The organism is Paenibacillus oceani (genome assembly GCF_014705615.1).
GTDB lineage: Bacteria > Bacillota > Bacilli > Paenibacillales > NBRC-103111 > Paenibacillus_AB > Paenibacillus_AB oceani.
This window is the reverse complement of sequence record NZ_JACXJA010000042.1, coordinates 57,672-106,333: the sequence shown is the minus strand read 5'-3', so window position 1 is coordinate 106,333 and position 48,662 is coordinate 57,672. Positions and strand designations below refer to the sequence as shown.

Below are 48,662 nucleotides of genomic sequence, written 5' to 3'. Positions count from 1 at the left end.
ACACGCTACCGCCACACGCTACCGCCACACGCTACCGCCACACGCTACCGCCACACGCTACCGCCACACGCTACCGCCACACGCTACCGCTGCATTTCCAATCAGGCCTATCCCCACCATCCGGGTCTAAGCGCCGGATCAAACACCCGGTTCTATTCTCCAAATCACGTTCCAGCCCAGCTCTGCTTGTCCGATTCTTTCACTGGCAAGCCGGCGCGCTTTGGATTATAATGACTACCATATCCCGCATGTCGGACTACCAGCCGGCACACATAGCGGGGAGCCCCGGGAGGAGTCGGTCGCAATGTCGAACGCTTATGAAGGTACTTATTACGGAGAGAGAGCGATATGGCTGAAGTTCGGGCCGTACGAGGCAGCGCTGCTTCCCGAAGTTGGCGGCAATCTGGTCGCGTTTCGGGACGCGGAGAACGGGTACCGCTATTTGCGGGAGCCGGAGGCGGACGAGATGGAAGCGTTTAAACAAAGACCGATGGTGCATGGCATTCCGGTGCTGTTTCCGCCGAACCGGTACGAGGACGGCAACTTTCCTTGGAACGGACAAACGTACAAACTCCCCGTCACCGAGCCGGGCCGGAACAATCATATTCACGGCTTCTTCTACAATATCCCTTGGCAGGTGGACGATTACGGCGCCGATGATGGTTCCAGTTATGTAGTCGTTGCGCAACGGGTCGACGAATCACATCCGGCCTTTGCATATTTTCCTCATAAATTTACGATCAAAATCCGATATTCGCTTAGCAAGGACGGGCTCACCCAGGAGACCGGGGTGCGCAATGACGGCTTGCAGCCGATGCCGTGCACGCTTGGCTTCCATACGACGGTAAACGCTCCGTTCGCGCCGGGAAGCACGCCGGCCGATTGTTCGTTCCGGATGACGGTAGGCGAGCGGATCGAGCTGAATGAGCGGATGCTGCCGACTGGACGACTCTCGTCGCTGGATGCGGACGAGGAGAAGATGCGGGGTGCTGGCACGACGCCGTATTTCGCATCGCTCGACAACCATTATACGGCGGTCCTGCAAGGCGGTCGCAACGTCATGGAGCTGACCGATACCCGGCTGAACGTCAGGCTGGTTTACGAGGCAGGCTCGGCGTACAAGTTCTGGATGATCTATAACGGAGGCGGCCAAGGCGGTTTCTTCTGTCCGGAGCCTCAGACGGGGATGGTGAACGCGCCAAGCGCCCCATTTTCCGCCGAAGAGACCGGACTCGTTTCGCTCGCACCGGGAGAAGTGTGGCAGGAGACGAGCCGGATGTACGGCGAATCTTGCTGAACGTATACAGGCGCCACCTAGCAAGCCGTCCGGATCAAACCGGGCGGTTTTGCTTTCAACAAAGGGACTCGTCACGTTGGGCACGTTGGTTGTCGGCCGCTGTTCATGAAGAAAAAGAAGTCGTCCCCAAAGTGTTGGCATGACATAGAAACATTCTGATTTCCAAACGAAACGAAACGAAACGAAAGGACCTCGAGTTCCGCTGAAAGGCGGAGGCCTGAGGTCCTTTTCTCATGGAATACCGGTTCTAGATAGGGCTCGACTAATCGCTATATAACGATTGAAACAGCCCTTTCTTATTACGTCTGCGCACGTTCCAGCCGCATCAGGCGCGACCAAGCGCCGCGACAATTTCTTCCGCGGACGGGCTTCCTTTCCGGGCGAAAGCAATCTTCCCTTGCTTGTCGATCCCGTATACGACCCGCTGCTGGAGAAAAAGACCGAGCATCTTGCCGACCCCATACATTTTGCGGATGGAACCGCCTTCGTCGACGGCGATCGGAAAGTCCAGTCCGTGATTCGCCGCGAACTTCCGGTGAGCGTCCATCCCGGCCGGATTCACGCCGATAACGACTGCACCAATCGATTCGTACTGCTTCTTGCTGTCCCGGACCGCGCATAGCTGGGCGGTGCAACCCGGCGTTTCGTCCATCGGATAAAAAATAAGAACAACGGGCCGTTTGCCGATCAGCTCGCCCAACTTAATGGTTCCTTGCGTGCTCTCCGCCTCGAACAACGGGGCCGGTTCGCCTATTTGCAGCATATCGCTATCCCTCCGGTCTGGAAATGAACCCTTGCCTCTTCATTATACTACTCCCGTAATAAAACATGGGCAAGCAGATGAAGACGAGGACACCGTGGAGCCGAAAACGACGAAACGTGGTGCCCGTAATGCGATCGAGACGATGAAGGAAGGCGGCTCTTCCCATGAACCAATAAAAGGAATATAATAAACAAAAAAGTATGTAATATCGGAGAGGAGATTCCAGCATGAATGTAACCATACTGGCGGGGAGCAACAAGAAAGCGTCCACCAGTACGAAGCTGTGCCGGTATTTATCCAGGCTGCTTGAAGAGAAGGGATGCCGCGTCACTTTGTTCGATCTGTATGAGCTCCCCGTACCTCTGTTCACACCGGATGACCGGAATCCTCCTGACGAGAATTTGGCCGAACTGAAACAATCGATGCTGCAGGCCGATGCGATCGTACTAAGCACTCCCGATTATCACGGAGGAATATCCGGCGTCCTGAAAAATGCGATCGATCATCTCGGCTTCGACCATTTCGACAGCAAGGCAGTCTTGTCCGTAGCCTCGACCGGCGGAGCCGTAGGCGTCAGCCCGCTCCAGCAGCTGCAGGTGATCGTCAGGGGCGTTCACGGCGTCAATTGCCCCGAATGGATCTCGATCGGCGGAGACAACCGCCAGTTCGACGCCGAGGGCGAGCCGGTCAACCCGATGGTGAAGGAAAGAGCGATGAGAACAGTCGCCTATTTTTCTCCAGATGTCGCACGCGCTGCGCAACCGCTGACAAGACAAACGGACGAACGAAACAAACAAAGCCGCTTCCGTCACTGGAAGCGGCTTTTGTATGGGTGATGCACGTTTCCGCTAGGACTTCTTCCCGCGAAACTCCTTCATAAACAAGTAAGCGCCTGCAATCAGCAGCAATGCGCCGCCCAGAGCCGCATTTACCGTAAACAGGCCGTCCCACCAGCCGCCGAAAGCCGACAGCGAGCAGAAAAAGACGACAGCGCCGATAAAGCCGAGCATCAGATTGCCGCCGCTCGAGTTCGGATAAGCGTAGCCGGCATACGGGAAGCCGTGGCGAATCGCCCGGTTGATCGCATCGGTCTGATGAACCGCGTCGAAGACGTTGTAGAAATAAACGACCGGAATAAGCAGCGACAGCAAGGTGACGGGGAGCACGTTGTTTTGTACCGGGCCGTCGGCGAAAAAAACGATGGCAACGATGTCGAGAACGAGCAGCATCATGATGGACATGCCGCGGACGACGGCGCCGAGATACATTTGCCCGGTTCCCGGAATGAACATGGATAATACGGTGGCGACAAACTTGCTCTTCGGTTTTACCGGATCGATCGGGAACGAATAAGCTCCCGGTCCGCCTTGATAAGGGGGGACGTGCTGCTGGTGAGCCGGTCCTGATTCGAAATATCGGTCGTTCATGGATCGCTCCTTCTTTCCGTCTATGGGTTTGATACCAGCTTACCCGTACCGGCTTGCCGCGAAAACAGACTGGAGACGGTTTCCGGACTGGACTAAAGTCGGGCAGTGTTCGTGCAGCCAGCCCCCGGAAGCGACCGCAGACAAGCAATCCCGCTGCAACCCGGCGCGCAGCCAGCGCCTCGCTTACCGGTAATCGACTCCAGGCGTGTACGTGTTGCCCGCGTTCCAGAGCAAATATTCATGAACGCCGTTATCGTTCAGAGCGCGGATCTGCTCCTCCAGCTCGCGCTTGCCGTAACGGATATATCCTTTCACCCATGAGGCGGTAAAGTCCTGAATCCAGGGGCGGACAACAGGCTTAAGCTCCGCCAGCGGTTCGAGCTTCTTATTCGTATCGATCATGGCGCCGTTAATCGTAATGTACGGAGCGGCGTCCGGCACCTTGGAGCCGTACCATCCCGTGCTGTAATGGCTCGGATAGATCATGGGGGAGATCACATCGACGTACTTCGATATTTTCTCGAAGTCCTGCCCGATTCCTTCGGCGGCCGGTACGGAAGCGGCATAGCCGAAAATATCGACCGAGACGCGTACCCCGTGCGGAGCGAGCTGCTCGCGCGCATACCGGACAAAGTCGGCGACGGCGTCGATTCGCGTCCGCTCGTCCTTCGTATAGGTCAACTCATCGGCCCGTTTCTCGAACCCTTCGGGAAACCGCACATAGTCGAACTGGATCTCCTTAAAGCCTGCTTTGGCCGCTTCCTTGGCGACGGCGATGTTGTAGTCCCACACTTCCTTGCGGTACGGGTTGACGAAGCTGTCTCCCGGATTTTTGCCGTTCGTCCAGACCGTCCCGTCCGGGTTCTTAAACGACAGCTCCGGCTGCCGGTTCGCCAGCACCGTATCCTTGAAGACGACGACCCGTGCAATCGGGTAGATGTGATGTTCGTTAAGTTTGGCAATAAGTCCCGGCATATCGGAAATGATCTTTTTGGTCGTGTCCATCGCTTCCAACTGTTCGTTCCCGGTCGGATACGTAATATACCCGTAATCGTCCTTAATATCGATCACGAGGGAATTCAGCTCTGTCTCGTCGATCAGCTGGAGCAGCGTTTGCAGCCGCGCCCCTCCCGCGCTGTGCGCAGTGGCGTAGACGCCTTTGACAAGCGGAGCGTCCTGCTGCGGATCGGTCTTGCTGTATGCGCCGCCGGGCGGTGTCCCGGCTTGCGCGGCCGCGGCCGGCCGGGCCGAATCGACTGCGGCCTGCAGGAGCTGCTCGAGCTGGACGTCGTCCGGAGTGCCGGATGCATTGCCGCAGATCAGAAGCCACGCGGCCAGTAATAGTTCCATACCTCTTGTCTCCAATCCGAAAAATCCGATTTCTGGACCTTCATTATACGGGAACCCGCGAACGAATCCCAGAGGATTTTGTAGGATTATGTTGAAAGAAGACGGCTGAATCGATTAGGATTAGAGAGGCGTGTCCGGAGAGGCAGGCATTCATCGAAGGTGAGGACGGATGGAATCATGACTAGACAGCTATTCGCCGTAAAAGGGGTGCTGTTTTCTTTTTATGCCCTGCAGGCGGTATTGCTTCCCTATTTGCCGGTATATTTCGGAATGAAAGGTTATACGCCGGTGCAAATCGGGTGGCTCATGAATATCGGTCCGTTTGTAGCGATGTTTGCGCAGCCGGTATGGGGTTATTTAAGCGATAAATATAATACGATCAAGCGGATCATCGGCCTGTTATGGCTGTTTACGATACTGGCGAGCGTGGGGTTATTCCTGTCGGGAACGTTTGGACTGGCCTTTTGGTTTGTGATGCTGCTTTATTTCTTCATGTATCCTTCGATTCCGCTGCTCGACAGTTTGGCGATGAAATCGATTCGCGGGACGAAGCAGTCGTACGGAGCGGTGCGGTCGTGGGGCTCGGCGGGCTTCAGCATCGTGGCGATTTTGTCCGGCTATATGCTGGCCTGGATCGGCGGAATCGAGAAGATCGGTTATTTGTTCTGGGCGCTGTGGCTCGTTCCGTTCGCGCTGCTGATGTTTCTCAAGGAACGTGCGGGACAGGAGCAAGGAGCGAATGCGGATACGCGCATCCGGATTCAGGATATCGGCGTTCTGCTTCGCAACCGGATGTTTCTCTGGTTTCTGATCATGATCCTGATCGTCTCGATTCCGCACCGTCTGAACGACGTATGGTTTACGCTGTATCTGGCCGAACTGGGCGCTCCCGATACGTGGTTCGGCTTGGCGTGGGCGGTCGCTTCCATCAGCGAGACGCTGGCGTTCGCCTGGCTTGGCCGTCATCTCCATAAATATCACGAGCTGGCGGTGCTCGGCCTGACCTCGATTCTGTACGCCGCCCGCTGGGCGGCATATGCCTGGATCGACGATCCGTCCGTGCTGATCGCGCTTCAGGCGTCGCACAGCTTCACCTTCGCTTTGTTCTGGATGGCGACGATCCAATACGCCGTCCGTCTCGTGCCTTCGGAAATGGGCTCGACCGGACAAGCGATCGTCTCCGCCGTATTTCTCGGACTGGCGGGACTTCTGGGCGGGGTCATCGGAGGATGGTTCAAGCAGGAGTGGGGAGGCGGCAGCATGTATATGTTCGGGGCCGTCTTAAGCGCCATCGCCGCTATGCTCCTATATGCCACTCACCAGTACCGCCGCAGCCGGGGATGGAGCTGACGGTAGATCGGCGGCAACGCCAAAAAAGACGCCCTTTCAATGGAGCAGGGCGTCTTTTTGATATTCGGAAATGCTATACTTCACAATGTCCAACGCGTCGTCTTTCTCAAGTGCGTCGAATCCGTAACGGAGCACGATGTCCATGTCCAGTTCGGATGTTTTTAGGCAAGGATACATGTCAGGCGTTAATTTCATGACAATCCTGGATAATTTGACCGTTTCCATGAGCACCACACCTTTCCGCGTTTTTTCTCGAATCGGTCTTACGACGATCGGCCAAAAAAAACGAAAAGAGTACACGTTGCTGAGCGTTCATACCAGAACCTATGAAATTACAAGTCCATTATACCATAAGTCCATTCTCTTTGCGTTCTTTTTACAACATTTTCCTGAGTCCAAATTTACGGACCCGGTATTTTTTCATACTCACTGCAATTTGCGGAATTCTCCGATCACAGCAACCGTCTCGACGATGTTGACGAACGCCTTCGGGTCCGTTTCCTTAATAATTTTGCGCAGTTCGGCCAGCTCGTACCGGGTCGTCACCGTCATCAGCATCTCATGCTGGCTCTGGCTGTACGCGCCTTCGGTTTTGATCACGGTCACCCCGCGGGGAAGCGCGAGCAGCCGGCCGGCGATCTCTTTCCTTTTGCTCGTCACGATGAATGCGGTCACTTTAACATGACGGATATGAATCGTATCCACGACGAGGCCCGCTATGAAAATGGAGAGCATCGAGCATAACGCCAAGTCCCAGTTCAGCATAAAACCGAGCGCCAGCACGACGGTGCTGTTCAGGATGAATAGGATCATGCCGAGCGGATAGTCGCGCCGCCGGGTCAGGATCGAGCCGATGATATCGAATCCGCCCGAAGAGCCGCCTGTTCTAAGCGACAACCCCGAGCCAAGGCCGAGCAGGCTTCCGCCGAACACGGCTCCGATAATCGGATCGCTGTTAATGGATATGTCGGGGATCAGCTGCAAAAAGACGGTTGTTGCCAATACCGATACGATGCTCAGCACAATGAAACGTTTGCCGATGACGATCCAGCCCCAGATCAGCACAGGCAGGTTGATCAGAAAATATAACAGGCCGATGTTCCAGCCGGTAAAATAGCCGACCATCATCGAAATGCCCGACAAACCGCCGCTTAACAGCTGATGGGGAATCAGAAACAAATTGAAGCCGGCTGCGATAAGAAACGCTCCGAGCGTCATACGCAGCAAATCGTACAGATCGCGCAATCGAACCATAGCTAGTCCCTCCATACGATGTAGTGTTCCACAAGGTCGGCGGTTGCCATACTAAATAACGCCAACAAAGCGGTTCCATGGCTTCGATACGGATTTTGGCGCTTTGTGATCTGTTCCAAAAAAGCCCCGGGCTATTAGGCCCGAGGCTTGTAACTTATCTTTTTTTGCTGCTGAAGCTGCCGGAACGTTTGGAAGTGCTCGGCTTGCTCGACGATTTGGTCGATGGCGTCGAACCGTCGCTTTTGCGGACGCTGCCCGAATTGGAAGACGACCAGCTTCCTGAGCTTTTCGTGCTGGAGCTTCCGGTGCTTGTGCTTGGCTTGCTTGTGCTTGACGAGCCGCTTGCCGGAGGAGTCGTGGACGCAGAGCCCGATCCTTTGGAACTGAACGATCCTGTCCGGTCGGTCGTAGCCGGTTTCTTCTCGTCGGTCTTGGAGGATGACGAAGACGAAGACGGTTTGGCTGCGTTAGAGGTGCTGTATCCTTTGTACGGGTCCGGATATTTTTTGTAGCTGGAGCTCGACCAGTCGCCGCCGAGTATCGATTGGATAATAGCCGCGGTTACGAACCCTTCCAGGAAGGAGGAGTCGTAATGCTGCTTGGCATATTCGATCGAGTTGACCTCAATCAGCGTATTGTCCGGATGATCCGGGTTTTTCTGCAGATTGACGATGCGGTTGTCGTACATAAGAAACATTTGGTCCGGATCTTCTTTGCTCGTTTCCTGAGGTTTTTCCTGGTCCGCTATCTCTTTGGCTACCTCGGGAACCGTCTTGCCTTCGGCCTCGTACACTTTCGCCGTTGTTTTCCCTTTGCCGTCTACGCTTACGAGCGGGTACGAGTCTTTTACATAGTTGGCCGCATTGGCACATCCGGACAGCAGGGCGACGACGAGCAGCAAGCTAACCCAGGTCGTCCAGCGGTTCCAACGGATCATAGCTGTTCACTCCCGCCTTATGGTTTGGATTTCATGATCTTCACTTCGCCGGACGGGATGCGCGTTCCTTCCATGGCGACAAATTTACCGTCCTGCCACTGCAAAAAGAAATGCGAGCTGTTGTCGGCGAAATATTTCCAGATCAGCACCTGGTCGCCGTTGCGGAAATCGGTGTTGCCTTGCGTCAGCGTCCGGTCCGTGCGGTGATGCTCCAGATCGTACGTCATATTGCCGTCTACCTCAAGACGGGTCGGTACGTCGTTCGGGTCGTCCAGGCCGCCTTCGAGAAATTTGCACATGAAGCAGTCGTAGCTTCGCCCTTTCTCGACGAGCAGACAGTGGATGTCGCGGCCGCTTTGCAAATAATAAGCATACCGGTGAGGCGCGTATCCCGGATCGGCATAAGAGACTTTACCGGAGATGACGAATTCCTCCAGATCGACGTGCGCGATATCTCCCACCGACGCGCCTTCGAGCGGGTGAATATTCGACTGGGGCAGAGGCTGCGGTTCTTTATGGCTTCGGATCAGATTGCTGATTCGTTTAAAAATGGACATGGGATTCTCTCCTTTGATCGCGTTCGTTCGGTCGTGTGCCTGATTACTTAAACGGTAATACGACGCAAAGGGCGAAATGGTTTCGCGGAGAGAAAGCAAATCTCGACAATTCGCAGACCCTTGTAGGGATACGAAAGGATGATGAAGAGCATACTGGTTGAAAAAAGCTGGAAATGGCCTCTTCGCTTATGATATAATGCTATAGATATTCTTAAGTTCGGCTGCGAATGGATGAGTAGGCGATGGGAAGACCGCTCATACCTTTTTTCTGGTAAAGAGATCCGCATATGATCCCCGTATGAAACGGGTTAAGGGAAAGAGATACTAAACCATCGGATAGACAAAGTCGCGCTTAAGGGTAAATCAAAATTTCGAGGGATCTAGATACCCTAGGTAAAAAAGGAGTAGAAGCAATTTGAAATTGTTCAGCGAGTTTGGCTTGGACACTAAAGTACTGCGTGCTATTACAGAAATGGGATTTGAGGAGTCGACTCCGATTCAGGAGAAGACGATTCCGCTCGCCCTGGAAGGCAAAGACTTGATCGGTCAGGCGCAAACCGGTACGGGGAAAACGGCCGCATTCGGCATTCCGCTCGTGAGCCGTATCGATCCTCAAGAAGAAAAAATCGTCGCGCTCATCATGTGCCCGACGCGGGAGCTGGCCATTCAGGTAGCCGAGGAGATCAGCAAGCTCGGGCGGTTCAAAGGAATCCGCTCGCTGCCGATCTACGGAGGACAAGATATCGTGAAGCAGATCCGTGCGCTTAAGAAGAAGCCGCAGATCATTATCGGAACGCCGGGACGTCTTCTCGACCATATCAACCGGAAAACCATCAAGCTCGACAGCGTGAATACCGTCGTGCTCGACGAGGCCGATGAAATGCTCGATATGGGCTTTATGGACGACATCCAGTCGATCCTCCAGCTCGTTCCGTCGGATCGCCATACGATGCTGTTCTCGGCTACGATGCCGGAGAATATTAAACGGTTGGCGAAGCAGTTCCTTACGGAGCCGGAACACGTTTCGGTGATCCCGAAACAGGTCAGCGCACCGTTGATCGCCCAAGCGTATATCGAAGTACAGGAGAAGCAGAAGTTCGAAGCGCTTTGCCGCCTGCTCGATATGGAAGCTCCGGAGCTTGCGATTATTTTCGGCCGCACGAAGCGCCGGGTCGACGAGTTGTCCGAAGCGCTCCAGAAGCGCGGATATTCGGCGGAAGGTCTCCACGGGGACTTGTCGCAGAACCAGCGTGACAACGTTATGCGCAAATTCCGCGACGGCAGCATCGACGTTCTCGTTGCGACGGATGTCGCCGCTCGGGGACTTGACGTATCGGGTGTAACCCACGTTATCAACTTCGACCTGCCGCAAGATCCGGAAAGCTACGTTCACCGGATCGGCCGTACCGGACGGGCAGGGCGCGAAGGCGCAGCCTGGACGTTCGTTACTCCACGGGAGATCGACCATCTGCACTTTATCGAGCGCGTAACCCGTCACCGCATCGCCCGCAAGCCTTTGCCAAGCATGGCCGAAGCGATCGAGGGCAAGCAGCGCGTAACGGCAGAGCGCCTGATCGGAACGATTAACGACGATAACTACGCCGAATATAAGGCGAGCGCAATCCAACTGCTCGAGCAGTACGATTCCGTTCAACTGCTTGCAGCCGCAATGAAGCTCCTGACCGGCGACAAGAAGGAAATCGACATCGAGTTGACTCCGGAAGAGCCGCTCCGCGCCAAAAAACGCCGTCCGGATGTTCGCAACTCGGGCCGCAAAATGCCGGGCTCGTATGTGCGCGACGGGCAAGGCCAAGGCGGCTACCGCCGCAGCGGAGACCGTCCGTATTCCGGCAGTGGAGGCGGCTACGGAGACCGCGGACGCCGGGACAGCAGAGGCGGTTACGGCGGTGGTGGCTATAGCGGCGGCGGACGTGACGACCGCAGCTACCGCGACGGGGAGCGGGCGCCTCGCAAGTATGACGATGCGAACCGTAAACCGAAACCGACGAATTCCGATTTCGTGAACAACTGATAATTATAGGAAGGCCTGCCCGTAAAGGCGGGCCTTTTTTAACGCCGTGGACGTTATTTTTGCAATTTTTTTGCGAAATGGTACTGCCTCAGGTAACGTTGCCGGTTAAGAGCGGTTTGTACCTGTTATTTTGTCCGAAACCGGCTTGGACAGCGAAATAAGAGCGGTCTGTAGCTCTTATAATCTGTAAAAATGGTGCTGACCCAACCAATGGGTTGAAATAAGAGGCACAAACCGCCTTTATTCGCTTCTGTTTGCCCGATATAGCGGGAATAAAGGGTGCAAAAGACTGTGATTCGTTATGTGTTGCTTCCGCATTTGAGCCCAGCACAAAGGGGAACGCTTCCGGTCTATAGATAAGTGGCGCCTTCGCATGGCGTAAGATTCCGATGGCGCGATAGGGGGCGTCCACGACATCCTTTCGACGCTGCGCGGATTCAACGCCTATATGATCCTTTTATGCCCATTATGAATATACGACATGGTACAGGCTGCGTTCAGAAACTGATTTCAAGAGCCGGGAAGTATAGTTTTCTTTTCAGCGAAGCTGAACACGCTTCTGCTCGCGAGAAAAAGTTTTCTTACACGCAGAGTCATTCGTGCAGGATGATGCAGGGCGATAAGAGCGGACGAGCGGACCGGGCCGGGACCGGACGGTTCCTTCCCTTTTCGGAAATATGATAGTATTATTATAAGTATTGGACAAGGAGTCGAAGGGGGACGTCAGCTTGGAATTTCGCGGATTAATGGGTGGATTGTACCGGATATCGGAATGGATTATGCGGCTGTCTGTCATTAACGTGCTGTGGGTAATCTGTTCGGTTCCGTTTTTTTATTTGGTTTTGGCCGGTTTGATCGCGACGATGGAGACACCCGAATATTTGGGGCAAGCGCTCGTGATGGTAGCGATCGTTACGCCGTTTACATTATTCCCGGCTACGGCCGCCATGTTCGCGGTCGCCCGCAAATGGCTGACGGGAGATGCGGATGCGCCGCTGTTTAAAACGTTTTTCCGCAACTACAAAGAAAACTATTTGCAGAGCATGCTCGGCGGTTTGCTGTTTATATTGTTCGGGACGCTCCTTTACATCAACTATACGTTTTATTTAAGGCAGACCGGCTCGCTCAGCTTGCTGGCGATGCTGTTTATCGTTCTCGGCATGATCATGCTTGCGGCGATGTTCCACTTTTTCTCGATTATGGTTCATTTCCATATGAAGTTTTGGCAGATTATCAAAAATTGTATGCTCATCACGATCGGCAATCCGATCATGACGATTTTTTTGATGGTAGGCAACGGGGTTATTGTATATGTCAGTCTGTTCCAGTACACGTTCCTGATCCCGTTTTTTATGGGAAGCCTGATGGCTATCGTGTCGTTCTGGACGTTCCACCGGATCTTCGACAAGATGAAAACGGTGTCCGAGAAAAAGCTGCTCGAAGAGGAAGAGGCCGAGGCTGAAGCTCAGAAAGAGCTCAACAGCGCTTCCGAAGCCGATTCCGGCCTGTCCGGTACAAGCGACGCCAAGCCGCAGGACAAAAATAATCCATGATCTTAGGGGCTTCTTCATTGCCGAAGAAGTCCCGAGGTTTACTTTTCGCCCGGATGCGCCTATAATATTAGCTAGTAGCGGTAACCGCCTACGACCAACAAATCCTGCGATGTACGTTTCGATTTCCAACTTGTTTTGAACCAATGAGTGTTTCTAGGGAGTCCTATTATCGTTCGTCCGGCTGACATGCCCCCAAAAGGGGACTTCAAAAGGATGGCTGCGGACACCCACCTGCGAGAGCGGGTTTGAAACAGGGGAATCGGACGGCATATGCGGGTTTTTTGTTTGCTTATCACTCCCATATTATGGGATAATCTTCGTTCTAGAACGAAATAAGTATTAAACTCGCTTCTTTTTAACGAACAGCTGGCTTCCGTATCCGAGGGAGGCCAGTTTTGTTTTAAATGCCGGAACGTATAATGCGCCAGGATGAACAATGTGTCAGGATAACAATGAGCCAGAATGAACAATGTGTCAGAATGAACAATGCGCCAGAATGAACAATGTGCCAGAATGTACGAGGATTACACCGAAGCTGAACACGTGCCCGGAATACATTCCTGCTCGGCTGGATGAATCTTCCCGGAAGTAGTGGAAGTTTAAAGATTATCACAGGGGCATTCGTCGTGGAAAAGCTTCGTTTCATCAATTCCAAGCTTTTCTCAGAATGAATGGTTAAGTGCTTTACCGTGTTAGAGCCAAGATGAACCTGGAATTCAAGCTAAACCATGCTCTAACGGGCAGGACGCTATTTCGTTAATAAACCGTTTTTTAAACTGTTTCCCTCTGACTACGATTAGCAGATTTCGTTCGACTAATCCATGCAAGATTCGCCGGGTGGGACGATCGGAAAATCGAAGTCCTCCTTTCATCAAAACCAAAATCACAACCCAAAAGCCGCTCCAATACGGCATCCATAAACAGACGCGCGTATTAAAGCGGCTGTGCTTAACGCCGATTCAATAGGGTTAGAGTATAACCGGTTTTCCCGAATATGACAATTATGCCCTCCGTCTGCAAATAGAAAACAGACCGTCCGGGTGTTTACCTCGGACATTTTTTCTTTAAGGTTTTACCTACAAAATCCGGGCTTGCACCGTTTTGGCGTATTCGGTCGGGGTCATGTCCGTCGCCGACTTGAAGTGGCGGGAGAACGTATGGATGCTGCTGTAGCCGAGCCGTTCGGCGATTTCGGTGAAGTTGTACCGTTCCTCGCGGATGAGCAGCTTGGCTCGTTCGATTTTTAAGCTTTTGTATGTTTTCATAACGCCGGACCCCAGCTTTTCCTTAAAAAGCGCGCTAAGCCGAGATTGCCCGACATGAAGACGGGAACACAGCTCCTCCAGCGTAAGGCTGGCGGTGATTTGCTGCTCCATAGCTGCGATCGCCCGCTCCAACAAGTCGTCGTCGCTTCTTTCCTTGGCGGCCGAAGACAGTCGGGTCGACTTGGGGAGCGACTCCCCGCGCGCAGCCAGAGACAGCAGCAGCAGCTCCAGATGGATGCGCAGCAGCTGCTCCGATCCGAGCGGAGCGTCGTCGCGCCTCACCAGATCGTGAATCCGCAGCTGGTCGAACGGCGGCAAATACGTCGCGAAGCCGTGTTTGATCACGCTGGCCATGTAATTGCGCTCCTGATCGTTCAGGCAAAAAATTTTATTCTCAAACGCCGCCATCGAGGCGGAACGGCATTCGAAACAGACGACAATCACGTTCGGGCCGATTTTCCGGTTGGCCCAGACGGAATGAAATTCGTCCGGCTTGTGAAAGATAAGCTCCCCTTGCTGCAGCACGAAGCCGACCGAATCGGCCATCACTTCAATTTCCCCTTTATCGACGTACAGAAGCTCCCAGAAATCGTGCTGCTCTCCCTCGAAGAAGAAATCTTTGGCGAATTCGAAATAATGAAGCGAGATCAGGTGCGTGACGTTGATCGTATCGGTTAACGGTATTTTTTTGAATTCCATGCGGGCCCTCCATCAAGCGCCAGTTGAGCCGGAATAAGGCAAGACGCCCAGCCGGTCTTATCCCCATCATAGTAGATTACCCGGGAACCGGAAAGCCCGGAAGCGCAAGAAATGTTAAATAATTTGCTAGTTTCGGTAAAGATTTCGCTTGGACGATTCTATAGGATGAAGGTATGCGGACTAAGCGAAAGGGGAGAGCCGGATGAAAAAAGGGATTAATGTATGGTCATTTCCCGAAGGGATGGCGGCGTCCGATTGTATCCGCTTGGCCAGGAAAGCCGGTTATGACGGGATTGAGCTGGCACTGGCGGAGACGGGCGAGCTGAGCCTGGAGAGCAGTCCGGAGCAGATTCGTGAGCTGAAGCGGATTGCGGACGGAGAAGGAATCGAGCTTCCGAGCCTGGCCTGCGGACTTGGCTGGTCGTATGCGCTGACAAGCACGTCCAAGCCGAATCGCGACAAAGCGATCGATATCGTGAAGCGCCAGCTCGAGATCGCCGCGTTGTTGAAAGCGGATACGATCCTCGTGGTGCCGGGTGCGGTAGGCGTCGACTTCATACCCGAAGCGGACGTGACCGAATACGACGTCGCTTACGAGAATGCGCTGGAGGCGCTGAGCGGCTTGGCGGAGAGCGCGAAGGCGGCGAACGTTTCGATCGGCGTCGAGAACGTCTGGAACAAATTTTTGTTATCCCCGCTCGAGATGCGCACGTTCCTCGATTCGATCGGATCGGAATGGGTGGGAGCGTACCTGGATACCGGAAACACGCTGTTGAACGGTTATCCCGAGCATTGGATCAAAATTTTAAACCGCCGGATCAAGAAGGTGCATTTCAAAGATTTCCGGCGCAACGGTGCCGGGCTGTCCGCTTTCGTCGACCTGCTCGCCGGAGATGTCGATTACCCGGCCGTTACCGCCAAGCTGCGGGAGATCGGCTACAGCGATTACGTCATCGCCGAGATGATACCGCCTTACCGTCATTTTCCGGAGCAGATCGTATACAATACTTCGCTCTCGATGGATGCGATACTCGGGAGAACACAGGAAGGAGCCGGGCCTACATGATCAAGATCGGATTGATCGGCGCAGGGTTTATGGGATCGATGCATGCGTCCTGTTATGAGGCGCTGCTCGGACGAGGGGATTTTCAAGTGACGGCGGTTGCCGATGTGGAGGCGGACAAAGCGTCCCGGCTCGCCGCCAGGCTGGGAGCCAAAGCGTATTCCTCGGCGGAGGAGATTCTGCGCGATGCGGACGTGAACGCGATTGACATCTGCCTGCCTACTTACCTGCATGCCGATACGGCCGCTGCGGCGATGAACAAAGGGTACGCCGTCTTTATCGAAAAGCCGGTTTGCCTGAACGAGGAAGAAGCGCAGCGGCTGCTCGCGCTGCAAAAGGAAACCGGCGTACAAGCGATGGTCGGACACTGCATCCGGTTTTGGCCGGAATATATGGAGCTTCGGCGGTTGGCGCAGGAAAACGTCTACGGAAAGCTGCAATCCGGCGTGTTCAAACGAATCAGTCCGCGTCCCGGCTGGGCGTGGCAGGGTTGGCTGCATGAACCGGCGAAAAGCGGCTCCGCAGCGCTCGATCTTCACGTACACGACGTCGATTTCGTCCGGTCGCTGTTCGGGGAGCCGGAGCGGTTGAAGGCGGAGACGGTGACGAAGGACGGAGCGAACGGCCATATTTTCAGCCTGTATCGGTATGAGGATGCGGTCGTTTCCTTGGAAGGCGGCTGGAACTACCCCGAAACGTTCCCGTTCGAGATGTCGTTCCGGGTCCAATTCGAGAGAGCGACGGTCGTCTTCAGCTCGTCCTCGAGCCCGGCGATGCGCATCTACGAGCAGGAAGGAGCCGTCCTGGAGCCGGATCTGAGCGTAGCGGACGAAGCTGCCGCGACCAGCGAAGAGGGAGGCAACATCTCGAGTCTGGGCGGTTACTACAACGAGCTGGCCTATTTTCTCGATTGCCTGACCAGCGGCCGGAGTATCGAACAATCGACGCTGAAGGACGGCTGCGACTCGCTTCGTCTGACGCTGTGCGAAATTGCGGATGCCAAGCTATAAATTGATCTTGCGGGAGGAACCCCTATGAACGTGCTGGCAATTGCCTGCCATCCGGACGATCTGGAGATCGGATGCGGAGGTACGCTTGCCAAGTATGCGGCGCTCGGACATTCGGTGACGATGGTTCATGTCGCGAACGGCAACAAAGGTCACAAGATTATTCAGCCGGATGAGCTGCGTCTGATCCGGGCGAAGGAAGCGCAAAACTCCGGGGCGCTGATCGGCGCCAAGGTGTTCAGTATGGATATAGCGGATCTGAATGTGAAGTCCGATGAGGACGCCCTGATCCGCAAGCTGGTTAACGTGATACGTCAGACGGAACCGGATATCATCATTACGCATCCGCCCGAGGACTATATGAAGGATCATATGGAAGTTTCCAAGGCGGTGTTCGACGCCAGTTTCTGCGCGACGGTTCCGCATTACGAAGCGGACGTTCCCGCGCCGGCGAATGCGAAGGTCGCCCCGATTTATTATATGGACACGCTGGCAGGCGTCGGTTTTTTGCCGACGGAGTACGTCGATATTACCGATTATATCGACACGAAGCTGGCGATGAACGCGGCGCACGAAAGCCAGATCAAATGGCTGTATGAGCACGACGGGATCGATTTCCTCGATTTTGTCAAAACCGTCTCGAAGTTCCGGGGGCTGCAGTGCGGAGCCGGCTTCGCGGAAGGGTTCGTACCCTGCAAAGCATGGCCGAGAATGACGACGGTGCGTCTGCTTCCTTAGAGGGGCGGCTTCAATTAATGATGCGGAGGTGTGCTGGATGGACTTTATGTCTACGGTAAAAGGCTCGATGCTGGAAGGGTTTTATCCGGACGGCTGGAATATGGCGAAAATAGATGCATGCTGCGACCATCCGCCGGAATCGATCGGCGAGCGGCAATCGTTCTGGCACCGGGATTTCAAACCGGTTCCGTGTGAGAACGTACACGACTTCGATATGATGATGGGACATGAAATCGCTCAAAATATACGCCGGACGAAAGAAGCCGGCAAAAAGCTGGCGATGATCCTGCCGGTCGGTCCTATGGGAATGTACAAATGGGCGGTTTATTTTCTGCAGGAGTGGAATGTGGACTGTGCTCACGTATACGGCTTCAACATGGACGAATGGAGCGACGCCGAAGGCAATACGCTGGAGCCGACGAATCCGGGAGCGTTTCAATATGCGATGGAGCAGGCGTTCTACGGCCCGCTCGGGGCGCTTACGGTCCCGCCGGAGCAGCGCAACTTCGCGACCAAAGCGAACTTGCCGACGTATGCGGACAAAATTGCCGCACTGAAAGCGGAAGGCGCGGAACTGATTACCGTGTTCGGAATCGGCCGGATGCTGCACATCGCCTTCTGGGAACCGCATTTTGCCGCAGAGTACGACAGTTCGGAAGCGTGGAGCCGGGACTTCTACCGGATCGGCGCGAAGCTTCATCCGCTGACGATCGAGCAAAATGCGATCACCAGCTTCAAAAGCCGGACGACGCTGGTCCCATGCCGCGCGAACACGATCGGCCCGGGATTGTTCCTCCAGTCCGACCGGATCATCGGGGGATGCGACGGAGCACTGGGCCGGGGGATGATGTGGCAGGGCATGTCGCTGTGGATTACACTCCGGCACGGACCGGACCGCTGGCTGCCGTCGACTTATATGCCGACGCTGGCAGGCAAGCTGTTTTACTTGAAGGAGCTTGCGGGACCGCTTCAAGCGGAGTGCAACTAACGTCCCGGAAATGCTGGACGCGACCCGTTTCAACGCAGGAGTGACAGCCCGTTGAGACAGACCGCGATCCGAATAGAAACTTGAAAACACCTTCATACTAACTTAAAGCTGTCGAAAACAGCCACAGTAGGATGGAGGTGTTTGTGTTGTCAAAAAAATGGAAAACGGTCGTGCTGGCGATCGCGATCGCAGCTGCAGCGCTGACGATGATCTGGATTGTACCCGACGATGCGGCGCAGTCTTTCAGCGATCAGACGATCCGCTACGGCTCCACGGGCTCTGACGTCTACGAGCTGCAGGGCCGGCTCGGCTATCTGGACTACTATCGGGGCCGGATTGACGGAGATTTCGGCTGGCAGACGGACCGGGCCGTGCGCGATTTTCAATACAAATTCGGGATGAAGGTCGACGGCGTCGTTGGGCCGAAGACGAAGCTGATGTTGTGGAAGGCGACGCAAAACTGGAGACCGGGAACGGCAACCGGCGGAGGAGGAGGCGCAGCAGGAGGCGGCGGCGGTTCGGTGACGGTAAAACCGACGGGCTTCTCTGAGGAGGATATCCGGCTGATGGCCCATGCCGTATACGGGGAGGCGCGCGGCGAGCCGTACACCGGGCAGGTGGCGGTAGCGGCCGTAATCTTGAACCGGGTGAGAAGCCCTTCGTTTCCGAACTCGGTATCCGGCGTTATTTTCCAGCCTGGCGCATTCACGGCCGTTGCCGACGGGCAGATGTGGCTCACTCCGAACGAGACGGCATACAAGGCTGCACGGGATGCGATTAACGGCTGGGACCCGACCGGCGAAGCGCTGTATTATTTCAACCCGGTGACGGCTACATCCAAATGGATTTGGAGCCGCCCGCAAATTAAACAAATCGGAAAACATATTTTCTGTAAATAATAAACGGCTTGTTCAAGGGTCAATAGTATGTCACAAATTGCGTCGATTGTCGGTATTGACATACTATTGATTATTAATGATACAATATTGGGGAGGAGTTCGTACAAGGGGGAAACAATGTGGAGAGAGAGTTAGCACTGGAGGTCGTCCGGGTTACGGAGACCGCGGCTTTGTCGGCAGCCCAATGGATGGGCCGGGGGAAAAAAAATGAAGCGGACGCCGCAGCGACGACGGCTATGCGGATGATGTTCGATTCCGTCTCGATTCGCGGTACGGTCGTGATCGGGGAAGGCGAGATGGACGAAGCGCCGATGCTGTACATCGGCGAGCAGGTCGGGAACTTGCAAGGCCCGGAGGTGGATGTGGCGGTTGATCCGCTGGAAGGGACGAACATCGTTGCCCGGGGGCTCGACAATGCGATATCGGTGCTTGCTATCGCGAATAAGGGGCATCTTCTGCACGCTCCGGATATGTATATGGAGAAGCTGGCGGTCGGGCCGGCTTGTGCGGGCAAGGTGGATCTCAACGCTCCGCTGGAAGAAACGGTGCGCTGCGTCGCCTCCCTACTCGGCAAAAACTTGAGCGAATTGACGGTTATGATGCTGGATCGCGAGCGTCACGAGCAGATCGTAAAAACGCTCCGCAAGGTGGGCGTGCGGATCAAGTTCATAACGGACGGAGACGTGGCGGGAGCGATCGCGCCGGCGATGCCGTCCAGCGGAATCGACCTGTTTGTTGGCTCCGGGGGAGCTCCCGAGGGCGTATTGGCCGCAGCCGCCTTGAAATGTTTGGGCGGCGAGCTGCAGGGCCGTCTGATGCCGGGCAATGCCGGGGAATATCAGCGCTGCGTCAGTATGGGCCTCCAGGACCCTTATAAAGTATTAACGATGGAAGATATGGTCGGCCGGGAGGACGTCATATTCGCGGCGACCGGAGTGACGTCAGGCAGCTTCCTGCAAGGCGTCAACTATTTGTCGGGCGAGCGGGCCGAGACGCATTCGCTCGTCATGAGAGCCAAAACGCGTACGATCCGCCATATTCATACGCAGCATTATTTGCCGAACAAACATATTGTGCAGATTGCCTCCGAGGGCAAATAAACCGCTGCCTTCGCAGCATATGGAAAAGCCTCCGCGTCGGAGCCGGGTTGCCGGCACGCGGAGGCTTTTGTCGTATAGGGAATGAGGGCTGTCGCCCGGGAAAATCTGCGGATTAAGGCTTAAGCAGATCTTCGATCGAGTCGATATCCATGTAGCTCGGTACGACAAGTCCGGTTTTCGTTCCGTTCAAGTTCGGGCCGAGATCTTCGACTTTGTCTTTGTACTTGCTCAAATAATCCGCATGCGTCGTAGGCAGCCAAGCGGCAACCATCGCATCGGTATCGCCTCCGGCAATCCCCGCCCACATCGGTCCGGCCTCGACTTGCAGCGCCGTTACTTTATAGCCGAGCTTGCTTTCCAATACGGCCTTCACGACATGGGTGCTGGCAATCTCCGAATCCCAGGCGACGTAGCCGAGCTTGAGCGATTTGCCGCTCGCCAGGGCCAGTCCTTCCGTCCAGCCGTTGACTTGGTCCGGATTCGCCTCGACCCATTCCTTAGCGGCTTCTTCCGGCTTTTTGCCGCCCTGGATCGCGGACATGACGACCGCCATATCCTCCGGCGTCCATTCGAATTTGTCCAGCACCGTGTAGGCGGACGGATGATCGGCTTTAAGTCCGAGCCGTGCGAATGTATGGATCTGCTCATCGCCGCCAAAGACGTTTTTCGGATCTTTCAAATACTTCAGCTCGTGCTTGGCGAACATCCAGTGCGGTGTCCAGCCGGTTATGATGATCGGCTTCTTGTCTTTGATCGCTTTCTCGAGCGCGGCGGTCATAGCGGCCCCGGAACCTTCAACGAGCTTCCAGTCCTTCAACCCGTACGTGTCGATCGCTTGCGCCGTCGATTTCATGATGCCCGCCCCGGGATCGATCCCGATAATTTGCCGGTTCACTTGCTCGGCGATCGACTTGGTCGCTCCGGCATCGGCGGAGCCGTCCGGGCTGCCGCCCGAAGGTTTCGAGTTGGAGCAGCCTGCGGCGATCGCCGCTAGAGTAAGGACAGACAGAAAGAAACGTTTCGTTTTCATTTTCATCATTGGTTAGGATCTCCTTTTTCGTTCAGATTTCATCAAACGTTGGGTGAAACGGTCGAGCATAATCGCTACGATCACCACGGCGAGCCCGGCTTCGAAGCCTTCGCCGATTTTGAGCTGTGTCACGGCCCGGTATACCGATGCCCCGACGCCTTGCGCGCCGATCATCGACGCGATGACGACCATCGAGAGAGACAGCATGATCGTCTGGTTGACACCCGCCATAACCGTAGGCCAGGCGAGAGGCAGTTCGACCTTCAGCAGCTTCTGGCCGGAGGTGGAGCCGAAGGCGTCGGCCGCTTCGCTGAGCTCGGCGGGCACCTGCTTGATGCCCAGATGCGTCAGCCGGATCGTCGGCGGAATCGCGAAGATAACCGAGGCGATCACGCCGGGAACGACCCCCAGTCCGAAAAACATTACGGCCGGAATCAGATACACAAAGGCGGGCATCGTCTGCATAAAGTCGAGCACGGGCGTGACGACGCGGGATACCGTCTTGCTTCGCGAGCATAAAATACCGAGCGGAATTCCGAATACGATCGATATGAATGCGGAAGAAATAACGAGAGCGAGCGTATCCATCGTCTCCGACCAGAAGCCGAGGTTGACGATCAGGTAGAGGCCGATCGCCGTAAAGGCGGTTAGCGGCCAGCGCCCCAGCTTGTAAGCGACCGCAGCCAAGATGACGATAAACAATAGCGGCGGCATGAGATGAAATAAATAAGAGAAGCCGTTGACCAGCCCTTCGATGACCGTCGCCATCAGTTCGAACACGCCGGATAAATGATCCATTAGCCAATCGACGAAAGCCTCGATCCACCGGTCAAGAGGTAACTTCGGTAACATTTGCGCTCACCTCCGTCCTGGTGATCTGGCCGGCCAGAGCGCCGAGCACGGCTCCGCGCACGATGACGCCGACAAGCCGGTTCGAATCGTTAACGACGGCTACGGGCAGCTTGGCGGCGCCGCACAGTTCGAAGAGATCCGCCAGAAGCGTCTGCGGGCTTACCCGGGGCACGTCAGCAATGACGATATCGCCCAGCGATTTGTTCGTCCGCACCGCTTCGGATGCGTCTTCGGCCGAGATGACGCCGAGCAGAGTCCGCGAACGGTCGACGACGAACAGGTTGGATATTCCAAGGTCCCTCATAAATTGCAGGGCGACACGCGGTCCGCGGTCCGGACTGATCGTCTCGGGACGGCGCATCACATGTTCAGCGGTTAATACTTTTGACAAATCGACGTCTTCGACAAACCGCTCCACGTATTCGTTGGCCGGATGAATCATAATCTCTTCAGGGGTGCCTACCTGTACGACGGCCCCGTCCCGCATCAGTGCGATTTTGTCACCGATCCGCAGCGCTTCGTCCAGGTCGTGGGTAATGAAGATGATCGTTTTTTTCATCTTCAGCTGCAGCTCCAGCAGTTCGTCCTGCATGCTGCGGCGAATGAGCGGATCGAGCGCGCTGAACGCTTCGTCCATCAAGAGCACTTCCGGTTCATTCGCAAGCGCACGGGCCAGACCAACCCGCTGCTGCATGCCGCCGCTCAGCTCGTCAGGCATCTTGTCGGCCCAATCCCCAAGGCCGACAAGATGCAGCGCACGCAACGCTTTCTCCTTGCGTTCTTTTTTGGGAACGCCCTGAACTTCCAGCCCGAACTCCGTATTGTTCAGTACGGTGCGGTGAGGCAGCAGCGCAAATTTTTGAAATACCATGCTGATCGTCTTGCGCCGCAGGTCCCGCAGCTCTTGCGGAGTCATATGCATAATGTTTTTGTCCCGCACCCGAATCTCTCCCGACGAAGGCTCGATCAGCCGGTTCAGCATGCGGACGAGCGTCGATTTCCCGCTCCCGGACAATCCCATAATGACGAATATTTCTCCTTCTTCAATCTGCAGGCTGACTCGATTTACCCCCAGTACAAGTTGTTTTTCCTTGGCCAGCCGTTCTTTCGTCCAGCCTTCTTCCAGCAGCTTGACCGCCTGATGAGGGACGGCTCCGAACAGCTTGCTTACATCGCGCAGCTCAATGAATGGCAATTGGCCCACCTCTTTTCTATATCGTTCCTGAAAAGCTACTCGTACATTGTAAACCTAAACCGATAAAAATATCAACAGAAAAAACTTTATGTATAGAACGTACAGAAAAAACTGTACAAACTTAACGACGGTTAACTCCGGTATGCTCCATCTTTCACTAGCATCCGTTCCTTTACTTTCCCAAACGCTTTTCTTACAATAACAATAGAACTCGGGCAAGGATGCGGACGCCGCCATTACGTTCCTGGAGCCTGCAAGTGAGGAGGACGAAAGCCATGCACCCGTTCGAGGGAATATCCGAACAGCATACGCAGACGATCATGAAAGCCCGCAAACGCGTAATTGAAGCCATTGGCAAAAATATGGGCTTATACGGCGTTACGCTATCAGTCGGCCATCTATACGGCATGTTATTTTTCTCGGAGAAACCGATGACGCTGGACGAGATGGGCAAAGAGATGGAGATGAGCAAGACGAGCATGAGCACCGGAGTCCGGATGCTGCTCGACTTGAAGATGGTTCATAGAGTATGGGAGAAGGGCGCACGCAAAGATTTGTACGAGGCCGAGTCCGACTGGCACCAGACGTTCGCCGACTATTTCGCTATCGAGTGGCGGACTGCGGTGGAAGCGAACGTTCATGCGTTGAACCGGTCGGCAGGAGAACTGCGCCGTCTGCTCGAAGAGCACGGGGGCGACGAAGCGCTTGCTTCGGCCGTCTCCAAAGATTTGGAGAAGATTGAATCTGCGCTGAGCTACTACGATTGGCTGGACCGGCTGATCGATACGCTGGAATCGGGCAAAATTTACGACCTGGTACCGAAGGAAAAGCCGTAGCATAGCGGACGTTGCGGCTGCACCGGATAGCAGCGGGCAAGCAGAGTGCCCGTCGGGGCTTCGCCGGCCTGTTTTTTCATAGGCAGCCCGGCTTGGAAGGAAGAAGTCCTTGAACAGGATGAGGGAGCAGCCGGAATCAGGTATATGTTAGACGGGGAGACGCTCGCTGCGATGCGGGCGTTTTTTTTGTGCGCATATATTCGTAGGCCGTTCTTCTTATCAGCTCGGCCATGCGCTTTTGCTAATAGGCAGGCAGGAACGGAAAAAAGGTGATTAGATAGATAAATAGCGGGTTGATCCCAGACCGTTCGGAATCCATAGTTATCCGTAGGCGTAGTGGAAGAGTGACTTCCGCTAATGCCCCAATGCAAGAGACTTTCACACCTTAGCGGAATTATGGTTTCCGTTATTTCGGACTTGTAGGGTGTTGAAGGCGATTATACCAGAAATAGCGGAACAAAATTTTCCGTTATGCGTATATTTTCTGGCGTGAACAACAAATAACGGAAGTAAAACTTCCGGAAGAAGTTTCTTACATGCTGGATTGGAGTTTGTTTTTTTGCCACCATGCTTGAATTGACAACCCGACTGTGGCCGAACGGCTGGAGCAAAGTCCCCATTGCCTTCCACGCTCAACGTATGGGCTTGCACGACAAAAGGACCGTCCGGGCGACTTTCCTTTCCCTGATGATTTTTTTAATGCGGCTCTGTGCGGATCAGGGCGCTTCGATGGCTGGGCGGGTGCCGTCAGCGCGGCAGATAATGGAACGAGGCGGCATCTAAGGTTTACAGATGATTAAAAGTTAAACGTTAATGTTATTTAAGTTAAAGAGTATAATCTTGAAATAATTATTGAAATTATACTTAACGTGTACTATACTGGCCTTACATTAACGAAAAAGGAAGAGGAACCGTGATCACGATCAAAGATATCGCCAAAGCTGCCGGCGTCACTTATGTAACCGTATCCAGAGCACTGAACGACGAACCGGGAGTCGGAGAGCAGACACGGCAAAAGATTAAAGCGATCGCAGAGAAGATGAACTACGTACCAAGCCTGGCGGCCAAAAAGCTCGTACAACGCCAGCCGAATACGATCGGCCTGATCTGGCCTCAGATCAAGGGGATGTTTTTTTATGATCTCAGCTTTGAGCTCCAGCAGGAGGCGTCCCGCCGCGGCTTGCAGGTCATTTTATCGATGGCGAAGCCCGAGGAGGCATTGCGGACGTTTAATCATTACTTTGTCGATTATGTAATTTTTTGGCGGCAACTTTTTAACCCTACTCTCGAGTTTTTACAGGAAAAAGAAAAGTTTCGCGGCGAAATGCTGTTGATTGGCGGCTGGAAAACGGATAAAGCCCATAGCATAACGATTGACCGAGCAGGAGGATTCCGCGATGCGGTACATCATTTAGCTGGCCTTGGCCATAAGCGTATTGCTTTTGTAGGTATGCCCGACCTTGACAAGCATAACGGATACATGCAGGGGATGGCGGAGCTGAAGCTGGACTTTAGCCCTGAATATGTGGTGGTCTCGGACGATCCGTCATTCGAGCAAAAGCTGAGCGATATGATGTGCAGTGCGGACAAACCGACCGCTTTGATCGTCGATTGCCACGGGATTTTGCATGAAATAACCGGGAAACTTAAAAAATTGAACGTGCGGATTCCAGAAGATTTGTCTCTGGTCGTGTATGACGATACCCAACTGCAATTTTTCGATATCCCGCTGACGACGGTCGGCCCTTCGATCCCAGAGCTTGCGGCGAGATCGTTTGATATTTTGACCGGTGCGGCAAATCGGGAAGACGGCCCGCGGTGGATAGAAGAAGAGATAAAGTCGAAGCTCACTCCGAGAAGCTCTACAATTCCATATACGGGTCGCTAAGGCCCTATATTTTGATCTAACAGTAATCGGTTACTATAGAAAAATGCAGCTTATTGATGAGAGGGGAGATGTCCGGGCGGATCGCCGGGCAAACAGTCGGACAAGTAGAATCAAACCTAGACTTAGACAAATAACGGCACAAACCTATTCCTATCCGAACGAACCGCTTAAACTTTGGTTGCTGATTGCATTAGGGGAACAAAAGGTCACGAACAACAACAAGGAGGGTGTATGATCCAATGAAAAAAAGAATGCATAAGGTACTGATTTTTACGATGACAGTCGCGCTGCTCGGAGCCTGCTCCGGAGCGGGAAGCGGGGGGGACGGAAACAAAGCGAAAGAGGGCCAAGGGACGGAGAAGCCGGTGAAGGATATAACAAAAGAACCGGCGGAAATCGTATTTTATTCCAATAACGGCGACCCGACGGAAAGCTTCGATTTCCGGTTCGGCGACTCTCTTCGCAAAAAGTTCCCGAATTATACAATCAAGTACATTATGAGGGGACAAGGAACGAATTTGCCGGAATTGCTCGCGGCCGGCACACGATTTGATATCTTCTTTACAACAATCGGCAATTTTGAAAATTTTGCGTTCGATAGTGCCATCGAATACGATATGACCGGGCTGATCGAGAGCAGTAAGGTAGATTTGAACCGGTTTGAGCCGACCATCATCGATGCGATCAAGCAAACTTCAGGTGGCAAGATGTACGCTTTGCCTGTGTTTAATACGAATCTTGTTTTATATTACAACAAGACGTTGTTTGATAAATTCGGCATCGCTTATCCGAAAAATGGCATGACTTGGGAGCAGGTAACCGAGCTGTCCAAAAGATTAAGCCGAAGCGAAGGCGGCACGCAGTATTATGGCTTTACCCAATCGCCGTTGCATTCCGTGAGGATGAGACAGCTGCCTATTCCTTTAGCAGATTTGAAAACGGATACACCGACTATCAACACCGACGACAGGTGGAAAACGTATTTCCAAACCGTATTTATAAATCCTACTAGTGAGCCGACTGTACAAGATATGCTGCTCAAAGAAAACAAAGTGCCTAGCGCCGCCGAATTCGCCAAAACGAAAAACGTCGCGATGTTCAACTATGTATCGAGTCTCATGACCGTTTGGGAAAAAGAATTCAAGGAATTGGACTGGGACATGGTGTCCATGCCGACTTTCAAAGAGCTGCCGGGCGTAGGCTCGCAATCGTATCCGGCTTATTTCGGCATAACGAAGATGGCGCAAAACAAAGAAGCGGCGATGGAAGTGCTGAAATATATGACGTCGGACGAATTCCAGACGGAGCTTGCCCGAAAAGGGATTATGCCTGTGCTGAAAAACGAAACGATCCAGAAGGAGATGGGCAAAGAGTCACCGTTCAAGGACAAAAACTGGAGCGCCGTCTTCTATAACAAATTCGCGCCGATTCCTCCACTCGTTCCTTACGAAGCTCAGCTTGCGGGCGTTTACCAGTCTTACGGGACGAAGACCCAGATCGGAACGCTGGATTTGAACACCGCGATGAGACAAGCGGAAGAAGATGCCAAGAAGCAAATCGCCGACTTCAAGCAAAAGCAGGTCAAGTAATCGGATTGACAGGGGACAACCGGAATGTTCCTTCTAATCGGCGGGCGGCAACGCCACGGTAACGGGCTCCGTCTACTTGCAGAACGACTCATCGCCTGACGGACTTACTCCGTAACGTGATAGGCTGCACGCATCCAGTAAAATGATCCAGCAATCCGCACAATCCCTTCTTGCGCCCGGTTATCGTACCGGGACGGGAAGGGATTTTTTAGGATAATGATGATGTTCTTAACCGTCCTAAAGTGGAACAATGTCCATACTTGAAAGGGAAGTAAGCATCATTCTACTAATACAGAACGGTGCGGCATAGGGAAACAAGCAAAAGGTAGATGATAGATGGATAGATAATAAAAGGTAGATGATAGATAGACAGATAGACAGATAGACAGATAGACAGATAGACAGATAGACAGATAGAAGGCGGGCTGGTCCCAGATCGTTCGGAATTTAGAGTTATCCATAGGCCTAGCGGAAGAGTGACTTCCGCTAATGCCCCAATGCAAGAGACTTTCACGGCTTAGCGGAACTATGGTTTCCGTTATTTCGGACTTGTAGGGTGATATAGGCGATTTTACCGGAAATAGCGGAACAAAACTTTCCGCTATGCGTATGTTTTCTGCTGTGAACAACAAATAACGGAAGTAAAACTTCCGGTTGAAGCTTCTTTACATGCTGGAATGGAAGTCGGTTTTTGCCACAATGCATGAATCGACAGCCCGACTGCGGCCGAACGGTTGGATCGAACGCAAGTAGGGAACACGGATTTCCACCGTTACCAGGAACGGCATATGTTGGTATGCCGACAAGAAGCGCCGGAGCTTCGTCTTGTTGCCGTATGTTTACGGTAACGACGATTAGGTATCCATGCTCTTTTAAGCGCAGTCGTAGGAGTCTTCATATCTTGCGAAATTTAACGCTGAATTATCGTCATCCGCACAGGTTGGCAAATGGAAGGCCGTGCTGTAAACTGGAAATAGAAACGATCACAAACGAAAACAACAGTAACGAAAAAATCGGCTTTTTGTCCGACCGATTTAGGAGGAACTATTCGATATGTTTGCAGAGGAAAGGTACCTGCGAATTATGGAAGTCGTGAACCGGGCCGGCAAGGCGACGGTAGCGGAGCTTAGCGATGCATTGGGGGTGTCGCCGGTTACCGTAAGACGCGATCTGGAGAAGCTGGAGGAGAAGGAGCTTTTGATCCGCACGCACGGCGGGGCGATGGCGCTTCATTCGCGAATCAGCGAGGTGGCGAGGGAGAAGTCGTTCTCGGAGAAGGAGGAGGCGCTGGCCGACGAGAAAGAGAGAATCGCCGAAGCGGCGGCCAAGCTGGTGAACGACGAGGACGCGGTGCTGCTTACCGCAGGGACGACCAACATGATGCTCGCCAAGAAGCTCGCCGGCAAAAAGGGGCTGAAAATCGTTACGAACGCCGCCAACATCGCGGTGCAAATCGGAAGCTACTCCGACTTTGAGGTGATTCTGATCGGGGGCAAGCTGCGTCGCAAATCGTACGCCCTCGTCGGTCCGCTCGCCGAGAACACGCTGGCGAATATCCGCGTCGACAAGCTGTTTCTCGGCGTAGACGGATTCGACCTGAACGAGGGGCTGACGACGCCGAATTTATCCGAAGCGAGCATGGACCGGAGCATGATCTCGATCGCCAAGGAAGTGATCGTCGTAGCTGACCACAGCAAGTTCGGGCGGGTGTTTTTCTCCCATGTGGCGCCGCTGTCGTTCGTCCATACGGTCGTGACCGACCGGAAGCTGGACAAGACGACGTGCGATCAGATTCGTGATCTCGGCATCCAACTGATCGTCACGTAACCGCGGTGTACGAAATCACCAAAAAAACGTTTGTCACGTTTTAAAGGATCGGCTACAATGAGAAAAGAAGCAAAACGAAACAAAACACTCAAAAAAGTAAGACTACCGGGAGGAACCATTCATGCCATTAGTATCATCGACACCGTTGCTCCAAGCCGCTCGCGCCGGCGGATATTGTATCGGAGCCTTTAACGTGCACACGCTGGAAATGCTGCAAGCCGTCGTGGAAGCGGCCGTCGAGACGGATTCGCCGCTGATCATCCAGTCGACCGTAGGCACCGTCAAACATCTGGGACCGGAATATATTGCTGCGGCCGCTACAGTCGCATCCAATATGAACCGGATTCCGATCGCGCTTCATCTCGACCACTGTACGGAATTCGATCTGATCGTCCGCTGCATCCGCGCCGGTTATACGTCGGTTATGATCGATGCATCGCACTCGCCGTTCGATGAGAACGTCGCCCAGACGTTACGTGTCGTGGAAGTGGCAAGACCGGCCGGCGTGAACGTCGAAGCGGAGCTTGGCAAAGTGGGCGGTGTCGAGGACGATATCGTCGTCGCCGACAACGAAGCACTGATGGCCGATCCGGATGAATGCGCCAAATTCGTCGAACTGACCGGCGTCCCAACGCTCGCGCCGGCGATCGGAACCGCGCACGGCATCTACAAGGGCGAGCCCAAGATCGATTTCGAGCGGATTAAGCGGATCGCAGACAAAGTGGATGTTCCGCTCGTGCTTCACGGCGGTTCGGGCATTCCGGAGGAGCAGGTCCGCCGGTGCGTCGTGCTCGGCATGGCCAAGATGAACGTCGCCACCGAGCTGCGCATCGTCTTCTCCGACGCGATCAAAGCGGTTTTCGCGCAAAATCCGGAGGAGAACGATCCGCGCAAATATATGGTGCCGGCCAAAAAAGCGCTTAAGGAAGCGGCGATTGAAAAAATGCGGTTGTGCGGCAGCTTCGGCAAGGCAAAAGATTTCCGTTAATCCTTACCCGAACTCGAAAAGGGGCGCTCACGATGAAGGTCTATATCCTAACCGATATGGAAGGAATCAGCATGGCGTACTACTGGGAGCAGGTGAAGGGCGGCGAGCCCTTTTACCCCCGGTACCGGCAGATCCTGACGATGGAGACGAATGCGGCGGTCCAGGGCGCGTTCGCCGCCGGCGCAACCGAAGTTATAGTGAACGACGGCCATGGCGCCGGCGGACCGGAATACAACCTGATCTGGGAAGAGCTGGACGAGCGGGCGTTCATCGAGAAGCCGGATTCCTCCGCCAACATTCTTCCGTCGCTCGACGAATCCTTTGACGCTCTGCTGCTGGTGGGCTACCACGCGATGGCGGGCACCCCGTACTCCGTCATGCCGCATACGCAGAACAGCAAAGCCTGGAAGTCGTTCCGGCTGAACGGCACCGAATGCGGGGAGATCGCCCAGATGGCGCTGATCGCCGGGGAATACGGCGTACCGGTCGCTTACGTAAGCGGAGACAAGGCGGCGGTTGCGGAAGCGAGAACGTTTTTCGGCGATGATCTTCCGGCTACGGTCGTGAAGGAAGCTTTTGCGAGCGGAAGGATTAAGAGCCTTAACCCGAGAGAAGCGGCAAGGCGCATCCGCAGCGAAGTCGAACAAGCACTGAAGCTGCCGAAGCGGAAGCCGTATTATTTCCCGGGTCCGTACCGGATGGAGATCGAATTCAATACGAAGGAACAGGCCGACACGCTGAAGGACAACGTCCGGGCCGCCAGGCTAAACGATACGACCGTCGCTTATTCGGCGGATCGCGCGTCGCATATCCTTCATCTGTAAGTCCCACTATAACGGAAAAGGAAGCAACCCATGGCTCTTATAACGACCGTGACGCTTAATGCGGCAATCGACAAAACGTATTATATGGAGAAGTTTCCGCTCGGCAAAGTATCGCGGGTGTCTACGATGATCAGCGTGCCTGGCGGCAAAGGTATTAACGTCGCCCGAGTGGCGCATCAGCTCGGCGGCGAGGTGCTGGCGAGCGGATTCGTCGGCGGCAGCAACGGCGCCTATATCGTGAAGGAACTGGACAAATCGGGGATCTCCAGCGATTTCGTAGAAGTCGAAGGAGAGTCGCGGCTTTGTCTGAACATGATCGATCAGTCGGAATCGACCTCGACGGAGCTGCTTGAGCCGGGACCGGTCATTACCGGGGAGCAGATCGCCGAGATGAAGGCGAAGATCGGTCTCCTTGCTGCCAAGTCCGCGATCGTCGCTTTCTCCGGCAGTCTGCCGAAGGGAGCTCCGGCATCGCTGTATGCTGAGCTGATCGGGATCGCCAAGGCGGCGGGAGCGCAAGCCTTCCTCGATACGAGCGGCGATGCGCTGCTGGAAGGGGTGCGGGCCCAGCCGTATTTCATCAAGCCGAACGAGGACGAGGTGGAGAAGCTGATCGGCCGCAGGCTGGAGCAGGAATCCGACGTGTACAGCGCCATCGGTCAACTGATGGAGCAAGGCATCGGCTGCGTCGTCGTGACGCTTGGGGCCGGCGGCTCCGTCGCCGGTTACGGCGGACGGCTGTACCGGGTGCGGGCGCCACGGATCGAAGCGGTGAATCCGGTCGGAAGCGGCGATTCGTTCGTCGCCGGCATGGCGGTAGCGACCGCAGCGGGGCGGACGTTCGATCAGGCGATCCGGCTGGCGACCGCTTGCGGCACCGCCAATGCGCTGAACGTGCAAGCCGGGGATGTCCGTCAAGACGACGTCGAGCGGCTGCTCGAGCAGGTGCAGGTTGATTTGATATCCTAACGCCAAACAGGCCGGTCCGTGTGACCGGCTTCTTGTTGTACAGGGGTGTTCAGCAGGGAAGGGACGTCGACTTTTCGTTATTCGCGTATTATGTCTTTTGCTTGCGGGAAAAGCATGTTAATATTAAATATAGTGCTATAAGAGGTTGTTCAAAAAGTCCACTTTTGATCACGAAGCGGATCTGGAAGCGTATTCGACATCGAATATGGAATTCAGCCGGAATTTCCGGTGCTCACAAAAGTTTCCACTACGCTCCGCTCCTCATTTCCTAGCTTCATCCAATCTTCTCGGTGTTGAAAACCGGACATTTTGAACTCGCACTATAACGTGTTAACGTATGGAAACAGGGGGGAACGCTTTTGTTGAAGAGAACGTTGGTCGGCCTAATCCGCAGTCACGAAGCAACGGGTGACAAAGCCAGGGATCCGGCGCTTAAAACGAGATATTACAAGCTCCAGAAGGAGAAGTTATGGGACGAAGTGGTCTCGCTCCTCAAGAAGCTGCCGAAGTATACCGTTCTCCACGAAGTGAAAAGTGTCGGCGAAATCGTCGTCTCCAAACGGACAATGACCGGCCGGACCCAAGATATTACTTTGACCCTGCTCTCGATCAGCCCGGTCAAATCTTCGATCGATATTTATTCGGCTTCCCGCGGCTCGCTCGGCGACCTGGGCTCGAACTACCGGACGATTCTCGAACTGTTCAAGGTGTTTGACTCCAAGCTTTCTTCTTATAAAACAGATGCCTAAACAAAAACAGCGGCTGGAATGACATTCCGTACCGCTGTTTTTGTTTGAGACGCTTACTATCGGATTATACCAGTTTCTTAACCGCTTCGAGAGCAGCTTCGTAGTTCGGATGCTCGGTCATCTCGCCCAAATACTCGACATATTGAACCGTGCCGCTTGCATCAACAACGAAGATGGAGCGCATCAGCAACTGCAATTCTTTGATCAGCACGCCGTAAGCTTGGCCGAACGACTTCGCCTTGTAGTCGGACAAAGTCTCGACTTTGTCTACGCCGGCAGCGCCGCACCAGCGGGCTTGCGCGAACGGCAGGTCGACGCTGATTGTCAGGATCGCCACTTGGTCGCCGAGACCGGCTGCTTCTTCGTTGAAACGGCGGGTTTGCGCGTCGCATACGCCCGTGTCCAGCGAAGGCACGACACTGATCAGCAGTACTTTGCCTGCATAATCGGCGAGTGTCGTTTCGGTAACGAGGTTTTTATTTACTGTAAAACCAGGAGCTTTGTCGCCGACTTTAATTTCCGGGCCGATTAGTGTAATCGGGTTTCCTTTAAACGTGGCCGCTCCAGCGCGTTCTTGAGTCATAATGATCATCCTCCTGCGAATGATAAAGTTTGGCAATCACTAACTCATTATATCGGAACGCCGGGACGGTTGTCCAATAACGAAACGAATCTCCACATTCGCAAGAAACGGCGGAATATAGCGCCCTGGCGAAGCCGTCTCTTGCAGCTCAGGCGAGGTCTCGTCCGCCACTGTGTCCGAACAGTCCGGTAAGGCCGAACAAGCCGAGCAGGCCGAGCCAGCCCCAGCCGGGGCCTCGACTGTTCGCCGCATACGCGCGATAATTGTTCACTGACCGTGTCCGGCATTTGGCTCGGGACCGAGCATATTGTATGATACAAATGGGGGATCTACCCGACTTGAACGTGCGCGGAGGAGAATACGATGCTTTTTTTGCGATACGAGAGCTTCAGGCAGTATATACGATGGTATCCGGTGACGACAATCATTCTTGCGATCAACATTGTGCTCTATATAGGGATGGAGCTGTATGGCAGCACTCACGATTCGATGACGCTGATCCAGTTCGGGGCGCTATTCAGCGAACCGCCGTTTTCCGGGGAATACTGGCGTTATTTCGCCTCCCAGTTTATCCATATCGGCTTTGATCATTTGCTGTTCAACTGCTTCTCCCTGTTTGTTTTCGCGCCGCCTCTCGAAAGGCTGCTCGGGACATGGAAATATATCGTGTTTTATTTGGGCAGCGGCTTTATCGGCAATCTGTCGACGCAGCTGTTCTACAACCAACCGGAGCCGCTCGTATCCGCAGGAGCGTCCGGGGCGATCTACGGCGTGTTCGCCGCGTATTTGTTCATTGCGCTGTTCTACAAAAAGGCGCTCGACAAACAGTCCTCATCGACGATCAAAACGGTCGTAATCGTAGGCTTCATCTACTCGTTTCTTATACCGCAGGTGAACCTATACGCGCATATCGGCGGTTTCGTGGGCGGATTTCTGCTGTTCGCCCCGCTGTTCCGCAAAATGCCGGGATAATACAACTTACGGGCTGGAGGATCGAAGGTGGAGCTAAGACAACTGCAATATTTCGTTAAGGTTGCTAGAAAACAGCATGTGACGCAGGCGGCGGAAGAGCTGCATGTGGCCCAGTCGGCGGTCAGCCGGCAGATCCATCAGCTGGAACAGGAACTCGGACTTCAGCTGTTCGTCCAGAAGGGGAGGAATTTGCAGCTGACCCCTGTCGGCAAATTGTTTTTGAGCCGGGTGGAGGAGCTGCTGACCGGGCTGGAGAAGGCGGTCGGGGAGATCAAGGAGTTTCTCGATCCGGAAGTAGGGGAGATCGGTCTTGGTTTTCCGCACAGTCTCGGAATCAGCCTCGTGCCGTCTGTCGTTGCAAGCTTCCGCAAAGACCATCCGAACGTCAAATTCCGCCTGAAGATGGGGACGTTCTCCAGTCTGATCCGGGACGTCGTCCGGGGCGATGTCGACATGGCGTTTATATCCCCCTTCCCGGAAAATAACGATCAGGTCACCGGCGAGGTTGTGCTGACCGAGGAGCTGTACGCGATTCTGCCGAGCAGCCACGTGCTGGCCGATTATCAGTCGATCCGCCTTGAACAGCTGCGGGGCGATTCCTTCGTACTGTTCAACGAAAACTATTCGCTCCGCTCGATCGTATGGGAAGCGTGCCGCAAAGCCGGATTTTCGCCGACAATCAGCTTCGAAGGGGAGGAGTCCGATACGATCCGCGGCCTGGTCGCGGCGGGGATGGGCGTCAGCCTGCTGCCGGAGATGGCTTTGACCGAGATCAGCCCGCTTATGCCGGTGAAGGTGAAGGTAACCGAACCTCATGTGACGAGAACGATCGGTCTGATCCGCAAATCGGGACAAAAGCTGCCGATCGTCGTGGAAATGTTCCAGCAATTTTTGTTCAGCTATTTTAAGCTCCGGTGATTGGCGAAGCTGCTTGGAGGAGAACGCCGCTTCGTTTCGTTCCCTATACGGCCCCAAAAAAGCTTCCCCATCGCGCGCCTGAGCGCCTGCAGGGAAGCTTTCGTGTTCGATACGGACTATTCGTTGCTGCGGTTCGTAAAGATCATAATGTACTTGATCAGCTCAAGCAGGGAGATCAGAGCTGCAGCCACATAGGTCAGGGCGGCGGCGTTCAGCACTTTGGCCACTCCGCGTTCTTCCTCGTTCGTAATAAAACCTTCGGATACCATCAGCTCTCTCGCCCGGCTGCTTGCGTTAAACTCGACCGGAAGCGTTACTAGCTGGAAAGTGACGGCCGCCGAGAAGAAAATGATCCCGAGCAGGAGCAATCCCGACAACTGGAAGAAAAAACCGGCGATCAGCAGAAGCGGTGCAATCCCGGAAGTAATATTCACCAGCGGGAACATTTTGTGACGGGCGACAAGCATCGGATAGCTGACGCTGTGCTGGATCGCATGGCCGACCTCATGGCAGGCGACGGATACGGCTGAAATCGAACGTTCATAGTAAACCGGCTCGGACAACCGTACGACGCGCTGAACTGGGTCGTAATGGTCAGTGAGCGTTCCTCTTACCGCCTCGACCGGCACGTCATACAAGCCGTTGTTGTCCAGCATGCGCCGCGCTGCGTCGTAGCCGGTCATTCCGGACTGGACCGGCACTTGTGCCCACCGGTTAAACGTGCCCTTTACCCGGAATTGAGCCCAAATCGAGACGCCAAACGCGATGATGATGAGGAAGTCCATTGGGTGAAATAGGATCATCTGTTTCTTTGCCCTCCTTGATAACTTACTACTTACATTAATGGTCCTTTGCCGATCAGAAGGAGAAGTGCTTCGATGCAGGCCGCGCTTTGCGTTGCCAGCGTCTTGAATGCATATTTGGCTTGCTTCGGTTTCATATCCTCGAGGAGCGGGCTAAGCTCTTTCACTTCACGTTCCAGCTGGCGCAGCTGCAATTGCAAGGATGTCAGCTTTTCTGTCACTACCTCGTCTTGGCTGACTTTGCTCCACTGGGTCAAGCTTGCTTTAATTTCCTCCAGGGTGTACTTTTCCTTCTTCATCGTTTCTATACGTTTCAGGCGGGTCAAGGTTTCGTCTGTATACAATCGGTAATTCGTATCCGTTCTTTTTTCGGGAGAGATCAGTCCAAGTTTCGTATAATAATCGATCGTTCTCGAGCTTACTTCCGACATCCGGGCCAGTTCGCCTATTTTGTATAGTTTCATATCCCCAATTCGTTCACCCCTTATTATGGACCTATTTAGGCGGCGTCACTCACCGCGCTTCTAGCCTCATCATAAACCAAATGAAACCGTACAGTCAAACGTCATGCTTTGAATGAACTGTGAACTTTTTATGGCCTGATCGGGCACGGCTCCGGAAAGAATAGCTGACATGAATGCTTGAAAGACGAACAATTGTAGGTATACCTGACATCAACGTCTGGGAATTCAGTTGAAAATCAAAAAAAATGTTGTCAACTTTCTATCATCTGCGTATAATGACACTAAAGCGTTCGTAATGTGTTATAAAAACTAACATTAAAGGTGGTTTTCGCAATGAGAAAGGTTCTGTTCCTCTGCATGACCCTGCTTTTGGCGTTTCCGGTTACTGCGTTCGCGGCCGACGAACCGACCAATGCTATGCTGCAAATTGCGATCGATTCAGTCTGGGTGATGATCGCCGCCATCCTCGTCATTTTCATGCAAGCAGGCTTCGCGTTGCTGGAAGCCGGGTCCACACGAATGAAAAACGCCGGGCACGTCGCCGGCAAAACGATTTTGACGTTCGGCATATGTGCGCTTGCCTTCTGGGCGTTTGGCTTCGGGCTTACATTCGGCGACGGCGGCGCTTGGAACAAGCTGATCGGCTTCGGAGGTTTTTTCTATGACGGTACCGCCGAGCAAGCGGCGGCGGCCTATCCATCCTTGGCCGGCTCGGACGTGCCGGGCAGCATCAAGTTTTTGTTCCAGACGGCGTTCGTCGGCGTTGCGCTCTCGATCGCATGGGGCGGTTTCGCGGAACGCGCCAAGCTTTCCGTATACTTCATCTTCGGCTTATTGTTCACTGTAGTAATCTACCCGTTCGTGGCGCACTGGATCTGGGGCGGCGGCTGGCTGGCCGATCACGGCAAGCAGGATTTCGCAGGCTCCACGGTCGTTCACCTTCAGGGAGCGACGGCCGCCCTGGCCGCTACGCTTCTCCTAAAACCCCGTCTCGGCAAATATAATAAAGACGGCAAACCCAATCTCATTCCCGGTCACAACCAAGTGCTTTCCGTATTAGGGGTCATCATTTTGTGGATCGGCTGGTTCGGCTTTAACCCCGGCAGCACTTTGTCCGCTTTTAACGACGGCTTCTTCGGCTTCATCGCGATGAACACGAACCTGGCGGCTGCGGCCGGCGGCGTCGCGGCTCTGCTCGTCTCCTGGCTTTACTTCGGCAAGGCGGATATTCCGAGCATGCTCAACGGCGTACTTGCCGCGCTTGTGGCGATCACGGCTTCCTGTGCATTTGTCGAGCCTTGGGCGGCGTTTGTAATCGGTCTGGTAGCCGGCACGCTTACGTTTTTTACCGCACAATGGTTTGAGAAAGCGGGAGTGGACGATCCGGTATTCGCCTTCTCCGTTCACGGGATTGCGGGCGTATGGGGATCGCTGTCCACCGGATTTTTCGCGGCTCCGCGATTGGTCGAGATGACCGGCGTCGGCAAGGAAGGACTGTTTTACGGCGGTGGTTTCCATCAGCTCGGCGTTCAGGCGATGGGCGTTGCGGTATCGTTCGTCTTTGTCTTCGTCTTGGCCTACGCGATCTTGTGGGTCATGAAGAAAACGATGGGTCTGCGCGTAACCGAGGAAGAAGAAATTATGGGTCTCGATATTAGCGAGCACGGCAGTTACGGGTATCCGGAACAGCTGAAGAAGTCCGGCAACGAAACGGTAGCCCTGTAACGCCAGCTACGATTCCCGGGAAGGGGTCGATATGGAGCATACATGGATGGAACGATTCGACGTGTCGATATACAACGCCGTCAGCACCGAACAGCTGCGCGGCTTGAGGGACCGGATGCACTTCGAACTCCGGCCCTCCTTATTTGAAGATCCCGTCGTGTGGAACGACAGCGTCAACGCCGCACATGACCGGTTAATCGCCGGTACGATCGCGCTCGCGGAGCAGACGCTCCGTCTGGAAGGGTTTGGCGTTCCTCCGGTGCCGTATGCGTTCGTAGCGGTTGGCAGCGCCGGACGGATGGAGCAGACACTGTGGAGCGACCAGGATAACGGAATCGTCTATATCGATCCTCCCGGAGAGAGTAGAGAGGGTGCGGCGGCGTATTTCCGCTTTTTGTCCGAAAGGGTATTCAACTGGCTTCAGTCTGCCGGGTATCCGCCCTGTCCGGGCAACGTGCTGTGCACGAATCCGCTGTGGAACAAGCCGGCTTCCGGCTGGATCGATACGATCCGGGGATGGGCGAGCGATCCGCACTGGGAAAATATCCGCTACCTGTTAATGACGGCCGATCTTCGAAGTTTGTACGGCGACGCGGGACTGGTGGAACGGATTCGCCGTGGGTTCGCGGCGGCGCTTGCCGAGAAGCCGGATACGCTCGGACATATGCTGCAAAATACGCTGCATCATAAAATCACGATCGGCGTCTTCGGCAACATCATTACCGAGCGGTACGGGGAAGACGCGGGGGCGTTTGATGTGAAATACGGCGCCTACATTCCGCTTGTGAACGGAATTCGTCTGTTGGCGCTGGCGCACGGCATCTTCGTGCCTTCGACGTTCGAGAGGCTTGACAAGCTGAACGAGGGCCGCTTTTATCCCCAGGCCGAAATCGACCGGTGGCGCACGGCGTTTTTAACCGCTCTGGAGCTTCGGGCGGTCGCGGGGCACGAGAAGGAGGACGGGTTCTATACGACCCGGGGGATGATTGATCCGGAGCAAATGACCAAAGAAAACAAAAAACGTCTGAAAAGCTGCTTGCGAACGGGGATCGAGCTGCAGCAGACCGTCCGCAAAACGGTCGAGCGGATGACGGAACGAATGGCGAAGAAACGGGGCGGTCCGGCATGAAGGGGATGTCCAAGCTTTGGCATTTGTACCGCATGGGAGGCATTACGCCGGCTGTCGCTTCGATGTTCGACGCCCGCAACGCCCAGCAGATGGCCTTTATCCGGTCCGTTATGAAGGAACAGCGCAAAAACAGCATGTATGACATCCCGCTGCAGAAGCTCGACACGGTCGTGTTTGATCTGGAGACAACCGGTTTCTCTCCATACAGTGGCGATGAGATCATCTCGGTCGGGGCGGTCGGCATGTCCGGCGACTTCGTCATTGGCCAGGAATCGTACTACAGCCTCGTTCGTCCCGGCAAAAAAATTCCCGAAGACGTCGTCCGGCTGACCGGAATCCGGAACGAGGAAGCAGTTGAAGCGCCGGAGTTGATCACCGTCCTTAAGGAGTTTCTTGAATTTGTCAATCACCGGGTGCTTGTGGTGCACGGCAGCGGACACGATAAACACTTTTTGAATTCCGCGTTGTGGAAAACGTCGAAGGTAAATTTATCCCACCGGTTTATCGACTGTATGATACTCGCTCAAAGGCTTGAGCCGAAACGGGGCAGCTACGATCTCGACTCGTTATTGTCCGATTACGGCATAGAAGTGAACGGGCGCCATCACGCCCTCGGCGATGCGGGGATGACCGCGCAGTTGTGGAAATGCCTATTAAATGAAACGATACGCAGAGACGTATCGACGCTCGGGGACTTGTACGATTATTTGAGCCGCTAGAGAATCGAGTAAGGAACAGCGGTTAAAGTGCCGGAATGCCGATCCTTTTCCGGGGAAAGCCGATAAACTTCAATCTTCGGCGCATCGCCCGCCAAGGAGATGATCCAGTAGCTGGGCAAACCGCTCCAGACGCTGCTGCGGTCTTTCACAGACGGAAACGGAGGCGAGTCCGGGTGGGAATGGTAGATGCCCGCCAGTCGCAACCCGGAGCGCTCGGTTTCGTTCAAAAGGGCCAGCCATTCCCGTTCGTCGAATCGGAATGTATGTTCTGGTCGTTCCGCACGGTTCGTGATCGCAACGGCTGAAATAATGACGGGAGGTTGTCCGCCGCCGTCTTCCGCCCCGTAACCAAGCAGCGCTCCGCAAGCTTCGTGCGGCACTGATCGGACGCAATGTTCAACCACCTGTTCCAGAACTAAACGTTGAATAAGCAGCATGTTCCGCACACCCTCCCCTGTCTTCTTTCTATTATATAGGGTGGATGCGGCTTGTGCACTGCGGCTTCGAACGAGAGGGTATCAAAACAAAAACGAACAGCCCGTCGGATGCGGGCTGTTCGTATGCGTATAGGCGAACGTATTCAGCTTCAATTTACTTGGCGGTCCGGCTTGATCAGGAAAAAGACGAGTCCGAGCGTAATCAGCGCGAGGGACGAGACGGAGATAAATACGATCCGGTCGGACATATCCATCATCCAGCCGAATAATGGCGGCCCCGCCGCGACTCCTAGAAAGCGGAGGCAGTTGTACAGCGACGTGATCATGCCCCGCTGCTCCTTGGATACGGCACCGGTAATCATCGTGTTCAGGCAGGGGAGGAGCAGGCCGGTTCCGATGCTGCTGATCGTCAGAAGTCCGATAAAGATATACAGGTTGTTGAAGAAGAAAATCGTGCAGGCCAGGGAGACGGTCATGGCGATCAGGCCGATGTTCATCAGCCAGCGCATCAGGATGCCGTTTTTCTTAATGACGCTGCCGGTAATGTACGAGGTGGTGACCAGACCGAGCAGAGGGATGGCGAGCACCAACCCTTTTTTGACCCCGTCGACCTTGTACGGATCTTCCTCCAGCACATTGGACAAATAAAACAGCACGCCGAACAAAATAAACAAGCCGAGCGATCCCGCGAAAAACGATGTGATCAGCCAGCGCCCCTTCTCTTTCATAATTTGCCCGATGTTGCGGATGTAGTCTTTCAGCTTTTGCGGCTTTTTGTCGCGCTTCGGTTCCTTGATCAGCCAGATCACCGCGACGAGTGAAAGCGCACAAAAGACGGGAAATGCGAAAAAAGCGGCATACCAAATAATTAGAGCCAGCAGCGAGCCGATAATCGGGCTCAGCACTTTGCCGGCTCCGTTGGACGCCTCGGTCAGGCCCAGCGCCTTGCTTTCGGTGCCTCCCTCGAACAAGTCGCCCACCAGCGCCATCGCGATCGGGGCGGTGCCCGCAGCCGCCATGCCTTGAATCGCTCTGGAAATAATGATGATCGTATACGAATTCCACACCGCTCCGAATCCGGCCAAGATGCCGGCCCCTCCGTATACGATCAAGGAAGGGATAATGATCGCTTTGCGGCCGAATCGGTCGGACAAGTACCCGATCACCGGAATGAACAAGCCTGCCGACAGGGAGAAGAGCGTGATGACCAAGCTGCTCTGAAACTTGGTAATGCCCAGCTTCTCTTGCATATCGGGCAAAATCGGGACGAGCATCGAGTTGCCGAGCACGAGCACGAGCGGTATAGTGGCAATCGCCATAAAGACGAGCGCATGGCCTTTGCCGCCCGGCTCATCCTTCTTCGGCTTGGCTTGGCCGGCGGACTCGCCCGGATCGAAATCGATGTCGCTTTCGAACGTGATGTGTAGTTTTCCGGATTTCGTTTTCTCCATAAAGCTCCCCTCGCGCCGCTGTCATACTATTACTATAACCGTCCTCGGTCAAGGTCATTCTACGGCTGTTTGCCAAAATGTAACGCTTTGTTTGCGGAAGGAATGGAAATCGTCCCGAAAAGACTATAATATAAAGAATAAGACGACAGATCGATTCACACCATACAGCACGAATTGCGATAAAGACCGGATCGTAATTTCGGCGGGAAGGGAACTTGGGATAAGATGAAACGTAACATATGGATCCTTGCAGTCGTTCTAGTTCTTGTCGGTTTTGCCGTTTATCAAAATGTCAGTTTCGGTGACCGTCAAGCGTCGGTTTCGAAGGAAGCGGCCCCCAAGCCGAATTATATGGCTCCGGGCTTCAAGCTGACCGCGCTGGACGGCAGCGTGTATGAGGTCGGGGGAGCGCGGGAGAAGCCGCTGCTTATGAATTTCTGGGCGTCCTGGTGCGGACCTTGCGAGCTCGAAGCGCCGGATTTGGCCCATTTGTACAACAAATACAAAGACCAGATCGATTTCTATGCGGTTAATATGACAGCCAGCGACCGGATGGACAACATCAAGTCGTTCGTCAAACATTTCGAATTCACCTTCCCGGTGCTGCTCGATTCGGACGGCAAGGTAGGGGAGTTGTACCGGATTAGCGGAATTCCGATGACGTATCTGGTCGACAAAAACGGCGTGATCCGCGACGGATTCAGCATTTTGCATCCGGATGAACTGGAGAAGCGGATCAAAAAAATGATCGATTCCTGAATCGCTATCCTATGCGAAAAAGCTGCCCCGTTAAGGGCAGCTTTTTCGCATTTCTATAAAGATAACGCGCGTATCGTCTGATTGTTCCTGCTTATGCCAGTTCCGTTTCCCGTTTCCGGAGGCGTCAGTGATTGACAAGTCCCAGCTGTGCTTGCCGGTCCGCCTGCGGTTCAATCCGGGTTTTGCCGATCAGCGCATAGCGGATACTGTCCAGCAGCGCTTCCCAGCTTGCTTCGATAATGTTCTCGGATACGCCTACCGTACTCCATGTATTGTTGATGTCGGTCGATTCGATCAATACGCGAACCTTCGCCGCAGTAGCGTCTTTTTCATTAATGACGCGGACTTTGTAGTCGGACAGATGCATGTCGCGAATATCCGGATAAAATTGGACGAGCGCTTTGCGAAGGGCGTTATCCAGCGCGTTTACCGGTCCGTTGCCTTCGGCCGCCGTATATACCGTCTCCCCGTGAACTTTCATCTTCACGATCGCTTCCGATACGACCGAGTCTCCCGGCGATTTGGCGACGATCAGCTTGAACGACTCCATCGTGAAAATATCTTCGATATCGCCGAACGCTCGGCGCAGCAACAGCTCCAGCGAAGCGTCCGCTCCTTCGAACTGGTAGCCTTGATGCTCCAGCTCCTTGATTTTCTCGATAATTTGCTTCGTTTGATTCGTCTCGTTGCTCATATCGAGATTGAGCTCTTGCGCCTTGACCAGCAGATTGCTCTGTCCGGCGAGCTCAGATACGAGCACGCGCTGCTTGTTGCCGACCAGCTCGGGCACAATATGCTCGTACGTTTTGGCGTGTCGCATAATCGCCGAGACGTGAATGCCTCCCTTATGGGCAAAAGCGGCTGAGCCGACGAACGGCTGATTGACCGCCATGTTGACATTTGCGATCTCGCTGACGTATCTGGCGACCGAGGTCAGGCTCTGAAGCTGCTGTTCGGATACGCAGTTGTAGTCGAGCTTGAGCTGCAGGTTCGGAATGACGGAGCATAGATTGGCATTGCCGCAGCGCTCGCCGAAGCCGTTGATCGTCCCTTGTACTTGCCGCGCGCCGGCCTGAACGGCGGCCAGACTGTTGGCGACCGCCAGTTCGCAATCGTTATGAGCGTGAATGCCGACCGGCGTTTTCAGCTTGCTGCATACCGTCTTGACGATATCCGACACTTCGCCGGGCAGGGAGCCGCCATTCGTATCGCACAGGACGACCCAGTCGGCGCCTGCCGCTTCCGCTTTCTGAATCGTGGCCAGCGCGTATTCCGGATTGTTCTTGAATCCGTCGAAGAAATGCTCCGCGTCATAAATCACTTCAAGTCCTTGACTCTTCAAATAGCGGACCGAGTCGTAAATCATGTTCAAATTTTCTTCAAGCGACGTCTGAATCGCTGTATGGACATGGAAATCCCACGATTTGCCGAAGATCGTCGCCACGCTGACACCGGATTCGACGAGACGGTTCAGATTCGGATCGGTTTCCGCCTTCGAGTCTTTCCGGCGGGTGCTGCCGAATGCCGTCACTTTGGCGTGGGTCAGGTTCAGCTCTTTGGAGCGGTGAAAAAATTCGATGTCTTTGCCGTTGCTGCCCGGCCATCCGCCTTCAATATAATGAACGCCCAGACGGTCGAGCTTTTGGGCGATTTTCAATTTGTCCTCGACGGAAAGGCTGATTCCTTCCCCTTGCGTTCCATCCCGTAAAGTCGTGTCAAAAATAATTACTGGGGTTGCCATGAACTTCCTCCTCCGCATTCTGAAGCATAAGCCGCGCTGCATTCCCTCCATTATAACATTTTGACCGAAATATTGAAGTAGTTTTGCAAAGTTGTCCGGTATTAGTCCTGTCTGTTTGGTATATTGTCACGAATGCGCGAAAAGCGGGCCCCGCTTGACCCGAAGCGCCGGCAAAGGTATGCTGGGATGGAACGCTGATTAGGGGGAACGCCCGATGAAATTCGCGAACGAGCCATACTTGCACGCTCCGGCGGAGCATAAGGCTTCGAGAATGGCAAACGGTACCGGTCCGTTATGAATCGAACGGCAACAGACGGCCATTATCCCAAAAACGGCAGAGTCATTCTGCATATCGATATGAACGCGTTTTACTGCTCGGTGCACGAGGCGGTGGAGCCGGACTTATATAAAGGAAAGCCTCTTGCCGTCGGCGGCAATATCGAGCTGCGCAAGGGCATTATCGTCACGTCCTCCTATGCAGCAAGAGCGAAGGGCGTCAAGACGGGGATGCACATCCGCCAAGCTTTGAAAGTATGCCCGGACCTGGTCGTGCTGCAGCCGGACTTCGATTTGTACCGCCAATTTTCCCGCAAGTTCATGCAGGTCATCTACGGTTACTCCCCTATGGTGGAAGCGATGTCCATAGACGAATGTTATGTGGATATTACGGGCTCCAAGCAGTTCGGCACGCCGCTGCAGATCGCCGGAATTATTCAGACGCGAATCCGCGACGAGCTTCGTCTGCCGTGCTCCATCGGGGTCGCCCCGAACAAGCTGCTGGCGAAGATGGCTTCCGATATGAAGAAGCCGAACGGCATAACCGTGCTGCGCAAGCGCGACGTCGAGCGGCTGCTGTGGGACAAGCCGTGCTCGCACCTGTTCGGAATCGGCCACCGGATGGGAGACCGGCTGCGCAAGCTGAACTTGTACACGATCGGGGATGTGGCGAAAGCGGACGAATCGTTTCTGGTGAAGCATTTCGGCGTAAACGGATTGTGGCTGAAGCAGGCGGCGAACGGTATCGACGATTCGCCGGTCAATCCGGAGCGGGAGCAAAGCAAATCGATCGGGCATACGACGACGCTGCCCAAAAATTTGACAGAGGCGTCGGATATTTCCCGAGTCTTCCTAAACTTGTCGGATCAGGTGGCGAGAAGGCTGAGGAGGCAAAAGCTGCTCGCAAGCACGATCCAGATTACGATCCGCGACCCGGATATGAAGACGATTACGCGCTCCCATACCATCTCCGTGCCAACGGAAAATGCGGATGAAATTCACCGGTTGTCGGTCAAGCTGTTCCAGGAGCATTGGGGGTACGGAAAGCCGGTCCGCTTGCTCGGTGTAACGCTTCAGAGCTTGCAGCCGAAAAATACGGCGGCGATCCAGCTTGATCTGTTCGAGTACGAGCAACATCCGAAGAAGGAACAGCTCAACGCCACGATGGACCGCATCCGCGACAAATACGGCGAAGACGCGATCCTTACCGCCGGTATGGTCGGCACCGATCCGTCGACATGGATCCGCAATCACAAGAGGAGAGGCACTTCGCTGCAGATGGACCATCTTCGTGAGAGGGGGCTGGACGAATGACGGGAAGAAAGCCGCATATAATCGGATTCGCCGGCTACTCCGGAAGCGGGAAGACGACGCTTGCCGTTCAGGTCGTCGATAGAATTAGCCGGCACGGACTGAAGGTGGCCGTCGTTAAGCACGACGGCCACGGCCATTACCGGGAATCGGAAGGGACCGATTCCGCCCGTTATGCGGCGACTGGCGCCGAAGCGGTAATCGTTGCCGGCCCCGGCTACTCGTACAAGTACGAGAAAACCGGCGGGGGAGCGGGCCTTGGCAATGCGCTCGCAGGACTGGACGGCTTCGACTTGATCGTCGTGGAGGGCTTTAAGAAAGAGCCGATCCCCAAGCTCGTCCTGATGCGGACGGAGGAGCAGGTACGAGACGGGAGTCTGATCGACGACCATACGGTGGCGCTCGTCCTTAAGAAGATCGGGGACGGAACGTATCCGGCGGCGGGAGAGCGGAATATTCCGGTCCTGGACATCGACGACCCGGACGGGGTCGCCGCGTTTGTTTTGCGCCGTTTTTCGTATATTTAAAGACGTGAAAGCGTAGCCTATATAAAGGTTGGCAAGCCTCAAAAGGTTTGAACTTTATATAGTTTTGTATTATAGTGGACAGTAGAGGTTACTATTTGAGGAGGAATTATTCATGGCTAAGTACACATGGGTAGAAAAAGATACATGCATTGCATGCGGCGCATGCGGCGCAACTGCCCCTGACATTTACGACTACGACGATGAAGGGCTTGCGGAAGTTATTTTCGAAGACGACAACAACCGCGGCGTTACGGAAATTCCGGACGATCTGTACGACGATCTGCAAGATGCCTCCGACGGCTGCCCGACCGATTCGATCAAAATCGCTGATACTCCGTTTAATAAATAAGCTGTGCGAACGAAGTCTTCCCGTTTAGGGAAGGCTTTTTTAATGTTTAAGTTCGTTTAAGCGATAAAGCGAACCGAGACATTCCGGGCGAAGGAAAGCTGCCGTTTGCGCCGGGTCATTCGATGTGGCCGTTCCTCATGGAAGCTCGGTCACGTGTGCCCGCTTATGAGCAAGGGGAACCGATTAAGAGCGGTTGTTTGCACCCTCTATTTTGTCCGAAAACCCGCCTGGGCACGGAATAAGAGTGGTTTGAAGGTTCTATTATCCGCGAAAAGGGTGCAGATGTGGCCAGCAGGTTGAAATAAGGGGTACATATCGCCTTTATCCGTCTCTGTTTTCCCAACAGGCCGAGAATAGAGGGGCCAGAGGGGCTTAGTGCCGGCACGGCACGTATCCGTTTCCTTCGCGTGAGTGAGTTACGGTGTGCGGTGCCTGTTTACCTGTTCGCCGGTCGGCTGTCCCTGTTTAGATGGAGACGCTCTGCTTCCCCCCGGATGGTAATATCGCCTATTTACGCAGATCGTTTGCACCTCATTCTTGTATATGTTTTCATCGTTCTTAAAGAAAATTTAAACTGGATATCGTATACTGGCCAAGGATCAGACCGGAATTGTTAATTTTCACACCAATTGTAAATCTGTCGTTGCTATAAGTCGATACGCGGCATACAATAGGCATATGGGAGGGGCGCGATGCGTCTATTTTCCTATTACGACAGATCGTACGGAGAGGTTCGGGGAGGAGCCGATGAATAAGAGAAACTGGAAAACAACGGTCGTCGCGGCATTGGTTGTTTTTTTATTTGCCGTCTTAACGTATACGACCGGAACCGGCGGAACGTTCCACTATATCGAGAATCCGCTGCGCGACGCGCTTGGCGCCAAAAACGTATGGCAACGCGAGCCGGATACGTCAATCAAAATTTTGAAAATTGATTCCAGATCGCTGGATGCGATCGGACAGTTTCCGTGGGACCGTTCCGTATACGCAGCCGTCATCGAAAAGCTGGAGCTAGGCAAAGTAAAAGCGATCGGGCTTGACGTCACGTTCCCGGAGCCGAGCAAGGACCCGAAGCAGGACCAGGCTTTGGCGGAGGTCATGCGCAAATACGGCAACGTGGTGCTTCCCGTTAATTTCAACTTTCCGGCCAAGCAGCAATCCAGCGGCCTGCTGGAGTATGACCGGATTGAAGTTCCCTCGCCGGCCATTCAGGCTCCGAAAAGTCAGCTGGCGCACATTAACGTGTTCCCCGACAATGACGACCGCGTCCGCAGGCTGATCGTAGGGCTGCCGGAGAAGTCGGGGGAGATGATCGAGGCGTTCAGCGTCAAGCTGGCCAATTACGCGCTTGGCGATACCGAGAAAGTACGCTGGGATGCGGAGCAGCGCAAATGGTACCGCGGCAGCTCGCCAATTCCCGTCAACTCGAGAAACCAGGTGATCACGCAGTTTTACAGCGAGCCGCGCCAGGA

The 48,662-nt window shown here is 54.3% G+C and carries 47 protein-coding genes and 1 other RNA gene (1 of these 48 only partly in view); 30 read left to right on the top strand and 18 right to left on the bottom strand.

All coding sequences use genetic code 11. The annotated features are described in order from the left end of the window. Positions 1 to 304: 304 nt before the first annotated feature. Positions 305 to 1,297 carry an aldose 1-epimerase gene (locus IDH45_RS26210; RefSeq protein WP_190931103.1) on the top strand — a complete coding sequence of 331 codons (993 nt, stop codon included), beginning with the start codon at positions 305 to 307 and terminating at the stop codon, positions 1,295 to 1,297. 325 nt (positions 1,298 to 1,622) lie between these two features. Here IDH45_RS26210 and IDH45_RS26205 read toward each other — a convergent pair whose 3' ends face one another. Then, a complete protein-coding gene (locus tag IDH45_RS26205; protein WP_190931102.1) occupies positions 1,623 to 2,060 on the bottom strand; it encodes a peroxiredoxin in 438 nt (145 codons plus the stop codon). A 227-nt stretch (positions 2,061 to 2,287) separates the two neighbouring features. On the opposite strand from IDH45_RS26205, the gene IDH45_RS26200 reads away from it, so the two are divergent. Beyond that, positions 2,288 to 2,896 (top strand): NADPH-dependent FMN reductase, encoded by a 609-nt coding sequence (locus IDH45_RS26200; protein WP_190931101.1) that lies wholly within the window; start codon positions 2,288 to 2,290, stop codon positions 2,894 to 2,896. A gap of 12 nt (positions 2,897 to 2,908) precedes the next feature. Here the strand turns inward: IDH45_RS26200 and IDH45_RS26195 are convergent, their stop codons facing one another. Together IDH45_RS26195 and IDH45_RS26190 are read right to left on the bottom strand one after the other, a co-directional pair. Further along, complete coding sequence (locus tag IDH45_RS26195; RefSeq protein WP_190931100.1) at positions 2,909 to 3,487, bottom strand: hypothetical protein; 579 nt, start codon at positions 3,485 to 3,487, stop codon at positions 2,909 to 2,911. 183 nt (positions 3,488 to 3,670) lie between these two features. Next, the gene (locus IDH45_RS26190) at positions 3,671 to 4,837 is read right to left on the bottom strand and encodes a putative glycoside hydrolase (protein ID WP_190931099.1); all 1,167 of its coding nucleotides are present in this window, start codon (positions 4,835 to 4,837) and stop codon (positions 3,671 to 3,673) included. Between the two features lie 177 nt (positions 4,838 to 5,014). Here IDH45_RS26190 and IDH45_RS26185 point away from each other — a divergent pair, with 177 nt between their 5' ends. After that, positions 5,015 to 6,187, top strand: coding sequence for an MFS transporter (locus tag IDH45_RS26185; protein ID WP_190931098.1), 1,173 nt, complete (start codon positions 5,015 to 5,017; stop codon positions 6,185 to 6,187). 36 nt (positions 6,188 to 6,223) lie between these two features. Here the strand turns inward: IDH45_RS26185 and IDH45_RS26180 are convergent, their stop codons facing one another. The 4 genes from IDH45_RS26180 to IDH45_RS26165 all read right to left on the bottom strand — a co-directional run bounded on the left by IDH45_RS26180 (position 6,224) and on the right by IDH45_RS26165 (position 8,935). Further along, on the bottom strand, positions 6,224 to 6,412 hold the full coding sequence (locus tag IDH45_RS26180; protein ID WP_190931097.1) for a hypothetical protein: 189 nt from the start codon (positions 6,410 to 6,412) through the stop codon (positions 6,224 to 6,226). 201 nt (positions 6,413 to 6,613) lie between these two features. After that, positions 6,614 to 7,441, bottom strand: coding sequence for a YitT family protein (locus IDH45_RS26175; RefSeq protein ID WP_190931096.1), 828 nt, complete (start codon positions 7,439 to 7,441; stop codon positions 6,614 to 6,616). 154 nt (positions 7,442 to 7,595) lie between these two features. Beyond that, positions 7,596 to 8,378 carry a DUF4247 domain-containing protein gene (locus IDH45_RS26170; RefSeq protein WP_190931095.1) on the bottom strand — a complete coding sequence of 261 codons (783 nt, stop codon included), beginning with the start codon at positions 8,376 to 8,378 and terminating at the stop codon, positions 7,596 to 7,598. Positions 8,379 to 8,395: 17 nt separating this feature from the next. Beyond that, a complete protein-coding gene (locus IDH45_RS26165) occupies positions 8,396 to 8,935 on the bottom strand; it encodes a DUF4178 domain-containing protein (RefSeq protein ID WP_190931094.1) in 540 nt (179 codons plus the stop codon). Between the two features lie 415 nt (positions 8,936 to 9,350). Between IDH45_RS26165 and IDH45_RS26160 the strand changes: the two genes are divergently transcribed. The 3 genes from IDH45_RS26160 to ssrS all read left to right on the top strand — a co-directional run bounded on the left by IDH45_RS26160 (position 9,351) and on the right by ssrS (position 12,803). After that, entirely contained in the window at positions 9,351 to 10,967 is a 1,617-nt protein-coding gene (locus IDH45_RS26160; RefSeq protein WP_190931093.1) for a DEAD/DEAH box helicase, read from the top strand. Between the two features lie 728 nt (positions 10,968 to 11,695). Then, positions 11,696 to 12,520, top strand: a complete 825-nt coding sequence (locus IDH45_RS26155) for a YesL family protein (protein ID WP_190931092.1) — start codon at positions 11,696 to 11,698, stop codon at positions 12,518 to 12,520. Positions 12,521 to 12,618: 98 nt separating this feature from the next. Then, positions 12,619 to 12,803: non-coding RNA, 6S RNA (ssrS, locus tag IDH45_RS26150), on the top strand. Between the two features lie 793 nt (positions 12,804 to 13,596). Here the strand turns inward: ssrS and IDH45_RS26145 are convergent. Further along, positions 13,597 to 14,484: an AraC family transcriptional regulator gene (locus tag IDH45_RS26145; RefSeq protein ID WP_190931091.1), complete on the bottom strand. Its 888-nt coding sequence runs from the start codon at positions 14,482 to 14,484 to the stop codon at positions 13,597 to 13,599. Between the two features lie 202 nt (positions 14,485 to 14,686). On the opposite strand from IDH45_RS26145, the gene IDH45_RS26140 reads away from it, so the two are divergent. The 6 genes from IDH45_RS26140 to glpX all read left to right on the top strand — a co-directional run bounded on the left by IDH45_RS26140 (position 14,687) and on the right by glpX (position 20,279). Beyond that, on the top strand, positions 14,687 to 15,550 hold the full coding sequence (locus tag IDH45_RS26140; protein ID WP_190931090.1) for a sugar phosphate isomerase/epimerase family protein: 864 nt from the start codon (positions 14,687 to 14,689) through the stop codon (positions 15,548 to 15,550). Beyond that, positions 15,547 to 16,557 (top strand): Gfo/Idh/MocA family protein, encoded by a 1,011-nt coding sequence (locus IDH45_RS26135; protein WP_190931089.1) that lies wholly within the window; start codon positions 15,547 to 15,549, stop codon positions 16,555 to 16,557. Before IDH45_RS26140 ends, IDH45_RS26135 begins: the two co-directional genes overlap by 4 nt. Before the next feature lie 24 nt (positions 16,558 to 16,581). Further along, complete coding sequence (locus tag IDH45_RS26130) at positions 16,582 to 17,292, top strand: PIG-L deacetylase family protein (protein ID WP_190931088.1); 711 nt, start codon at positions 16,582 to 16,584, stop codon at positions 17,290 to 17,292. A gap of 37 nt (positions 17,293 to 17,329) precedes the next feature. Then, complete coding sequence (locus IDH45_RS26125) at positions 17,330 to 18,280, top strand: sugar phosphate isomerase family (RefSeq protein WP_190931087.1); 951 nt, start codon at positions 17,330 to 17,332, stop codon at positions 18,278 to 18,280. 206 nt (positions 18,281 to 18,486) lie between these two features. Next, positions 18,487 to 19,179 (top strand): spore cortex-lytic enzyme, encoded by a 693-nt coding sequence (sleB, locus tag IDH45_RS26120; protein WP_223836973.1) that lies wholly within the window; start codon positions 18,487 to 18,489, stop codon positions 19,177 to 19,179. A 119-nt stretch (positions 19,180 to 19,298) separates the two neighbouring features. Beyond that, entirely contained in the window at positions 19,299 to 20,279 is a 981-nt protein-coding gene (glpX, locus tag IDH45_RS26115; protein ID WP_190931085.1) for a class II fructose-bisphosphatase, read from the top strand. 112 nt (positions 20,280 to 20,391) lie between these two features. On the opposite strand, the gene IDH45_RS26110 is transcribed toward glpX, so the two are convergent. Genes IDH45_RS26110 through IDH45_RS26100 form a run of 3 tightly spaced genes read right to left on the bottom strand, consistent with a single transcriptional unit; the run spans position 20,392 to position 23,356 of the window. Then, positions 20,392 to 21,315, bottom strand: a complete 924-nt coding sequence (locus IDH45_RS26110; protein WP_397327108.1) for a glycine betaine ABC transporter substrate-binding protein — start codon at positions 21,313 to 21,315, stop codon at positions 20,392 to 20,394. 6 nt (positions 21,316 to 21,321) lie between these two features. Beyond that, on the bottom strand, positions 21,322 to 22,161 hold the full coding sequence (locus tag IDH45_RS26105; RefSeq protein WP_190931084.1) for an ABC transporter permease: 840 nt from the start codon (positions 22,159 to 22,161) through the stop codon (positions 21,322 to 21,324). Further along, positions 22,139 to 23,356 (bottom strand): quaternary amine ABC transporter ATP-binding protein, encoded by a 1,218-nt coding sequence (locus tag IDH45_RS26100; protein WP_190931083.1) that lies wholly within the window; start codon positions 23,354 to 23,356, stop codon positions 22,139 to 22,141. Before IDH45_RS26100 ends, IDH45_RS26105 begins: the two co-directional genes overlap by 23 nt. A 275-nt stretch (positions 23,357 to 23,631) precedes the next feature. On the opposite strand from IDH45_RS26100, the gene IDH45_RS26095 reads away from it, so the two are divergent. From IDH45_RS26095 to IDH45_RS26060, 8 genes are all read left to right on the top strand, one after another. After that, complete coding sequence (locus tag IDH45_RS26095; protein ID WP_190931082.1) at positions 23,632 to 24,192, top strand: GbsR/MarR family transcriptional regulator; 561 nt, start codon at positions 23,632 to 23,634, stop codon at positions 24,190 to 24,192. A 913-nt stretch (positions 24,193 to 25,105) separates the two neighbouring features. After that, entirely contained in the window at positions 25,106 to 26,080 is a 975-nt protein-coding gene (locus IDH45_RS35100) for a LacI family DNA-binding transcriptional regulator (RefSeq protein WP_190931081.1), read from the top strand. Positions 26,081 to 26,319: 239 nt separating this feature from the next. After that, positions 26,320 to 27,669 carry an ABC transporter substrate-binding protein gene (locus IDH45_RS26085; RefSeq protein ID WP_190931080.1) on the top strand — a complete coding sequence of 450 codons (1,350 nt, stop codon included), beginning with the start codon at positions 26,320 to 26,322 and terminating at the stop codon, positions 27,667 to 27,669. A gap of 1,053 nt (positions 27,670 to 28,722) precedes the next feature. Then, positions 28,723 to 29,496 (top strand): DeoR/GlpR family DNA-binding transcription regulator, encoded by a 774-nt coding sequence (locus tag IDH45_RS26080; protein WP_190931079.1) that lies wholly within the window; start codon positions 28,723 to 28,725, stop codon positions 29,494 to 29,496. Positions 29,497 to 29,617: 121 nt separating this feature from the next. Continuing rightward, positions 29,618 to 30,484, top strand: a complete 867-nt coding sequence (gene fba / locus IDH45_RS26075) for a class II fructose-1,6-bisphosphate aldolase (RefSeq protein WP_190931078.1) — start codon at positions 29,618 to 29,620, stop codon at positions 30,482 to 30,484. A gap of 32 nt (positions 30,485 to 30,516) precedes the next feature. After that, a complete protein-coding gene (locus IDH45_RS26070; RefSeq protein WP_190931077.1) occupies positions 30,517 to 31,308 on the top strand; it encodes a M55 family metallopeptidase in 792 nt (263 codons plus the stop codon). Between the two features lie 30 nt (positions 31,309 to 31,338). Further along, positions 31,339 to 32,277, top strand: coding sequence for a 1-phosphofructokinase (gene pfkB / locus IDH45_RS26065; protein WP_190931076.1), 939 nt, complete (start codon positions 31,339 to 31,341; stop codon positions 32,275 to 32,277). A gap of 359 nt (positions 32,278 to 32,636) precedes the next feature. Then, positions 32,637 to 33,026: a DUF1499 domain-containing protein gene (locus tag IDH45_RS26060; protein ID WP_190931075.1), complete on the top strand. Its 390-nt coding sequence runs from the start codon at positions 32,637 to 32,639 to the stop codon at positions 33,024 to 33,026. A gap of 64 nt (positions 33,027 to 33,090) precedes the next feature. On the opposite strand, the gene tpx is transcribed toward IDH45_RS26060, so the two are convergent. Next, positions 33,091 to 33,609, bottom strand: a complete 519-nt coding sequence (gene tpx, locus IDH45_RS26055; RefSeq protein ID WP_190931074.1) for a thiol peroxidase — start codon at positions 33,607 to 33,609, stop codon at positions 33,091 to 33,093. A 148-nt stretch (positions 33,610 to 33,757) separates the two neighbouring features. Then, positions 33,758 to 33,880 carry a hypothetical protein gene (locus IDH45_RS35355; protein WP_397327106.1) on the bottom strand — a complete coding sequence of 41 codons (123 nt, stop codon included), beginning with the start codon at positions 33,878 to 33,880 and terminating at the stop codon, positions 33,758 to 33,760. Between the two features lie 92 nt (positions 33,881 to 33,972). Here IDH45_RS35355 and IDH45_RS26050 point away from each other — a divergent pair, with 92 nt between their 5' ends. Then, the gene (locus IDH45_RS26050) at positions 33,973 to 34,581 is read left to right on the top strand and encodes a rhomboid family intramembrane serine protease (protein ID WP_190931073.1); all 609 of its coding nucleotides are present in this window, start codon (positions 33,973 to 33,975) and stop codon (positions 34,579 to 34,581) included. Between the two features lie 27 nt (positions 34,582 to 34,608). Continuing rightward, on the top strand, positions 34,609 to 35,499 hold the full coding sequence (locus IDH45_RS26045; RefSeq protein WP_190931072.1) for a LysR family transcriptional regulator: 891 nt from the start codon (positions 34,609 to 34,611) through the stop codon (positions 35,497 to 35,499). A 116-nt stretch (positions 35,500 to 35,615) separates the two neighbouring features. Here the strand turns inward: IDH45_RS26045 and IDH45_RS26040 are convergent, their stop codons facing one another. Together IDH45_RS26040 and IDH45_RS26035 are read right to left on the bottom strand one after the other, a co-directional pair. Further along, positions 35,616 to 36,302 carry a zinc metallopeptidase gene (locus IDH45_RS26040; RefSeq protein ID WP_190931071.1) on the bottom strand — a complete coding sequence of 229 codons (687 nt, stop codon included), beginning with the start codon at positions 36,300 to 36,302 and terminating at the stop codon, positions 35,616 to 35,618. Between the two features lie 32 nt (positions 36,303 to 36,334). After that, positions 36,335 to 36,766 carry a MerR family transcriptional regulator gene (locus IDH45_RS26035; protein WP_190931070.1) on the bottom strand — a complete coding sequence of 144 codons (432 nt, stop codon included), beginning with the start codon at positions 36,764 to 36,766 and terminating at the stop codon, positions 36,335 to 36,337. 333 nt (positions 36,767 to 37,099) lie between these two features. Between IDH45_RS26035 and IDH45_RS26030 the strand changes: the two genes are divergently transcribed. The 3 genes from IDH45_RS26030 to IDH45_RS26020 are packed head-to-tail and all read left to right on the top strand — an operon-like array spanning position 37,100 to position 40,339. After that, positions 37,100 to 38,491 (top strand): ammonium transporter, encoded by a 1,392-nt coding sequence (locus tag IDH45_RS26030; protein ID WP_190931069.1) that lies wholly within the window; start codon positions 37,100 to 37,102, stop codon positions 38,489 to 38,491. A 31-nt stretch (positions 38,492 to 38,522) separates the two neighbouring features. Then, on the top strand, positions 38,523 to 39,620 hold the full coding sequence (locus tag IDH45_RS26025) for a DUF294 nucleotidyltransferase-like domain-containing protein (RefSeq protein ID WP_190931068.1): 1,098 nt from the start codon (positions 38,523 to 38,525) through the stop codon (positions 39,618 to 39,620). Next, the gene (locus tag IDH45_RS26020; RefSeq protein ID WP_190931067.1) at positions 39,617 to 40,339 is read left to right on the top strand and encodes an exonuclease domain-containing protein; all 723 of its coding nucleotides are present in this window, start codon (positions 39,617 to 39,619) and stop codon (positions 40,337 to 40,339) included. Before IDH45_RS26025 ends, IDH45_RS26020 begins: the two co-directional genes overlap by 4 nt. On the opposite strand, the gene IDH45_RS26015 is transcribed toward IDH45_RS26020, so the two are convergent. Beyond that, positions 40,336 to 40,776, bottom strand: a complete 441-nt coding sequence (locus IDH45_RS26015; RefSeq protein ID WP_190931066.1) for a Mov34/MPN/PAD-1 family protein — start codon at positions 40,774 to 40,776, stop codon at positions 40,336 to 40,338. The genes IDH45_RS26020 and IDH45_RS26015 overlap by 4 nt on opposite strands. A 149-nt stretch (positions 40,777 to 40,925) precedes the next feature. Next, positions 40,926 to 42,227, bottom strand: coding sequence for an MFS transporter (locus tag IDH45_RS26010; RefSeq protein ID WP_190931065.1), 1,302 nt, complete (start codon positions 42,225 to 42,227; stop codon positions 40,926 to 40,928). Between the two features lie 225 nt (positions 42,228 to 42,452). Between IDH45_RS26010 and IDH45_RS26005 the strand changes: the two genes are divergently transcribed. Next, entirely contained in the window at positions 42,453 to 42,986 is a 534-nt protein-coding gene (locus IDH45_RS26005) for a TlpA disulfide reductase family protein (RefSeq protein ID WP_190931064.1), read from the top strand. Positions 42,987 to 43,110: 124 nt separating this feature from the next. Here the strand turns inward: IDH45_RS26005 and cimA are convergent, their stop codons facing one another. Then, positions 43,111 to 44,727: a citramalate synthase gene (cimA, locus tag IDH45_RS26000; RefSeq protein ID WP_190931063.1), complete on the bottom strand. Its 1,617-nt coding sequence runs from the start codon at positions 44,725 to 44,727 to the stop codon at positions 43,111 to 43,113. 294 nt (positions 44,728 to 45,021) lie between these two features. Between cimA and IDH45_RS25995 the strand changes: the two genes are divergently transcribed. The 4 genes from IDH45_RS25995 to IDH45_RS25980 form a co-directional block, all read left to right on the top strand. Then, entirely contained in the window at positions 45,022 to 46,317 is a 1,296-nt protein-coding gene (locus IDH45_RS25995) for a DNA polymerase IV (protein ID WP_190931062.1), read from the top strand. After that, complete coding sequence (gene mobB, locus IDH45_RS25990) at positions 46,314 to 46,841, top strand: molybdopterin-guanine dinucleotide biosynthesis protein B (RefSeq protein WP_190931061.1); 528 nt, start codon at positions 46,314 to 46,316, stop codon at positions 46,839 to 46,841. Before IDH45_RS25995 ends, mobB begins: the two co-directional genes overlap by 4 nt. A gap of 112 nt (positions 46,842 to 46,953) precedes the next feature. Continuing rightward, positions 46,954 to 47,190 carry a ferredoxin gene (locus IDH45_RS25985; RefSeq protein WP_190931060.1) on the top strand — a complete coding sequence of 79 codons (237 nt, stop codon included), beginning with the start codon at positions 46,954 to 46,956 and terminating at the stop codon, positions 47,188 to 47,190. Between the two features lie 747 nt (positions 47,191 to 47,937). Beyond that, positions 47,938 to 48,662 carry the 5' end (the start) of a CHASE2 domain-containing protein gene (locus tag IDH45_RS25980; RefSeq protein ID WP_190931059.1) on the top strand. 1,126 nt of this gene lie beyond the right edge of the window, so the window shows 725 of its 1,851 coding nt (coding positions 1-725); it begins with the start codon at positions 47,938 to 47,940; its stop codon lies off the right edge, out of view.

Excerpts from the sequence above, each read along its gene's own strand:
- IDH45_RS26210 (WP_190931103.1), top strand. The coding sequence starts at position 305 with ATGTCGAACGCTTATGAAGGTACTTATTACGGAGAGAGAGCGATATGG.
- IDH45_RS26205 (WP_190931102.1), bottom strand. The coding sequence starts at position 2,060 with ATGCTGCAAATAGGCGAACCGGCCCCGTTGTTCGAGGCGGAGAGCACG.
- IDH45_RS26200 (WP_190931101.1), top strand. The coding sequence starts at position 2,288 with ATGAATGTAACCATACTGGCGGGGAGCAACAAGAAAGCGTCCACCAGT.
- IDH45_RS26195 (WP_190931100.1), bottom strand. The coding sequence starts at position 3,487 with ATGAACGACCGATATTTCGAATCAGGACCGGCTCACCAGCAGCACGTC.
- IDH45_RS26190 (WP_190931099.1), bottom strand. The coding sequence starts at position 4,837 with ATGGAACTATTACTGGCCGCGTGGCTTCTGATCTGCGGCAATGCATCC.
- IDH45_RS26185 (WP_190931098.1), top strand. The coding sequence starts at position 5,015 with ATGACTAGACAGCTATTCGCCGTAAAAGGGGTGCTGTTTTCTTTTTAT.
- IDH45_RS26180 (WP_190931097.1), bottom strand. The coding sequence starts at position 6,412 with ATGGAAACGGTCAAATTATCCAGGATTGTCATGAAATTAACGCCTGAC.
- IDH45_RS26175 (WP_190931096.1), bottom strand. The coding sequence starts at position 7,441 with ATGGTTCGATTGCGCGATCTGTACGATTTGCTGCGTATGACGCTCGGA.
- IDH45_RS26170 (WP_190931095.1), bottom strand. The coding sequence starts at position 8,378 with ATGATCCGTTGGAACCGCTGGACGACCTGGGTTAGCTTGCTGCTCGTC.
- IDH45_RS26165 (WP_190931094.1), bottom strand. The coding sequence starts at position 8,935 with ATGTCCATTTTTAAACGAATCAGCAATCTGATCCGAAGCCATAAAGAA.
- IDH45_RS26145 (WP_190931091.1), bottom strand. The coding sequence starts at position 14,484 with ATGGAATTCAAAAAAATACCGTTAACCGATACGATCAACGTCACGCAC.
- IDH45_RS26140 (WP_190931090.1), top strand. The coding sequence starts at position 14,687 with ATGAAAAAAGGGATTAATGTATGGTCATTTCCCGAAGGGATGGCGGCG.
- IDH45_RS26135 (WP_190931089.1), top strand. The coding sequence starts at position 15,547 with ATGATCAAGATCGGATTGATCGGCGCAGGGTTTATGGGATCGATGCAT.
- IDH45_RS26130 (WP_190931088.1), top strand. The coding sequence starts at position 16,582 with ATGAACGTGCTGGCAATTGCCTGCCATCCGGACGATCTGGAGATCGGA.
- IDH45_RS26125 (WP_190931087.1), top strand. The coding sequence starts at position 17,330 with ATGGACTTTATGTCTACGGTAAAAGGCTCGATGCTGGAAGGGTTTTAT.
- sleB (WP_223836973.1), top strand. The coding sequence starts at position 18,487 with ATGATCTGGATTGTACCCGACGATGCGGCGCAGTCTTTCAGCGATCAG.
- IDH45_RS26110 (WP_397327108.1), bottom strand. The coding sequence starts at position 21,315 with ATGAAAATGAAAACGAAACGTTTCTTTCTGTCTGTCCTTACTCTAGCG.
- IDH45_RS26105 (WP_190931084.1), bottom strand. The coding sequence starts at position 22,161 with ATGTTACCGAAGTTACCTCTTGACCGGTGGATCGAGGCTTTCGTCGAT.
- IDH45_RS26095 (WP_190931082.1), top strand. The coding sequence starts at position 23,632 with ATGCACCCGTTCGAGGGAATATCCGAACAGCATACGCAGACGATCATG.
- IDH45_RS26085 (WP_190931080.1), top strand. The coding sequence starts at position 26,320 with ATGAAAAAAAGAATGCATAAGGTACTGATTTTTACGATGACAGTCGCG.
- IDH45_RS26080 (WP_190931079.1), top strand. The coding sequence starts at position 28,723 with ATGTTTGCAGAGGAAAGGTACCTGCGAATTATGGAAGTCGTGAACCGG.
- fba (WP_190931078.1), top strand. The coding sequence starts at position 29,618 with ATGCCATTAGTATCATCGACACCGTTGCTCCAAGCCGCTCGCGCCGGC.
- IDH45_RS26070 (WP_190931077.1), top strand. The coding sequence starts at position 30,517 with ATGAAGGTCTATATCCTAACCGATATGGAAGGAATCAGCATGGCGTAC.
- pfkB (WP_190931076.1), top strand. The coding sequence starts at position 31,339 with ATGGCTCTTATAACGACCGTGACGCTTAATGCGGCAATCGACAAAACG.
- tpx (WP_190931074.1), bottom strand. The coding sequence starts at position 33,609 with ATGACTCAAGAACGCGCTGGAGCGGCCACGTTTAAAGGAAACCCGATT.
- IDH45_RS26050 (WP_190931073.1), top strand. The coding sequence starts at position 33,973 with ATGCTTTTTTTGCGATACGAGAGCTTCAGGCAGTATATACGATGGTAT.
- IDH45_RS26040 (WP_190931071.1), bottom strand. The coding sequence starts at position 36,302 with ATGATCCTATTTCACCCAATGGACTTCCTCATCATCATCGCGTTTGGC.
- IDH45_RS26035 (WP_190931070.1), bottom strand. The coding sequence starts at position 36,766 with ATGAAACTATACAAAATAGGCGAACTGGCCCGGATGTCGGAAGTAAGC.
- IDH45_RS26030 (WP_190931069.1), top strand. The coding sequence starts at position 37,100 with ATGAGAAAGGTTCTGTTCCTCTGCATGACCCTGCTTTTGGCGTTTCCG.
- IDH45_RS26025 (WP_190931068.1), top strand. The coding sequence starts at position 38,523 with ATGGAGCATACATGGATGGAACGATTCGACGTGTCGATATACAACGCC.
- IDH45_RS26020 (WP_190931067.1), top strand. The coding sequence starts at position 39,617 with ATGAAGGGGATGTCCAAGCTTTGGCATTTGTACCGCATGGGAGGCATT.
- IDH45_RS26015 (WP_190931066.1), bottom strand. The coding sequence starts at position 40,776 with ATGCTGCTTATTCAACGTTTAGTTCTGGAACAGGTGGTTGAACATTGC.
- IDH45_RS26010 (WP_190931065.1), bottom strand. The coding sequence starts at position 42,227 with ATGGAGAAAACGAAATCCGGAAAACTACACATCACGTTCGAAAGCGAC.
- IDH45_RS26005 (WP_190931064.1), top strand. The coding sequence starts at position 42,453 with ATGAAACGTAACATATGGATCCTTGCAGTCGTTCTAGTTCTTGTCGGT.
- cimA (WP_190931063.1), bottom strand. The coding sequence starts at position 44,727 with ATGGCAACCCCAGTAATTATTTTTGACACGACTTTACGGGATGGAACG.
- IDH45_RS25995 (WP_190931062.1), top strand. The coding sequence starts at position 45,022 with ATGAATCGAACGGCAACAGACGGCCATTATCCCAAAAACGGCAGAGTC.
- mobB (WP_190931061.1), top strand. The coding sequence starts at position 46,314 with ATGACGGGAAGAAAGCCGCATATAATCGGATTCGCCGGCTACTCCGGA.
- IDH45_RS25985 (WP_190931060.1), top strand. The coding sequence starts at position 46,954 with ATGGCTAAGTACACATGGGTAGAAAAAGATACATGCATTGCATGCGGC.